The 57671-nt window shown below is 45.9% G+C and carries 55 protein-coding genes and 1 pseudogene (1 of these 56 running past the window's edge); 27 read left to right on the top strand and 29 right to left on the bottom strand.

The window, feature by feature from the left end; translation table 11 throughout:
• Positions 1-835, top strand: partial view of a phycobilisome rod-core linker polypeptide gene (locus tag QUA71_RS16880; RefSeq protein ID WP_333286667.1) — the 3' end only. The gene continues 1940 nt to the left of window position 1, outside the view; only the last 835 of its 2775 coding nucleotides appear in the window; the start codon falls outside the window, past its left edge; it ends in the stop codon at positions 833-835.
• A gap of 581 nt (positions 836-1416) precedes the next feature.
• On the opposite strand, the gene QUA71_RS16875 is transcribed toward QUA71_RS16880, so the two are convergent.
• Both QUA71_RS16875 and QUA71_RS16870 read right to left on the bottom strand, forming a co-directional pair.
• Positions 1417-1869, bottom strand: a complete 453-nt coding sequence (locus QUA71_RS16875; protein ID WP_333286665.1) for a hypothetical protein — start codon at positions 1867-1869, stop codon at positions 1417-1419.
• A gap of 159 nt (positions 1870-2028) precedes the next feature.
• A complete protein-coding gene (locus QUA71_RS16870; RefSeq protein WP_333286663.1) occupies positions 2029-3369 on the bottom strand; it encodes an alkaline phosphatase PhoX in 1341 nt (446 codons plus the stop codon).
• A gap of 577 nt (positions 3370-3946) precedes the next feature.
• Between QUA71_RS16870 and QUA71_RS16865 the strand changes: the two genes are divergently transcribed.
• The 4 genes from QUA71_RS16865 to QUA71_RS16850 all read left to right on the top strand — a co-directional run bounded on the left by QUA71_RS16865 (position 3947) and on the right by QUA71_RS16850 (position 7982).
• On the top strand, positions 3947-4333 hold the full coding sequence (locus QUA71_RS16865) for a hypothetical protein (RefSeq protein ID WP_333286661.1): 387 nt from the start codon (positions 3947-3949) through the stop codon (positions 4331-4333).
• A gap of 554 nt (positions 4334-4887) precedes the next feature.
• A complete protein-coding gene (locus tag QUA71_RS16860; RefSeq protein ID WP_333286660.1) occupies positions 4888-6252 on the top strand; it encodes a P-loop NTPase fold protein in 1365 nt (454 codons plus the stop codon).
• Positions 6253-6429: 177 nt separating this feature from the next.
• Positions 6430-7443 carry a shikimate dehydrogenase gene (locus QUA71_RS16855; RefSeq protein ID WP_333286657.1) on the top strand — a complete coding sequence of 338 codons (1014 nt, stop codon included), beginning with the start codon at positions 6430-6432 and terminating at the stop codon, positions 7441-7443.
• A 107-nt stretch (positions 7444-7550) separates the two neighbouring features.
• Positions 7551-7982 (top strand): hypothetical protein, encoded by a 432-nt coding sequence (locus tag QUA71_RS16850; protein ID WP_190657424.1) that lies wholly within the window; start codon positions 7551-7553, stop codon positions 7980-7982.
• Between the two features lie 260 nt (positions 7983-8242).
• Here the strand turns inward: QUA71_RS16850 and QUA71_RS16845 are convergent, their stop codons facing one another.
• The 3 genes from QUA71_RS16845 to QUA71_RS16835 form a co-directional block, all read right to left on the bottom strand.
• Positions 8243-8530 (bottom strand): YggT family protein, encoded by a 288-nt coding sequence (locus QUA71_RS16845; protein ID WP_190657426.1) that lies wholly within the window; start codon positions 8528-8530, stop codon positions 8243-8245.
• Positions 8531-8784: 254 nt separating this feature from the next.
• Positions 8785-9108, bottom strand: coding sequence for a hypothetical protein (locus tag QUA71_RS16840; RefSeq protein ID WP_190657428.1), 324 nt, complete (start codon positions 9106-9108; stop codon positions 8785-8787).
• 198 nt (positions 9109-9306) lie between these two features.
• A complete protein-coding gene (locus QUA71_RS16835) occupies positions 9307-9681 on the bottom strand; it encodes a YkgJ family cysteine cluster protein (protein ID WP_333286655.1) in 375 nt (124 codons plus the stop codon).
• A 349-nt stretch (positions 9682-10030) separates the two neighbouring features.
• Here QUA71_RS16835 and psb30 point away from each other — a divergent pair, with 349 nt between their 5' ends.
• On the top strand, positions 10031-10171 hold the full coding sequence (psb30, locus tag QUA71_RS16830) for a photosystem II reaction center protein Ycf12/Psb30 (protein WP_190657431.1): 141 nt from the start codon (positions 10031-10033) through the stop codon (positions 10169-10171).
• A 121-nt stretch (positions 10172-10292) separates the two neighbouring features.
• Here the strand turns inward: psb30 and recJ are convergent, their stop codons facing one another.
• Positions 10293-12389, bottom strand: a complete 2097-nt coding sequence (gene recJ, locus QUA71_RS16825; protein WP_333286652.1) for a single-stranded-DNA-specific exonuclease RecJ — start codon at positions 12387-12389, stop codon at positions 10293-10295.
• 378 nt (positions 12390-12767) lie between these two features.
• Between recJ and QUA71_RS16820 the strand changes: the two genes are divergently transcribed.
• Complete coding sequence (locus QUA71_RS16820; RefSeq protein WP_333286650.1) at positions 12768-13673, top strand: bestrophin family ion channel; 906 nt, start codon at positions 12768-12770, stop codon at positions 13671-13673.
• 73 nt (positions 13674-13746) lie between these two features.
• Here QUA71_RS16820 and lnt read toward each other — a convergent pair whose 3' ends face one another.
• The 3 genes from lnt to QUA71_RS16805 form a co-directional block, all read right to left on the bottom strand.
• Positions 13747-15498, bottom strand: a complete 1752-nt coding sequence (gene lnt, locus QUA71_RS16815; protein ID WP_445243791.1) for an apolipoprotein N-acyltransferase — start codon at positions 15496-15498, stop codon at positions 13747-13749.
• Positions 15499-15694: 196 nt separating this feature from the next.
• Positions 15695-16777, bottom strand: coding sequence for a photosystem II q(b) protein (psbA, locus tag QUA71_RS16810; RefSeq protein ID WP_333286648.1), 1083 nt, complete (start codon positions 16775-16777; stop codon positions 15695-15697).
• A gap of 548 nt (positions 16778-17325) precedes the next feature.
• Positions 17326-17673 (bottom strand): histidine triad nucleotide-binding protein, encoded by a 348-nt coding sequence (locus QUA71_RS16805; RefSeq protein ID WP_333286646.1) that lies wholly within the window; start codon positions 17671-17673, stop codon positions 17326-17328.
• Between the two features lie 227 nt (positions 17674-17900).
• On the opposite strand from QUA71_RS16805, the gene QUA71_RS16800 reads away from it, so the two are divergent.
• Both QUA71_RS16800 and QUA71_RS16795 read left to right on the top strand, forming a co-directional pair.
• Positions 17901-19430, top strand: a complete 1530-nt coding sequence (locus tag QUA71_RS16800) for a YifB family Mg chelatase-like AAA ATPase (RefSeq protein ID WP_333286644.1) — start codon at positions 17901-17903, stop codon at positions 19428-19430.
• Positions 19431-20256: 826 nt separating this feature from the next.
• Positions 20257-21642 (top strand): hypothetical protein, encoded by a 1386-nt coding sequence (locus QUA71_RS16795; RefSeq protein WP_333286642.1) that lies wholly within the window; start codon positions 20257-20259, stop codon positions 21640-21642.
• 292 nt (positions 21643-21934) lie between these two features.
• Here QUA71_RS16795 and QUA71_RS16790 read toward each other — a convergent pair whose 3' ends face one another.
• A complete protein-coding gene (locus QUA71_RS16790; RefSeq protein ID WP_333286640.1) occupies positions 21935-22777 on the bottom strand; it encodes a hypothetical protein in 843 nt (280 codons plus the stop codon).
• Between the two features lie 443 nt (positions 22778-23220).
• Between QUA71_RS16790 and QUA71_RS29280 the strand changes: the two genes are divergently transcribed.
• On the top strand, positions 23221-23637 hold the full coding sequence (locus QUA71_RS29280; protein WP_445243789.1) for a transposase: 417 nt from the start codon (positions 23221-23223) through the stop codon (positions 23635-23637).
• Between the two features lie 188 nt (positions 23638-23825).
• Here QUA71_RS29280 and QUA71_RS16785 read toward each other — a convergent pair whose 3' ends face one another.
• The gene (locus QUA71_RS16785) at positions 23826-24224 is read right to left on the bottom strand and encodes a DUF4342 domain-containing protein (protein WP_333286638.1); all 399 of its coding nucleotides are present in this window, start codon (positions 24222-24224) and stop codon (positions 23826-23828) included.
• A 398-nt stretch (positions 24225-24622) separates the two neighbouring features.
• On the opposite strand from QUA71_RS16785, the gene QUA71_RS16780 reads away from it, so the two are divergent.
• The 4 genes from QUA71_RS16780 to QUA71_RS16765 all read left to right on the top strand — a co-directional run bounded on the left by QUA71_RS16780 (position 24623) and on the right by QUA71_RS16765 (position 27445).
• Positions 24623-24748 carry a hypothetical protein gene (locus QUA71_RS16780; protein WP_333214135.1) on the top strand — a complete coding sequence of 42 codons (126 nt, stop codon included), beginning with the start codon at positions 24623-24625 and terminating at the stop codon, positions 24746-24748.
• Positions 24749-25052: 304 nt separating this feature from the next.
• Positions 25053-25220 (top strand): hypothetical protein, encoded by a 168-nt coding sequence (locus QUA71_RS16775; protein ID WP_333286635.1) that lies wholly within the window; start codon positions 25053-25055, stop codon positions 25218-25220.
• A gap of 534 nt (positions 25221-25754) precedes the next feature.
• Positions 25755-27239, top strand: a complete 1485-nt coding sequence (locus QUA71_RS16770; protein ID WP_333286632.1) for an ATP-binding protein — start codon at positions 25755-25757, stop codon at positions 27237-27239.
• Positions 27236-27445: a hypothetical protein gene (locus QUA71_RS16765; RefSeq protein ID WP_333286630.1), complete on the top strand. Its 210-nt coding sequence runs from the start codon at positions 27236-27238 to the stop codon at positions 27443-27445. The genes QUA71_RS16770 and QUA71_RS16765 overlap by 4 nt, the downstream gene beginning before the upstream one ends.
• A gap of 51 nt (positions 27446-27496) precedes the next feature.
• Here the strand turns inward: QUA71_RS16765 and QUA71_RS16760 are convergent, their stop codons facing one another.
• From QUA71_RS16760 to QUA71_RS16745, 4 genes are all read right to left on the bottom strand, one after another.
• Positions 27497-27883, bottom strand: coding sequence for a hypothetical protein (locus QUA71_RS16760; protein WP_333286628.1), 387 nt, complete (start codon positions 27881-27883; stop codon positions 27497-27499).
• A gap of 153 nt (positions 27884-28036) precedes the next feature.
• Positions 28037-29005, bottom strand: a complete 969-nt coding sequence (gene secF, locus QUA71_RS16755) for a protein translocase subunit SecF (RefSeq protein WP_333286626.1) — start codon at positions 29003-29005, stop codon at positions 28037-28039.
• 149 nt (positions 29006-29154) lie between these two features.
• The gene (gene secD, locus QUA71_RS16750) at positions 29155-30552 is read right to left on the bottom strand and encodes a protein translocase subunit SecD (RefSeq protein ID WP_333286624.1); all 1398 of its coding nucleotides are present in this window, start codon (positions 30550-30552) and stop codon (positions 29155-29157) included.
• A 123-nt stretch (positions 30553-30675) separates the two neighbouring features.
• Positions 30676-31659 (bottom strand): alpha-ketoacid dehydrogenase subunit beta, encoded by a 984-nt coding sequence (locus QUA71_RS16745; RefSeq protein WP_006631063.1) that lies wholly within the window; start codon positions 31657-31659, stop codon positions 30676-30678.
• Positions 31660-31852: 193 nt separating this feature from the next.
• On the opposite strand from QUA71_RS16745, the gene QUA71_RS16740 reads away from it, so the two are divergent.
• Positions 31853-32428: a Uma2 family endonuclease gene (locus tag QUA71_RS16740; protein ID WP_333286622.1), complete on the top strand. Its 576-nt coding sequence runs from the start codon at positions 31853-31855 to the stop codon at positions 32426-32428.
• Between the two features lie 24 nt (positions 32429-32452).
• On the opposite strand, the gene QUA71_RS16735 is transcribed toward QUA71_RS16740, so the two are convergent.
• Together QUA71_RS16735 and QUA71_RS16730 are read right to left on the bottom strand one after the other, a co-directional pair.
• Complete coding sequence (locus QUA71_RS16735; RefSeq protein ID WP_333286620.1) at positions 32453-32779, bottom strand: hypothetical protein; 327 nt, start codon at positions 32777-32779, stop codon at positions 32453-32455.
• Positions 32780-34147, bottom strand: a complete 1368-nt coding sequence (locus QUA71_RS16730) for an NACHT domain-containing protein (protein ID WP_333286618.1) — start codon at positions 34145-34147, stop codon at positions 32780-32782.
• Between the two features lie 245 nt (positions 34148-34392).
• Here QUA71_RS16730 and QUA71_RS16725 point away from each other — a divergent pair, with 245 nt between their 5' ends.
• On the top strand, positions 34393-35235 hold the full coding sequence (locus tag QUA71_RS16725) for an SH3 domain-containing protein (protein ID WP_333286616.1): 843 nt from the start codon (positions 34393-34395) through the stop codon (positions 35233-35235).
• 74 nt (positions 35236-35309) lie between these two features.
• On the opposite strand, the gene QUA71_RS16720 is transcribed toward QUA71_RS16725, so the two are convergent.
• From QUA71_RS16720 to QUA71_RS16705, 4 genes are all read right to left on the bottom strand, one after another.
• The gene (locus QUA71_RS16720) at positions 35310-36035 is read right to left on the bottom strand and encodes a M15 family metallopeptidase (RefSeq protein WP_333286614.1); all 726 of its coding nucleotides are present in this window, start codon (positions 36033-36035) and stop codon (positions 35310-35312) included.
• A 300-nt stretch (positions 36036-36335) separates the two neighbouring features.
• Positions 36336-37631 (bottom strand): adenylosuccinate lyase, encoded by a 1296-nt coding sequence (gene purB, locus QUA71_RS16715; protein WP_039886630.1) that lies wholly within the window; start codon positions 37629-37631, stop codon positions 36336-36338.
• 188 nt (positions 37632-37819) lie between these two features.
• Entirely contained in the window at positions 37820-38758 is a 939-nt protein-coding gene (locus QUA71_RS16710) for a hypothetical protein (protein ID WP_333286612.1), read from the bottom strand.
• On the bottom strand, positions 38758-38970 hold the full coding sequence (locus tag QUA71_RS16705) for a hypothetical protein (RefSeq protein ID WP_333286610.1): 213 nt from the start codon (positions 38968-38970) through the stop codon (positions 38758-38760). The genes QUA71_RS16710 and QUA71_RS16705 overlap by 1 nt, the downstream gene beginning before the upstream one ends.
• A 116-nt stretch (positions 38971-39086) precedes the next feature.
• Here QUA71_RS16705 and QUA71_RS16700 point away from each other — a divergent pair, with 116 nt between their 5' ends.
• The 4 genes from QUA71_RS16700 to QUA71_RS16680 all read left to right on the top strand — a co-directional run bounded on the left by QUA71_RS16700 (position 39087) and on the right by QUA71_RS16680 (position 41372).
• The gene (locus QUA71_RS16700) at positions 39087-39827 is read left to right on the top strand and encodes a hypothetical protein (protein WP_333286608.1); all 741 of its coding nucleotides are present in this window, start codon (positions 39087-39089) and stop codon (positions 39825-39827) included.
• 237 nt (positions 39828-40064) lie between these two features.
• Positions 40065-40271 carry a type II toxin-antitoxin system HicB family antitoxin gene (locus QUA71_RS16690; protein ID WP_333286606.1) on the top strand — a complete coding sequence of 69 codons (207 nt, stop codon included), beginning with the start codon at positions 40065-40067 and terminating at the stop codon, positions 40269-40271.
• Between the two features lie 56 nt (positions 40272-40327).
• A complete protein-coding gene (locus QUA71_RS16685) occupies positions 40328-40774 on the top strand; it encodes an excisionase family DNA-binding protein (protein WP_333286604.1) in 447 nt (148 codons plus the stop codon).
• Positions 40775-40793: 19 nt separating this feature from the next.
• A complete protein-coding gene (locus tag QUA71_RS16680; protein WP_333286602.1) occupies positions 40794-41372 on the top strand; it encodes a PIN domain-containing protein in 579 nt (192 codons plus the stop codon).
• Between the two features lie 18 nt (positions 41373-41390).
• On the opposite strand, the pseudogene QUA71_RS16675 reads toward QUA71_RS16680, so the two are convergent.
• Positions 41391-41906 (bottom strand): annotated as a pseudogene (locus QUA71_RS16675) (DNA cytosine methyltransferase); the annotation flags it as partial.
• 307 nt (positions 41907-42213) lie between these two features.
• Here QUA71_RS16675 and QUA71_RS16670 point away from each other — a divergent pair.
• Entirely contained in the window at positions 42214-43269 is a 1056-nt protein-coding gene (locus QUA71_RS16670; protein WP_333286599.1) for an alpha/beta fold hydrolase, read from the top strand.
• Between the two features lie 437 nt (positions 43270-43706).
• On the opposite strand, the gene QUA71_RS16665 is transcribed toward QUA71_RS16670, so the two are convergent.
• Complete coding sequence (locus QUA71_RS16665) at positions 43707-44018, bottom strand: N-6 DNA methylase (protein ID WP_333286597.1); 312 nt, start codon at positions 44016-44018, stop codon at positions 43707-43709.
• A 510-nt stretch (positions 44019-44528) separates the two neighbouring features.
• On the opposite strand from QUA71_RS16665, the gene QUA71_RS16660 reads away from it, so the two are divergent.
• The 3 genes from QUA71_RS16660 to QUA71_RS16650 all read left to right on the top strand — a co-directional run bounded on the left by QUA71_RS16660 (position 44529) and on the right by QUA71_RS16650 (position 48232).
• Positions 44529-46130: a metallophosphoesterase gene (locus QUA71_RS16660; protein ID WP_333286595.1), complete on the top strand. Its 1602-nt coding sequence runs from the start codon at positions 44529-44531 to the stop codon at positions 46128-46130.
• Between the two features lie 146 nt (positions 46131-46276).
• Complete coding sequence (locus tag QUA71_RS16655) at positions 46277-47005, top strand: DUF3891 family protein (RefSeq protein WP_333286593.1); 729 nt, start codon at positions 46277-46279, stop codon at positions 47003-47005.
• A gap of 156 nt (positions 47006-47161) precedes the next feature.
• The gene (locus QUA71_RS16650; protein WP_445243788.1) at positions 47162-48232 is read left to right on the top strand and encodes a YegS/Rv2252/BmrU family lipid kinase; all 1071 of its coding nucleotides are present in this window, start codon (positions 47162-47164) and stop codon (positions 48230-48232) included.
• 52 nt (positions 48233-48284) lie between these two features.
• On the opposite strand, the gene QUA71_RS16645 is transcribed toward QUA71_RS16650, so the two are convergent.
• The 3 genes from QUA71_RS16645 to QUA71_RS16635 all read right to left on the bottom strand — a co-directional run bounded on the left by QUA71_RS16645 (position 48285) and on the right by QUA71_RS16635 (position 51460).
• Positions 48285-48641: a hypothetical protein gene (locus QUA71_RS16645; protein ID WP_006631047.1), complete on the bottom strand. Its 357-nt coding sequence runs from the start codon at positions 48639-48641 to the stop codon at positions 48285-48287.
• Between the two features lie 284 nt (positions 48642-48925).
• Positions 48926-50713, bottom strand: coding sequence for an ABC transporter ATP-binding protein (locus QUA71_RS16640; RefSeq protein WP_333286591.1), 1788 nt, complete (start codon positions 50711-50713; stop codon positions 48926-48928).
• A 306-nt stretch (positions 50714-51019) separates the two neighbouring features.
• Positions 51020-51460, bottom strand: coding sequence for an FxLYD domain-containing protein (locus tag QUA71_RS16635; protein ID WP_333286589.1), 441 nt, complete (start codon positions 51458-51460; stop codon positions 51020-51022).
• A gap of 185 nt (positions 51461-51645) precedes the next feature.
• Here QUA71_RS16635 and QUA71_RS16630 point away from each other — a divergent pair, with 185 nt between their 5' ends.
• Complete coding sequence (locus tag QUA71_RS16630) at positions 51646-52401, top strand: Uma2 family endonuclease (protein ID WP_333286587.1); 756 nt, start codon at positions 51646-51648, stop codon at positions 52399-52401.
• Between the two features lie 151 nt (positions 52402-52552).
• Here the strand turns inward: QUA71_RS16630 and QUA71_RS16625 are convergent, their stop codons facing one another.
• Positions 52553-54256: an NAD(P)/FAD-dependent oxidoreductase gene (locus QUA71_RS16625; protein WP_333286585.1), complete on the bottom strand. Its 1704-nt coding sequence runs from the start codon at positions 54254-54256 to the stop codon at positions 52553-52555.
• A gap of 93 nt (positions 54257-54349) precedes the next feature.
• Here QUA71_RS16625 and QUA71_RS16620 point away from each other — a divergent pair, with 93 nt between their 5' ends.
• Positions 54350-55261, top strand: coding sequence for a PPC domain-containing protein (locus tag QUA71_RS16620; RefSeq protein ID WP_333286583.1), 912 nt, complete (start codon positions 54350-54352; stop codon positions 55259-55261).
• Between the two features lie 288 nt (positions 55262-55549).
• Here QUA71_RS16620 and QUA71_RS16615 read toward each other — a convergent pair whose 3' ends face one another.
• Positions 55550-56146 (bottom strand): hypothetical protein, encoded by a 597-nt coding sequence (locus tag QUA71_RS16615; RefSeq protein ID WP_333286581.1) that lies wholly within the window; start codon positions 56144-56146, stop codon positions 55550-55552.
• A 45-nt stretch (positions 56147-56191) separates the two neighbouring features.
• Positions 56192-57367, bottom strand: coding sequence for a bifunctional diaminohydroxyphosphoribosylaminopyrimidine deaminase/5-amino-6-(5-phosphoribosylamino)uracil reductase RibD (gene ribD / locus QUA71_RS16610; protein ID WP_333286579.1), 1176 nt, complete (start codon positions 57365-57367; stop codon positions 56192-56194).
• Positions 57368-57378: 11 nt separating this feature from the next.
• Here ribD and QUA71_RS16605 point away from each other — a divergent pair, with 11 nt between their 5' ends.
• Complete coding sequence (locus QUA71_RS16605; protein ID WP_333286577.1) at positions 57379-57537, top strand: hypothetical protein; 159 nt, start codon at positions 57379-57381, stop codon at positions 57535-57537.
• The last annotated feature ends 134 nt before the right edge of the window (positions 57538-57671 follow it).

Genomic DNA, 57671 nt, shown 5'->3' with positions numbered 1-57671 from the left:
GGAAATGAACGCTTACTTTGACATTTGTTCCAAGAAGGGTTTTTACGCGCTGGTCGATGCCATCCTCGACAGCACGGAGTACAACGAAGCTTTTGGGGAAGATACAGTTCCCTACGAGCGCTATGTGACTCCCGGTGGTTTGTCGATGCGGACGATGCGATCGGGTTCCGTCGCTGAGCAAAATGTCCAAGCTCAGACGCCAGAAACTCCTCGGTTTATCGAACTCGGCACTGCGCTCGATCGGGGCGAATTCGAGTTACAAAATAGCCTCGCTCAAGGTGTCAGCAAGCGGCGCGAACAAACTAAGGTGTTCAAGCTGACGAATACTTCGGACAAAGTAGCTTTGAAAACTTTAATTCAAGCTGCTTACCGTCAAATTTTTGAGCGCGACATCCACCCCTATGTTGTGAAGAATGAATTCACGGCGCTGGAAAGCAAACTGGGCAACAATGAAATCAATCTCAAGGAGTTCATTGAGGCTTTGGGCTGCTCGTCGCTGTACATCAAACAGTTCTACGCACCTTATCCCAATACTAAGGTGATTGAGTTGGGAACGAAGCACTTCTTAGGCCGCGCTCCCCGCAATCAAGCGGAGATTCGGACCTACAACCAAATCTTGGCAAGTAAAGGGATTAAGGGCTTTATCAACGCAATGTTGAACAGCGTTGAATATGCCGAGGCGTTTGGCGAGGATACTGTTCCTTACCGTCGCTTTCCGACTCTCCCTGCTGCGAATTTCCCGAATACCGAAAGGCTGTACAATCAACTCACCAAGCAGAATGATGAGTTGGTGGTTCCAAGCTTTGAGCCAGTAGCTGCTACTGACAGAAGCTAGATTGATTTGAGGTTTTAGATGTTAAATTAGCAATAATTTAATATCTAAAATTAGTTGAAGGGCTGGCGTAATTGCCAGCCCTTTTTTATGACAGGTTTGTAGTTGCGCTGTCTTGATGAATTTTGAATTTTTAACCGCTGATGAATGCTGATGAAGAGGATATTATATCAGTTGTCATTAGGATGAGGTACAGGCTCAGAATGCCCAAAAGAAGAAGTTCCTCGTTTGGGGTGTACTTCATCCAATTGCCAACCGCTATAAGTTGAGATGAGAACTCAACCAATGCGTATCAACCAGCAGCCCCTAGAAATCTCTAGAAGCACTTGTACTATGAGGGTTCAGCTTGGTTTTCACGTGACCGCATTTAGCCAATTCGATTATTTGCTTTGATAATGTAGAGGCAACTTATTTATATAGAGGTTCCTTACTACGAAGGTTTGTCACCGTTAATCGGCTCGGCTAAATTCATTCTACATGGCATAAAGACATCTTGTAAATGTAAGTGATTGTTAGCAAATGTTAGAAAAAGTCTTACAGTTAATCAACCCTTTCTTCCCTTCAAAATCTAGTTACTTCCTTGCTCAGTCGTCAAACTCAGAGCAGTAATATTTAGGAGCCAGAGCGTTAAGCGCATCAACTTCAGCATTGCCTTGAGGTTGCAGCAAGTCGATCGACATTCCCGCACTCAGCGAATTACATATCCCGCGCGCACGTTCGATAGCCGCTTGGGGATTTCGCTGAACGCGAGACACGGCATCGGATGAGGCTGAATTGAGCCGTTTGCTCAACGATCGTTGATAACTATTAAGAAAGGCCTGGTCATTGGGATCTAAAGCGATCGGGCGGCCTCTGCCACTACTTCCACAAAGCTTACCTAAGTCGATCGTTCGACCATCACTCGTCTGTATATAGCAAACATAATCAACGGGTATTTGAGCGACTGAATCCCTAGATTGAGATAAATCAACGCCAAAGGCGATCGACACCATTACCAGAGAATAAAACACTCGTTTCGACTGGCGGACGTATTGCACTACTCTTCAAACTCCCACAAACCGTTAAACTTTCATAGGCTTATAGAGAACCCACACCGGATGTTGCCACAATCCGGCGTGATTCACCATCTTCTGCATAGTGCGAACATAAGAGCGTTTTACAGGCAAATAAAATGCTCGCACTATAAGACAGTAATGTTATGCTCCTCGTTGAGACCTCCAAGGACCCCAAATGGCAAACGTGATGCCTGGGGTTTGGATATTAACGAACATAGTTCGACCATCCGGCGAGAAGCAGGCTCCGGCAAACTCCCGATCGTTGAGCGCATTTTTTGCGAAACGATACAGTTCCCCGTTAGGAGTTACACCCACCACGAACTGCTCATCATTGCCATCTTCGCAAATGATCAGATCACCATGAGGTGCCACAACAATGTTGTCAGGGCCATCGAGTTCGTCACGCGATTTAGCCTCAACAAAAAGTTCGATCATATCTTGATCGGGAAGATACCGCCAAACCTGACCAAATCCGTTCGGTCTGCCAGTGGCAGCATCAACAGAGCCACCATTCGAGCAACAGAAGTAAACTTCACGATTGCCGTACCAGATGCCTTCCCCACGAGTAAACTGGGCAGCACCTTTACCGAAACCTTCGACCCGTACTGTATCCGTAGCCGGGTCAGGATTGTCAATTGTCACCCATTCCACGGACATCGGTTGGCCCTTGGGAAAGCCTGCAAAAGTCTTTGCCTTAGGCATATTCTTAATCTTCAGCGCTTGCAGAGTACCCCCGGCGCTTAAATTGTTCCGTTGATTGGGGATAAAGCGATAGAAGAGGCTATCTCCTCGGTCTTCAGTCTCGTAGACAATTCCGGTTTTGGGGTCGATCGCCACCGCTTCATGGTTAAACCGTCCCATTGCAACTAAAGGTACGGGATTCACAGGAACCGTTGCGAGAGCCGGAACTTCAAAGTTGTAGCCGTGAGATTTGGAGACATTTCTCGCATCGCCCGGTGCTCTATTAGTCGCCACAGTCGAGACATCCTCCTCGCAAGTAATCCAAGAACCCCAAGGAGTCGGGCCGCCCGCACAATTTCGATAGGTGCCGGTAAGCGAAGCGTAGTGCTTGATGAGCTGACGATTGGGTCCAACCTGTAGTGTGGTTGTCCCTCCTTTGCAAAGAGGATCGTAAGGATTTGGACCCACAACTTGTGTTGAAGAATTCGGACTCAGTTCGTGATTGCGAACCAGAATCACCGTGTTTTGGGGACCTGGGAAAGCCGCCATGCCATCGTGACCACCGGGCACAGGGGAACCGTCGCTCATCATTTCGCCCGTTCGTGAAAAAGCCCGATACTGAAAGTCATCGGGTAAATCTAACAATCCATTCGGATCGGGTACGAGGGGTCCATACCCTCCTCCAAATACTGATTCACCATTGGCCTTTCTGGCATAAAGCGCTTCTAGAGGAGACATCATCAAAGTGCCAGCAGCGCTCGCTCCTGCCAATGTAAAAAACTTTCGTCGTGATAGTTGCATGAGCTTTTCCGGTGAATTAAACAAAGCATACTAAACTTGCATCAAGGCTAAGATAAGGTTGGTTTAACTTCTCATTAAGGTTGTTTCATAGTTGTTAAATGTCAATCCCAGTGGCTCGTAATTGCGCTGCTAACCGGGCTGTTCGCTGCTCTATTTTTTCAGCCTGTTGATGTTTTTATTCAGTAGGAATTTGCAGGATGGACATTACCTTAATCGGCTTTCTTCAAGAGATTCTTATAAAAAACTCTCTCTGCCTTAATATTTTAAAAATTAAAATAAGTCACTAGAAGTTATGAATTTTGTGTTGATCGGGTAATTTTTGCGTTGAGATTCTAGATCTTTTTTAACAGCTTGTATTTGTAAAAATCTACCCATTAAATTGGTTTAAACTTCTACAAAACTCGACTGAGTTCAAGGATTTATAGGAAAATGACCCATTGAAATAGCCGTTTGCAAGTGGATAAAGTACACCCCAAACGAGGAGCTTATTATTTTCTGTTTTTTTTACCCAAGCAAACTGCACACAAGTAGTCGGAAAGAACCCTAAAGCCAAATCCCGATGCAACGGCTTGTCTAATTGCTCTTAAATTGGGTACGAGCCGTTTGGGATGAACGTCAATTATTCTGCGAAATACAACTCGCCAAAAGTGGTGGGCGGCAGGTGGCGCGAGTGGAACATACTCTCAATCCTGCACAAATTGATCCCGCAGAACATGGCGCTATTTTCTACACTGGGGGACACGGTACAATGTGGGATTTTGCTGATAACCAGGAACTTGCTGGGATTGGTGCTATTTATGAAGCAGGTGGCATTGTTGGTGCTGTCTGTCACGGGCTGGCGGCGTTAGTTAATCTTAATTTTCAAGTTGGCGTTGTGGCGAGTGATAGGCTCGTCACAGGCCAAAATCCCGCTTCGGCAGCAGGTGTCGGTCACAAAATGGTAGAATCGATCAAAAATAAGTAGATCCCAAAAAATATCGCACCGAGAAACCCGGTTTCTTACACAACACCTTCGCGCCTAAGTCAAAATGCTCTAAGAAAGTAGGTTGGGTTGAGGCACTCGTACCCAAAATTTTAGATTTTACATTTTTGCTCCCATCTAAAATAGCCAATCTAAAATCTTTTGTTGGTTTCGCTCCACTAGGGTTCAACGTACAAGGTATTATTAAAAAAACCTGGTTTAGGGATACCTAATTTCTACCTATTTTTTCTTCGGTTAACCGTACTTCAATACTCACTTTATGGGCGAACATTACTGTCATTTTTTCGTCTCTTGTGAGGTCAATGAAGTCGCGTTCGCTAGGCGAGGATAAATTACTGACTTATGGGAGGCTTTAGTGAGTTTTATTTATTCCCACTACCCAAAAAAAGTATAATTTTGGAGTGCTGATTTAGGCAGGTATCAAGATATTCATTGCCCCGTAAAACAGCGAAATCAACTGAGAAGTTGTGCTGATTATTACCATAGCGAAACGAATAAGCTATTAGGGCATAATGTTGTGAAAGATGGAACAGGGTATGGAACTAAATTTACAGAAATTTTATAGCGCCTGCAATCCCAGCTACACCCTGGCAGTAGCAAATCAAAAAGACCGACAATACTATATCGATTTCTCTTCAGTGCGGGGCGGCACAATCGTCGAACAATTGGAGCGCACCATCAGCCGTCTGTCCCCCGATGCACCTACCTGTCAATTATTCACCGGTCACATCGGCTCTGGTAAATCAACTGAATTGCTGCGGCTGCAAGCTCAATTGCAGCAACAAGGATTTCATGTTGTTTACTTTGAGTCGAGTAAAGACTTAGACATGGCAGATGTAGATATCACTGATATTTTGTTGAGCGTTGCTCGTCAGGTGAGCGAAAGCATTGAGAAAATGAAAATCAAGCTGCAACCGAGGGGTTTTAAAGCTTTGCTCAAAGGGGTTGCTGATGTTTTTCAAACTCAAATAGACTTGAGCGCTGAAGCTAATGTCCCTGGTGTTGGGGAAATAAATGCCAGCACGGAGGGAGAATTTTCTCTGGCGTTGGGAATTGGCAAAATTACTGCTAAAGCGAAAGATGCTCCGAATCTGCGATCGGAGTTGAGGCAATATTTGGAGCCGCGAACTAACGTAATTTTAGATGCGCTGAATAAGGAGTTGCTGGAGCCGGCTAATCAAGAACTCAAACGCCAGGGGAAACAAGGACTTGTAGTAATTATCGACAATCTCGATCGCATACACCTGTGCGCGAAACCGACGGGGCGGCTGCAGCCGGAATACCTGTTTGTCGATCGCGGCGAACAGTTGGCAAGACTAAATTGTCACGTCGTGTATACAATTCCTTTGGTGCTGATTTTCTCTAACGATTTGGGCCAGTTGACCAATCGATTTGGGGTAGATCCGAAGGTTTTGCCGATGGTGCCGGTGCAGTTTAGCGACGGTTCTGAGTGCTCTGAGGGTCTGGAATTGCTGCGTCAGATGGTTCTGGCGCGTGCTTTTCCCACAGTGCAGCCTTCGCAGCGCTATGCTTTGGTGGGCAAAGTTTTCGACTCTGCGGAAACTCTCGATCGCCTGTGTCGAGTCAGCGGCGGTCATGTCCGCAATTTGCTGCAACTGCTGTATAGCTGTCTGCAGAAACAAGACCCTCCTCTGTCGCGGGAAACTTTGGAAAATGTGATCGTCCAGCGCCGCCACCAGCTTACTTTGGCGATCGAACCTGATGAGTGGCAATTGCTGCGCCAAGTATCAGCTACCAAAACTGTGACTGGGGAAACTAAATACCAAATCTTGCTGCGTAGTCTCTGGGTGTTTGAATACCGTTACGGCGAGGATTACTGGTTTGATGTCAATCCGATTTTGGCTGACGCCAAAGAGTTTCGGGAAACAGTTAACAGTTGACAGTTAACAGTTGACGGTTTACAGTCACTCGGCGAGGAAAATCGCTTCTGAATCAACGAAGTTCACTCGTAGCCGACTAAAGAATAAGGGCCCAACTGTAGCAGGATCTGGTATGAAAACTAACAAAACTCAACCGTTAACAGTCAACAGTCAACAGTCAACAGTCAACTAACAAAAATGATTAAAGGCACTACTAAACTATTGGGAGTAATTGGTCATCCCGTCGAACATTCTCTGTCGCCGGCGATGCACAATGCTGCTATTTCCCACTTGGGAGTCGATTTTGTTTACTTGCCCTTTCCGGTAAAACCAGGGGATTTAAAAGCTGCTCTTGCAGGATTTGCGGCAATCGGCGTTCGGGGATTTAGCATCACGATTCCGCACAAACAAGCCATCTTACCGCTGCTGTCGGAAGTTTCCCCGATCGCCCGAGCGATCGGCGCAGTCAATACCGTATACCTGACTGACAAAGGTTGGTGCGGCACAAATACTGACGTTGAAGGCTTTCTCGCGCCGCTGCAAACCCCCCCAACCCCCCCTTACCAAGGGGGGGCTAAAGACGCGACCTCTCCCTTAGAAAGGGGCAATACGGCTGTTGAATCCTGTCCCCCCCCTTACCAAGGGGGGGCTGTTGAATCCTGTCCCCCCCCTTACCAAGGGGGGGCTAGGGGGGGTTCCGATTGGAGTCAGAAAGTAGCGGTAATTTTGGGGAATGGCGGGGCGGCGAGAGCTGTTGTGGCTGGATGCGCTCAATTGGGATGTGCAGAGATTCACGTTGTCGGCCGCAACGAACAAAATTTAGCGGAATTTCAGCAGAGTTGGGTCAATTCTCCGATGCCCGTGCAGAATTTGCAGGTGCATACTTGGGATAAATTGTCAATGTTAATCTCGCAGGCAGATTTGCTGGTGAACACGACGCCTGTGGGGATGTATCCGCAGGGGGAAAAGTCGCCAATTGCGGATGGTGCGCTCGATCGAATTTCAGCAGGTGCGATCGTCTATGATTTAATTTACACCCCTAATCCTACGCAGTTTCTCAAAGATGCACAGCTTCGGGGAGCGCGAGCTATTGACGGACTCGAAATGCTAGTTCAACAAGGAGCAGCCGCCTTAAAAATTTGGCTGGATAAAGAATCCGTCCCAGTTGATGTGATGCGCCAAGCCTTGCGACAGCATTTAGGTCTAGACTAATGCCATTTCTTCAAAAAGTAGCTGTAGTTTTCAGAATTCCTATAAGTAGGAATTAGAGGCTGAATTCGCGCTAAGCTGAGAATTAAAATATACTTGCCCCGCCATTTATGAAATTTCGAGCTATCAGCCTTTTTTTTGCTACTTGCCTAATCGGAATTTTTAGTTTGGTATTCACTCCACCTGCTTGGGCTCTGACGCAGATTAAACTTTCCGACCTTTCTTATCGCGAATGTCCTGCCGAAATGGGAGAAGGAACAGTCACCAGTGGCAGTTCTATGGAAGCTACCTGCTTTTTGATTACTGGGAAAGCTGAAAATAGCACCGGCAAACCAGTTGTCAATGCCGATATTTTCGGCCGCATTTATGATGCCGACGACAATCCGGTGATGCAAAATCGCACTCGCTTGGGTTCTATAGAAGAAGTTCCTCCCGGAGTTAGCGATTTTCAGCTCAGAATTTCGGTTGCGGCCAATCAACGAACACCTTTGAAGCTCAAGCAATTTAAAGCTACAGGTTTTACTGGCGTGGTTCGCCGTTAAGGAAACTCTTTGAGATTTTAGATTGCTGAGAAAGAGATTTTGGGTTGGCTGCCCGTTAAACCGGGGTGCAGTTTTAGATTTGAGATTTGTGATTTGAGATTGTTGAGTGGCTGGCAATTTCTCATTTCTAATGTACGATGAACTCCCCAGCTTTTCAACCAGGGAGTTCATCTAAAAATGTCAAATCTAAAATTTAGTTGCAGGCAGCTAGGTCTGCCAAACAATTTACGCTCGATGCTTAAAAACTTAAGCTTTTCAAACTACAAGGATGTTTGCAAGCTGGTCAAAAGACCGATCAAGAATTCCGAGCCGAACTGAAGTACAAAAAACGCAATCAGTGCCGAAAAGTCAATCCCTCCCAAGGGGGGGATAATCGATCGGAATAGATTTAGGTAAGGATCTGTTAACTGACTCAAAATCGAAAACGGGGGGTCGTACCAATTGATATTGGGGAACCAGCTTAACAGCACCCGAAAAATCATCAGGACTAGATAGATTTGCAGAAATGTCGCTAGCGTGGTTGCCAAAAGGCCTATTGAAGAACTCATAAATTTTGCTTGTAGTTTGAGTAAAGTTTACAGACACTTTAACTGTGAGTTTAGCATAGCTGGGGGAGTGACAGAGGAGGGAGAGGGGGGAGAGGGGGAGCATCAAGCTTTTTACGGGCGGGCAGGATATGATACCCACCCCACAATAAAATTCACTCTTTGTGGAACAGGCCCAAAAGCCAGTTCTGAAGAATGGCGCAAGATGTTAGTAGCCCCCATGGAGCTGCCAGACTAATCTAAAATTTTAAATGGATTCAGGAGTCTGGGGCGATCGAGCCCTCGTTGCCCGGCGCCGGCGCGTTGCCGTTTACGTCGCCGAGTTGCAGCCGCACGTCATCTATTGCCTGATTTAGCTGGGCAATTTTATCTTCTAAACTCAGCCTTGCTACTTCCATCCCGTCGGCTTCGAGTTGGCTGGCTTTCCTCTGGCGGATTTTTCTGGTTTTTGCGTCTGAAGGTTCACTCAGCAAAGCTTCAGCAGCGCGCCGCGACAGCACTGTGCCCAAAACTGCACCCACCAAGCCGCCAAGGGCAGCTCCGGCAATAAATCCCCCTGTAAAACCCTCTCGATTACTCATAGCTCAACTCAACTGCGCGATATTTCCTTAATTTGTTTATTTTGACACTCTCCCGGTGAGAAACCGGGAGATTGTTAGTTGTCAGGTAGGCGTTGCACAATTTGAAAAGGATGCTTGTGGGGTGTCCCGCCTGCTGTGAAAATACACGCCTTCGGGTTCATGGGCCCATCCCACAAAACAATCAAAATCATCCGGCAATTATGCAACACCGTCAGGTAAGGCGAGAATTCCGACTTCAGAGTTAAAGCGGATCATTTCCAAAGATCGATCGCCATAAAGATCTTCAATGTGTTCTAAGCAGCACTCGATCGCGAAATCGTTTAATTGGGCCGGTTCAACGCCGTACATCTCCTGAAACACCTCTGAGTCTACCCGACAAAAGCGCGGTCGATCGCCATAAATTCCGCATTCTCGGGTCGCTTTGTCAAAATTGATACACCAGCCGTCATCTCCGACTAAGCTCAAATAGAGCGATAATTCGTCTTCAGATAAATACTCGTCTAAGTCGGGGCGCTCTGTTGGGTCGAGGTAACAACAAGCACCGCACTGCTTTACGCAACGCCAAGTAGCCATAGTTTGATTTTAGATTTTAGATTTTAGATTTTAGATTTTAGATTCGGAGCATAATCGGGAAAATGCCAAACTTTAGGAGATTGGGGCTCTTCAAGTATATCAATTGCCAGCGCCGGAGGCGGATCTCCTCTAGGGGCATTCGATTTTAGATTTGAGGTTTTAGATTCCGCTCACTTTCGGGGAAGGGGCATCAAGTACCTGGTTTGGTGTCACTGAGAGGTCGATCCTAGTTTACATTTTGTTGAATTTTGTAAAGTTCCTTAAAAAATAGGGACGATCGCCCGGTAAAATCAGAAGCGGATTTTCTAATTCAACAATCTAGACTTAATCACTACAGTCAGGAGGACACATGGACTTTATAACCAATCTTTTCAGTGGTATGGCAGGTGTAGACTACCAACTCATTGTTCAGGTAGCTTTACTCGCAGCCGTCGTGCTTTCGGGCCCGATCGTGATTTTTCTGTTGGCAGCTAAAGGCGGCGACCTGTAATAATAGCACGCTCCGGGGCGATCGAGAGTTTGGAGTTTTGAGTTTTAAATTATCCAAATTTCACAACGCTCGATCGCCAATTTTCCATGATGCACGAAATTTTTTATCAAATACCGAGTTATCAAATACCCAGGGCGTGTTTAGCAGTTTGAATCAAATTCTCAAAAAAAGGTAGAGATACATCGACTTCTCTAGCATCTTTGCGGGAGTTACCTAACAAACCGATGTTTTGTCCGGGTGAAACAGCCAGAACTTGCCCTTGAGAGTTGCGAATTCTCAATTCCTCGATCGAGCCTGCAGGAGACAGACTGCAAGAATAAGTGCGATCGCAGTAATCAAACTCAACTTTTCCCAACCTCGGTGGCCTGGAAGTAGCAGCATTTGCCGGTAGCCGAACACCCAACAATTCTAACTCCACCGATGTCTTGCCATTAAAACTATTTTCCCGCAATCGGTAAGCAATATCAACCCGCCGAGGCAAAGGAAAATATTCGCCCCAACGCCAAGCAATCGCCTTCACACTAGCCGCTACTTTTCCATCTTGAGTTGCAGTTAGTTTAACGTGACCTCCTTTACCAACAATTTTCTGTTCAGTTATGCAAACATTAGGCGTCCAAAATACAGGAGCCTTATTTTCAATCCCGCAAGGTTCCAGAGCATCAATTTGTCGGTAAAGGTCAAGATTAATCTCAGCCAAATCTGCTCGCACGTCAACTGAAACCAGCGGTTTTAGGTGTTCCGGCTGCAAGCATTGATTGGCAAAAATTGACAGTTGATTGCGGAATTGTTCGAGATTCTGGGCCGGCATCGAAAAACCGCCAGCCGCTTTGTGTCCGCCAAATTTAGTTAATAAATCCGCGCAAAAATTTAGCCCGTCAAATACATTAAACTCAGGAATTCCCCGCGCCGAGCCCCGGACAATTTTATGGGCGACCGTCCCTACAGCCTCGTTTTCGCCAGCCTCATCCTCAAAAGTACCGATAAACACAGGTACGCCGTAGCGTTCCACCAACCGAGAAGCTACAATCCCGATCACCCCGTGGTGCCAACCCGGTTGCACGACAACTAAAACTCGTTCTTGCTGCAAGTCTATAGCCCTTTCCTCGCACCAAGCAATTGCTTCCTGCTCAATTTCCTGGCACAACTCCTGCCTGCGCTGATTGATTTGTTCGCACTGCATCGCGTTTTTCAGAGCCAATTCGCGATCGTCCGTAGTCAGCAACTCTATCACAATTTGAGGGTCAGCCAGCCGCCCCACAGCATTAATCCGGGGGCCGAGCCTAAAACCAATATCTTCAGGCTTTAACGTATTGCTAGCTTGGCTTTTTGAATTCAGAAGAGGTAAACTTTCCGTACTTCCCGGCTGCACTCCCGCCACCTGAATCAAAGCCTGAATACCCGCCAATTGCGAGTGAGGCAACAGCCGCAAACCCCGCTTCACCCAGCGCCGATTAACTCCTGTCAAAGGCGCTAAATCCGCAATAGTTCCCAACGTAAATAACTCCAGCAGCGGATTCACCAACCCGCCAACTTTCTGCATATCAATCGCCAAAGTAATAGCCAAAACATAAGCAACGCCTACGCCAGCCAAACCGCGATAAGGTGAAGATTCCGCGATTAATTTCGGGTTGAGAATAGCATCAGCCGGCGGCAGTTTTGGTGGCAAGTCGTGGTGGTCTGTAATAATAACTTTGACACCGAGTTCTCGTGCTCTGGCAACCGGGCCGTAGGCGGAAATTCCGTTGTCAACCGTGAGAATGAGAGCGACACCTTCCGAGTGAAATTCTTCTACAATGCGATCGTTAATCCCATAACCTTCTCGCATCCGGCTGGGAATAGCATAATCCACATTCGCCCCCAGCAGCCTCAGAGCTCGCAGCAACAAAGCGGTGCTCGTCATCCCGTCAGCATCGTAGTCGCCGCAAATCGCAATTTTTTGCCCTCCCGAAATCGCTTCCCGCAACAGTTTGATACTCGCAGCCAAATCTGGAAACTCATCGGTTGGCGCGGGCAAAACCAGAGATTCCGGTTCGATAAACCCTTGCACTTCTTTCAGAGAATCGATGCCCCGGTTAATCAGTACCTGTGCCAGCAAGGGCGACAAACCGATTTCGGCGGCAAATTGTTCGGCTTGCTGTGTTTGAGGCGAATAAATTTGCCACCGTTGGTTTGGCAATCGGTGAAAATGCGGGGGTAGAGATGTCGGTAGCTCTTGCACGGAAGCTGAGGTTTAAATATACATAGTTAATCTTACCTAATTAAGTGCATCAGTCAATCAATTTTAGATTTGAGATTTTAGGTTTTAGATTTTAGATTGATCCTAAAGATTAGTTTTTTGGGTAAAATCGAAAGGTTGTTTGTAGGAAAGCTTTTTTCGGAAGCTCTCACCGCACCCAAATAGGGATACAAGCCCCCGACAGCAGTCGTGGAGACCAAAAAATTTTAGAGCAAAGTTCAAACCCCCCAGATTTATCTGTGGAGTCAATCTAAAATCTCGAATCTCAAATCGACAGGCGGGAGCCGAAGAACTAAGTGTCGCCGGCATTGGCGCTGCCAGCCCTAGGGCGCAGACTACTAATTTAATGAGGAGACTTGCATGAGTCGCGATCGACCGCCTTGGTTTAAAATTGCATTACAGGTTCGGGGGTCTGTCATTCCCTCCATTTTGCCCCGCGTTTTGCTGTGCGGCGGCTTTGGAGTTATTATTTCCCTGCTGCACTTTTTTAATTGGCCAGTGTCCATGCCGATTTTGTCGAGTATTGTACCGAGTATTGTCCTGGGTTTACTGTTAGTTTTCCGGACAAATACAGCCTACGAACGATTTTGGGAAGGTCGCAGATTTTGGGGTACTTTAAACAATAACATCCGCAATTTGGCTCGTCAAATCTGGGTAGCAATTGAGGAAAAAGACCCGCAGGATATCATAGAAAAAAAGTCAGCACTGCGCCTATTAGTTGCCTTGGCAGTGGCAATGAAACTGCACTTGCGGCAAGAATCAGTCAATCCAGAGTTGGAGCCGTTAATGTCCCCAGCGCAGTACCAAAAGCTCAAATCGATGAACAATCCGCCCCTAGAAATTGCCTTTTGGATTGAGGATTATATGCACGAGCAGTACGAGCGCAATTGCCTGGATGTTTATCAGTTAACTGGTATGAATGAGTTGCTCAACTCTATGATTGATGTCTTAGGGGGCTGCGAGCGCATTTTGAAGACGCCTATCCCTTTGGCTTACGCGATTCACCTGAAACAACTATTGTTGCTTTACTGTTTGGCACTGCCCTTTCAAATGGTGAAGGATTTGGGTTGGGGAACCGGCCCAGTTGTGGCTTTAATTAGTTTTACTTTGTTCGGCATAGAAGAAATCGGCATTGAAATAGAAAATCCCTTCGGTCACGATGCCAATGATTTGCCTTTGGACAATATGTGTGCTGCTATGCAGCGCAATATGGACGATTTAATTTCTTTATCTCCTAGCGTTCACGAACACGTGAAAGATAAGTAAAGTCCTTCGATTTTAGATTTTAGATTTTAGATTTTAGATTTGTAGACACCATCTAAAATCTAAAATCTTGGGGTTAATTTTTAACAATAAACCGCATTAACCCAGCCAATACTAACAATACAGGTGTCAGCCAATCTCCCCACCGCACGTACAAAGTCTGAGTTTGGCGCCGATAAATAGTAGCATCCCGAACTTCATAGGTATTAATTCTCGACTTCCAAACCGTCTCGCCGCGAGGATTTACAAAAGCAGAGTAACCTGTATTAGTTGCGATAGCTGCCCATCTATCAGTTTCAATTGCCCGCATCACATCTAGAGCATGATGTTGATCCAACATTGGCGGTTTGTAATGGGCATTGTTGGAAGCGGTGATCATAAATTCACCTCCCTTCGCCGCCTGATATCGGAAAATTTCCGCAAACGCCGAATCGTAACAAATTCCGACAATGGCGCGGCCAAACGGCGTATCAAACAATTGTTGAGAATTACCGGGTACTAAATGAGCATCTAAGGGAGAAAGCCGATTAATAATCCCGCCTAAGATTTCGTAAAAAGGGATATATTCGCCTAAAGGTACGAGCTTGAGTTTATCGTAGCGGCCGACAATTTCTCCTGTGCGATCGATCGCCAATAAGCTGTTAGTGATACTATTCTCTTGCTGTCCGAAGCCTCCAACCCAAGCCACAACGCCGCGTTCGAGAATAGCTTGGTAAAAAGAAAGAGTAGAACGCTGATACTCGTTTGTCCAGATAAAAGGCAAAGCCGTCTCTGGAATTAACACAGCATCGACTTTCCTGTCTGCTAACTGTTTGTATCCAGTGGTGTAACCTTCCAAAGCGCGCCCCCAACCCGCTGAATCAAACTTAATCTCGTTAGGAATGTTGCCTTGAATAATGCCAATTTTTAAAGCGGTTGCAGCTTCTTGATTCAAAGGGCGGTTGTATAAGCTCCATCCTGCAATATGCAAAACTAAACACAAACTCCCAGGCAAAATATAAGGAATCCAATTCTTCCTTCTTCCTTCTTCCTTCTTCCTTCTTCCTTCAATAAAAGCTTCGGCGATTAAGCCATTTACTGCTACAATAGCGGCTGTTACTGCGCTGGGTCCGGAGAGTTGACCGAGGTGCAATATTGCTAAATTGTGCGGGCTTTGCGTGTAAGATAGTGATGTCCACCACAGCGAACCTGTACTCCAAATACTTTCTAAGGCACACCACAAAGCTGTGCCAATAAAAAGGCGAGTTAATGCTGAAAATTTAGAGCTACTCCCGCCAGCCACCCCTTGTAAAGGCGGGGAGTTAAGAAGAATAAGATCAGAGGTACCCCCCCCAGCCCCCCCTTGTAAAGGGGGGGAGTTAAGAAGAATAATAGGATTTTTGCCGGGTAAAGTGAGGGAGTTGAGAATTACAAATAACCACGCCCAAACGGCAACTAAGGCGGCTCCCCACAGGGTGATGAAGGCCCAGCAAAAAAGTGCGATCGCCAAACTCGGCCACCAAGGAACTCCCAACCAAGTCATCGGGTGAATTCCCCTAATCCAAGATAAAGCTAATCCGTGATAGCCAATTCCCCAGAGTGAAGGAAGAAGGAAGAATGAAGCAGGAAGAAGGAAGAATTTTTGTTGTTTTACTTCTTGAAGAGGCCTTTCATAACTAACAACCAAAATCCAGAGGGGAACTAGGGCTACCCAAGCCAATAGCCAAGCATTTACTGGGGCGGTTGTCAATGCCATCAAAATGCCGCTAAAAAATGCGATCGCCCAGGCTAATGTTTTGGATTTATGAACCGCGAGTTTTGCAAATTTGTGCCTGTTAAATATCGCCACTTTGATGATTGCCAAAAATAATAATTCCTAATTAATATATCAGATCGCTCGGGAAGAAGGAAGCTCGGCAACGCGCGGTGTATGGGATTTAAAGGATTTAACGAATTTAACAGAAGGAAATCTATCAAATTCTACTTGCCAAAACAAAAAGCGCCCCTATTTCTAGGAGCGCTTTTTGTTAAATCAAAAGCTAAATTTAGCCGTTGATGGAAGGAGCAACCATTGCTACTGGGGTGACTTCACCGGCGGCCAAGTCGAGGGGGAAGTTGTGAGCGTTGCGCTCGTGCATTACTTCCATACCCAAGTTAGCGCGGTTGATGACATCAGCCCAAGTGTTGATGACGCGACCTTGCGAGTCGATAATCGATTGGTTGAAGTTGAAACCGTTCAAGTTAAACGCCATCGTGGAAATACCCAAAGCGGTAAACCAGATACCGACAACTGGCCATGCACCTAACAAGAAGTGCAAGGAACGGCTGTTGTTAAAGGAAGCGTATTGGAAGATTAACCGACCGAAGTAGCCGTGGGCTGCGACGATGTTGTAGGTTTCTTCTTCTTGACCGAATTTGTAACCGTAGTTCAAAGATTCAGTTTCGGTTGTTTCGCGAACCAAAGAAGATGTTACTAAGGAACCGTGCATGGCGGAGAACAAGCTACCACCGAAGACACCAGCAACTCCCAACATATGGAAGGGGTGCATCAGGATGTTGTGTTCTGCTTGGAACACGATCATGAAGTTGAATGTGCCGGAGATACCCAAGGGCATACCGTCAGAAAAGCTGCCTTGTCCGATCGGGTAGATCAAGAATACTGCGGTTGCTGCTGCAACTGGTGCAGAGTAAGCGACGCAGATCCAAGGACGCATACCTAAGCGGTAGGACAATTCCCATTCGCGACCCATGTAGCAAAATACACCGATCAGGAAGTGGAAAATTACCAATTGGTAAGGGCCGCCGTTGTACAACCACTCATCGAGGGAAGCTGCTTCCCAGATGGGATAGAAGTGAAGCCCGATCGCATTGGATGAAGGAACAACAGCACCACTAATGATGTTGTTGCCGTACATCAAGGAACCTGCAACTGGTTCGCGGATGCCGTCGATGTCCACTGGAGGAGCAGCGATGAAGGCGATGATGTAGCAGATGGTGGCACTCAACAAGGTGGGAATCATCAAGACGCCGAACCAACCCACATAAATGCGGTTGTCAGTGCTAGTTACCCACTCGCAGAACCGTTCCCAAACGTTGCCGCTTTCGCGACGCTGTACGGTTGTTGTCATTTGGTTTATGATGGCTTAATTGAATTTTCAAGGTTCGTTGTGGGGATGCCCCACGCTTATATTAGTAACACCATTCACTAAAGTTTGCCAAGGGATTACTGCTGACAATTTAAAGATTTTACAAACATTTACAAAAATTTAATTCTTGATAAATATTTATAGTTGTTTACAAAGTAATATTACCCACCTAACACGTTAAATATAGCGACCTGAAGAACTGAATCTATTATCTGTAGGTTGATCCAGCACTTGGAGCCAATTCTTTTTGTTCAGGTCGATTCTCTTTCTACTTAAATATCTGTTAATTAAGTAGAAAGAGATAATTTTTAATATTTATTAACATAGAACTGGTGGCTTCTGCGAGGGGAATTTTTTATCGGGAGAATACTGAAAAGTTGGTTTTTAGTGCGATCGGGCGGCATTCTCAATAATCTCCAATCAACCCGGTTTATTGACGAAAAAAGAAACCCGGTTTCTGAGGCGCTGGGCAATAGAAATTAACCGGGTTTCTGAGGATGAGCCCGCAAGTTCTGCGTAAAAATTAGCCCTTAGCCTGGGGGCCACTTCATCTGCCGACCGCCGAGAATGTGAAGGTGCAGGTGGTCTACAGTTTGGCCGCCGTCGCTGCCGCTATTAATGACGACGCGATAGCCGTTGCTAAGTCCGAGTTGTTCTGCTACGCGCTTGACAGTCAGCAGCAAGTGTCCCATGAGAGCATGATCATCCGACTCGGCATCGGCTAATTTGGCAATAGGCTGTTTGGGAATGACGAGGATGTGGACGGGCGCTTGCGGATTGATATCTCGGAACGCGAGGGCCAAGTCGTCCTCATAAACGATGTCTGCGGGAATCTCTTTGCGGATGATTTTGCTGAAAAGCGTTTCTTGAGTTGTCATGGGTTGTTAACGAAGGAAGAAGGAAGTTCGGCAACGGATTCTGTAACGGATGTAACGGATGTAACGGATGTCGGGAAGAGGGAAGAGGGAAGACCCAGCAGGAGAGAAGGAAGAGGAGAAAAAGAAGAGGCAAGGAAAAGTTTTTCTTGCCTCTCCCGATATTCATTAGTCATTGTTAATCATAATAGATGATGAATCAGGGACAGGCAAATTAAGGATTAAGAAAAATGCTTGCTAGGGTTTGGAGTGCATCGATCGTTGGAATTGACGCGGTAAAGGTGGGTGTTGAGGCTGATGTGTCAGGGGGGCTACCAAAAATCGTCGTTGTGGGATTGCCCGATTCTGCGGTGCAAGAAGCTAAAGAAAGGGTTAGGGCTACGCTAAAAAATTCGGGATATGCTTTTCCCATGCGGAGTATTGTGATTAATTTGACTCCGGCGGATTTGCGGAAGGAAGGGCCGAGTTTTGATTTGCCGATCGCCATTGGCATTTTAGCAGCATCGGAACAAGTCAGCGGTCAACTTTTGGGAGATTATTTGTTTTTAGGGGAACTTTCTTTAGATGGGAGTTTGCGGCCTGTGGCTGGGGTTTTGCCGATCGCCGCTGCTGCTCAAAAAATGGGTATTTCGGGGTTGGTTGTACCGGCTGGTAACGCGCAGGAAGCGGCTTTGGTGCACGGAATATCTGTTTATGGTTTTGAGAATATTTTTGCTGTTACTGATTTTTTAAACAATCCTGAAGTTTATTCGCCTGTAGAAGTAAACGGTCGAGAAGAGTTAGCAAAAACGCGGTTTCCGGGTTTAGATTTAAAGGATGTAAAAGGGCAAATTCACGCGCGGCGGGCTTTGGAAATTGCGGCGGCGGGGGGACACAATTTAATTTTTGTGGGGCCGCCAGGGAGCGGTAAGACGATGTTGGCGAGGCGTTTGCCGGGTATTTTGCCGCCGCTGACTTTTGAGGAAGCTTTGGATGTAACTCAAATTCATTCGGTGGCTGGGTTATTGAAGGATAAGGGAAGCTTGGTGGGCGATCGGCCTTTTCGCAGTCCTCACCATTCGGCATCTGGCCCTTCTTTGGTAGGTGGCGGCAGTTTTCCGCGTCCGGGGGAAATTTCTTTAGCACATAGGGGCATCCTTTTTTTGGATGAATTAACTGAGTTTAAAAGAGATGTTTTGGAGTTTTTGCGACAACCGCTGGAAGATGGTTATGTGACGATTTCTCGAACTAGACAATCGGTGATGTTTCCGGCTCAATTCACTTTAGTTGCAAGTACGAATCCTTGTGCTTGCGGTTATTACGGCGATTCGATTCAACAGTGTACTTGTTCGCCGCAAAAGAGGGAGCAATATTGGGCTAAACTGTCGGGGCCTTTGATGGATCGGATTGATTTGCAAGTGGCGGTTAATCGTTTGAAACCCGAGGAAATTACGCGACAGCCGACAGGGGAAGAGTCTGAACCAGTGCGGGTGAGGGTGCAGCGGGCGCGAGAGCTCGCTACTCGCCGTTTTCAGTCGGAATCTAGTTTGCGCTGTAATGCGGAGATGCAAAGCAGTCACATTAACAAATGGTGTCAGTTGGATGAAGCTTCTCGGAATTTATTGGAAATGGCGATTCGGAAGTTGGGGCTTTCGGCGAGGGCGAGCGATCGCATTTTGAAGGTTGCTAGAACTATTGCTGATTTGTCGGGGGATGAAAGCTTGAAAACTAATCATGTGGGGGAGGCGGTGCAGTATCGGACGATCGATCGGATGCAGTAAACAGCGGCTCAAAAGACACAATCCCCCGATCCCCGACTTCTTAAAGAAGTTGGGGATATAACAGTTGATTCGGCGATTTAAATCGCTTCTAAACATACAAAGTCCCAGCCGAGGGGGACTGAGGGATTAAGGAGGTATTTAAGCTGGATTGATGTTGTCCAATTATTTGATTGAGCCAGTGAAACGCGCCCATGTTCCCATGTTTATTGTCTGATTTTGTGCTGCATGATGCCAGGAGAACTTGTGACAGTTGCGTAAGTTCTGTTAGTGTTAGATTGGGGGAGGCGACAGCAAACCAAAGCAGCAGTTAAAGTGGCGATCGAGGAAGCTTTAGATCGATTTCCCGAAAGCTACTCAACTGAAGTGTATCAGCCCAAATGTTAAGAGGTTTATCAGCAGGTCTACGAATCTTATTCTGAGGCTGGACGCTGTATTTATACCACCGCAGGTTGAAGCTGGTATCAATGCCACCCACCCACAGCTTTTGTCAAAAACCCCTCATAATTTAATCAAAAATTTATCAAGTTGTTACCCACTTTTTGTCATTTTTACTGTAATTTATGATACCGATCGCCCAAGTTGCCCTAATCTCCACAACGGCAGAATTTTTAATATTTAAGTTCCCCCTCCCCCTCTCCCTCGCTATTCCTCGCTATTCCTCGCTATTCCTCGCTATTCCTCGCTATTCCTCTTTCCCTCGCCCCCTCTCCCTGTTTCAACCTAAAATTTAAAATTTTTGAGTGACGAATCATGGCACGATCGCAGCGCGTTTTGATACCATGCAATCAAGCGGAAGACAATCAGGGAATGCACTGGAGGTGTGTAAATGGAGCTTTTAGCAGAACAAAAACGGTGCTTGGATTGCTTGGCAAGCTCGATCGAGCAATTAGGAGGTCGAGTAGATATTCCAAAGCTGGAGCAGATAGCTGAGCTAATCATTCAAGCGATGAGAGGGCCTTGGCGCTCCTTTCACACGTCGGAACACATTTTTGAGGTCGGGGGGTCAGTCGATCCGATCGAGGTGCTGGCTGCGCTGTTTCACGACCTCGTGTACGTGCAAGTCGATCAGGGGGTTAGTTTCAATATTAGCAGCGCCCTTTGTCCTTTTGTCAAAGAGGTGCGATCCCAGTTAGTTATTAGAGATGAAACCGAACTGCCCGACGATGCCATGTATCACCTAGTGGCCTCAGTCTTTGGGTTTATTCCCGGCAAGGCTCTCTCTCGGTTTGCGGGTGAAAACGAATTTTTGAGTGCCGTTATTGCTGCCAAATGTTTGGAGCCTTTTTTGCCAGCTAGTACGATCGCCGAAATCGCCGCTTGCATCGAAGCTACTATTCCTTTTCGTCCGCTTTCGCCCAGTGGTTTGAGCGCGATCGAACTTTTGCACCAGCGTTTGGTAAGTGCGAACCGCGATTTTAACTTGGGATGGAGCGATGCCCAAACCGTAGAAATTGTCAAGCGTGCTGTCAGGTTAGCAAATCGGGATGTCGAGAATTTTGCCTCTCCAAATTCCTCTAATTTCTTAGACAATACCTGGAACTTGATGCCAGAAACCAACCACGAATTGACCAATGTTAATTCCTATACTGTTGCCGGATATCGCAAGTCTCTGCAAAAAATGGAAGGATTTTTGAAGTTCCTCAAACCCGAACTGGTTTTCCAGCACTTTATGCAAGAGCCGGACGATGAAACCTACGCTAACCTGATTGCCCGAACTCGCAAAAATATCGAAGTTGCTAAACTTTATTTTGGTGTCAAGCTAATTACCATCGCCATTTTAGAAGCTCTTTCCTACCGTTTGGGGCGCGATATTCCGCTTTCAACGATGATGGGAGAATTGCGGACACCAGGATTTAAAACCTCGGTTTTGGAGGATTACTTGCCCAACAGACAGAGCGCCTACCCCTTAGAGACTCAGTTGCAAAGAGAAGTGTTATACCTGCTAGAAATAGGACGCAATCAAGAATCGCGCTATGATATTAAAAACTCCCCGGTTTCTACGTTTATTATCAAATCTATCGGCTTTGCTGAAACTGAAAACTTGTTGAAGAAAGCTCAAGAGTTTTTTGCAGATCCTACTTCCTCGGAAGAGTTTCTCTCTTACTGCGCTCCCGATGTCATCGAGACCATCTCCTCCGGCGTGATGAAACTCTTTGAGAGCAGGAAGACGGCTTTAGGGAAAGTTAAATTAGTTCACCAAACTGTTTCTTAAGATAGGTTGGCACAATCTTAAAACGTTTTCCATTGCAGAAACTAGGTTTCTTGAGTTCAGCCACAATGTCCGGTTAGTCTGAGATGTTGCACCATTCTCGCTTAACAGGCTTTCGGGCCTGTTCGACGAAGAATCAGTTTTCTTGTGGGGTGGGCAGGAGATCCCGCCCATAGCAGGCTTATTGACAATGGTGCAAGATCTCAGTTGAAACCATAAAAAAAGTCCTCTTTAAAGGACTTTAGCTATGAGCCTGGGGTTTGAACCCCAGGCGGGCTAATTCGACATCCAACTTCTATTGCGGTGAACCAGTCGCACCCTCTGCGCCGGAGTTGCTCTCAGGTACACCCGTACCCGTAGGATTAGAATCGCTCTGGCTTTCCGTATTGGTTTCGCCGCTGGTACCTGCTCCAGGAGCGCCCTCATCTTGAGTGGGAGATGGAGTAGCTGAACTCTCAGGTGCTGGAGTTGGCGCAGTGGAAGCTGGCTCATCCTGCGGAGTCGGAACCGTAGTATTGGTATTATTTGACGGCGAAGATGGAGACGGTGCTGCTTGCTGAGCAGGTGCATCTTGCTGCTGTGAATTTGGAATTGTAATATTGATATTGGGAGCCGGACTTGCTTGAGGAGCCGGAGTTGCGTTTTGAGCTGGACTTGGTTGAGGAGCAGGCGTAGCCTTTTGAACTGGAGATGGTTGAACCGGAACCGGAACAATTTTTTGAATGATCGTTTTTTCTCTCTCTATAGTCCGAGTCGGAGCAGGTGTTGCTGAAGGTTGATTCGCTTTCGGTACAACAATCACAGGAGCAGCAGTAGGAGTAGGAGCCTCCTCACCCCGATTGAAGTAATATACACTGCCCAGAACTAAGCCTGCCAAAGAAGCAAGAAGAATCCCTAACAGTAACCCGCGACCAGCATTCTCATTATCGCGGACTTCTTGGACTCCAAGTTGGCGGTGGTTTTCCGCCATTTCACCCTGTACAAAACCTTGATGATGAGCTGCTTCTTTAGAAGCCTTCCCCGTTGTACTCGGAACACTTTTAGTAGTTCGCGTTGTACTGACGTGACCGTTAGTTGCATCTGTGTGAACTTCTTGATGAATTTCACGGCTAGAGCTATTTTCTTCGTTAGGTTTCATAATTATCTTCGCCACAACTATTCAAAAAATATTTGTCTGTAGGAGATGCTCTGGTTTGAAAACTTGAGCTAAGCTGTTCAGCATTTAAATCACTTACTTCGATTCACTGTCAAGATTAACTCAAGATTCACTCAAGATTCACTCAAGATTCCGTCAAGATTCAGTCAAGATTCAGCCAAGATTCAGTCAATATTCATGTGTAAACCTTGGGGGTTTTAGTCATACCCGGTTTAAATGCTTAACACCTTAATGCTTAGGGAGTTTAGAGAACTTTTGGCTTTTCCTTAATCTGTATCAAATCTAACTAACGAACGCATTAACCAGGCTCTACCCTCCGAGTGATTGTCTGAGTCCTCCAAGGGAATAGGATTAGCCGGACTTAAACAAAAAATACAGGCTAAATGAGTTTATATACTTGCTCTGCAAGCATATAAACTTAAAAGATGAGCAATGAAGGAGATAATCCCCGTCGCAATGCCCCCTGCTTTTATAAATGGTGTCCAAGATTTGACGAGATCTTTCGTCATCAAGCCCAAAAACGGGAGTTTAGGAACTATTTAGGCGAATTATTGGGAGAAAGTGAGCCAAACCACCTGTCGCCGATGGTGGCACACGCCGTGCGAGTAACTTACCACAAATTACACCATTTTTTAAGCGCAGCGCCTTGGTCATTCAGTGAAATGAATCAACGTCACTTGAAGGTAATGAACCAGTGTCATCAAACCACGATCAGCCAGGGATTTTACCTCATCTTAGATGATTCATTGCACCGTTACAAGTGGCAACTTTACTGCCAGAGTGGGAGGGCAATAGAGCCTAGAAATCGCGAAAAAAGAGAAGGGAGTAGTAAGAGTTACTAGCCATCTATTTATCAAGCCAGTTTGTGCTAGAAGTTTGTTTAAGTCCGGTTAGATAACCACAATTAATTTAGTAGTAATAAAGGTCATTTTTCTCTCATCCATAAAGAGAGGAGGGTCTTACTCACTACCAACAAGGTTGATTGCGGGAAATTAACCGGACATCCGCTATTACTAACAACTGAGTTTTTTTACTCGGTTCTTTCAATGATGATAGTCATGTGAGCGACTAATGCACCTATCGCTCCTACTGCTGCAATGACTGGAAACAAGGCCGCACCGATGACTCCACCGACTACTCCCACCGTCAGAGGAACTTCTACCAAGATCCGTCCCTCTTCATTTTTGATAATGATGCGGCGGATATTTCCTTCGTGAATCAGTTCTTTAACTTTAGCAACCAAATCGTCACCGTTAATTTTCACCTCCTCGACGCTAACTTTTTGCTGAGTATAAGCTGGGGTGTCTAAAGGAGTCGTTTCAAAATTAACCTCACTAACTTTTTGGGAAGAAACTTTTTCAGATACAGGTATTGATTCGAGTTCTCTTGTCCCGACCGGTTCTTGTAGGCGCTCTGTAGGGGTGTCCATTTTTTGTTCTCCTTTTAGGTAAAAGTATTTTTGTATAGAATTATTTAGAATTATAACACGCAACTTTTTGTCGATCAATCATTCTTTTGGGTGATATTGCTGTTGGTGCTATCGTGCTTTTTTCTCTTGATATTTAACGGCGATCGCCTAAAATCCTTCCTCGGTAGGCCCTAGCTGCCGACTTCCCTAGTGCCGCTTGGTTAACAGTCTGCTTCTGGGCCTCGCACCGCCCCACTCTTCAAAAACCTCTGATCCAGACAGCCCAATGATTAAAGGGACTTTCACACTCTCCGAGACTCAGACTCAACAGGTGTACCGGTTGAAATAGTGACATTGTACTGAAAGTACGATCGTCCCGCCGTGTATATAGTTACCACCTCTACTTTGGGAAACCGCACATGGAAACCGTCGCTTACTTTCCTCAAATCTCATTTCAATTTAGCCCAGTGCGATCGCCCAACCAAACCCCACCCCGCGAGGTTCCTCAAATCAACATCTTAGAGTTTCTAATGAGAATTGCCTAAAATCAAGGGGGAGGAGAAATAATAATGATCGAAATATTATCGTAACCAAACCAACTTCCTCAAATTGAAGTTGAAGTTGGGGAAAAGTCGGGTAAAATAGAATTATTTATTTCTGCTTCCTCTTGATTCTCCGTGTCGGATTTGCCAGCGACCGAGTTTGAATCTCAAGTTCGTGGCCCGACCGTACTTTTGTGGAAACTTTTAAGGCACATTAAGCGGATGTGTGGAATGTGAGTTTTAGTTGCGATCGCACAAGTTTAGCATCGGCCGGGAAAAATTTCGTCGGTGAAGCTTTGGAGTGTCGATGCGGCTAAAGTATAAGCTGCCGAACTTGACAAATTGCTCGCTATCGGCTGTCGCTGGCTGGAAGACTACCTACATGACAATCCTCGGGTTGAGTGCGATCGGCATTTGTGCAAAAAAACTGACAATTGAGATTCATTGGCAATTTCCAGAAACCTGTTTTGCCTAAATTTTAAAATCGGGCGATCGGCTGCCGATTTGTCGCTATTGTTGTCTTATTGTAATATAATTTTACGCAAGGGGTAATACGAAATGTACTGCCACAGGTCGCAGATGTCTATCCATCTGAACCAAATTAATGTCATCAAACATTAAAAATAGTTATGACTTTTATATTCGGATTAGTAAAATCTTGGATATATAGCCATCCTAAATCATTTGTGAATTTCTTACTCCCTCCCCTTAGTAAGGGGAGGGTTGGGGTGGGGTAAAAAATTTACGACTCATGTAGGATTGCTATATAAAATTCAATACATAGTCAGGTTTCAAAGTGGTATTTGGTGTTAAATCAATCTAACCTGCAATATCGTTTCGGAGGACACCAGCACGATTTAAGGAAAAAAAAATCCTGCTGAATTAACTAAATTCCAGGGAGCAGAGGGAAGTTGATAACTAAGCTATAAAAAGAGTTAAAAACGCCGTCTAAATAGTAGGCAAGACTCCAGCAGCCAACCGCAACTGCCAATTACCAAAGGAGGGAGCAGTGTATGAAACTGACGGGTTGAGTCCCCTAAAATCGCCGCTTGGTTTGCGATCGACTCTACAGGAATTAACCCTGTACGACTTTCTCCTAGAATCTGAGTGTCCGGGGGCCGAAGTTGCTAAAATTTTTCAAGCAAACCCTTTAGTTCCGGGCATCATCATCACTCAGCGAGGAAAGTTTATAGGGATGATTTCGCGGCGGCGTTATTTTGAACACATGAGCCGCCCCTACAGCTTGGAGTTATTTTCTCAACAGCCTTTGTTCATACTCTACCGCTTTACTAAAACTGATATGTTGGTTCTCGATCGCGAAACCTCAATTATGACGGCAGTGCGGCAGTCTTTGGAGCGATCGCCCGAACTAATCCACGAACCCATTGTAGTACAAGTAGAACCCGAAACTTACAAACTTTTAGACGTACACCAACTGCTGCTTTCTCAGTTGCAAATTCACGAGTTATCAACCGTGGCGATGCGAGAATCGCAAGCGCAATTGAGACATCAAGCCCAACAGCTAGAACTTGCCCTGCTGGAACTTCAGCGCACTCAAACTCAACTAATTCAAACAGAGAAAATGTCTTCTTTGGGGCAGTTAGTAGCAGGAGTAGCTCACGAAATTAACAATCCGATCGGCTTTATTTATAGCAATTTGCACCACGCTAAAGAGTACACGCAAGGTTTAATGCGGATGCTCGACATTTACCGACAGCACTGTCCCGAACCCATCGCAGCAATTGAAGTGGAAGCAGAAAAAATCGAACTCGATTATTTGCTAGAAGACTTGCCGAAAGTCTTCAATTCTATGCAGCAAGGTGCAGAAAGAGTGCGCGACATCGTTTTGTCGCTGCGGAATTTTTGCAGGTTAGACGAAGCTCAAATGAAGCAGGTCAACATTCACGAAGGTATCAACAGCACGATTATGCTTTTGCAAAGCCAGCTTAAAGGGAAACCGGGGCAGGAGGCGATAGAAATTCACAAAGAATACAGCGACTTGCCGCTGGTGCAGTGCTATCCCGGACAGCTCAATCAGGTATTTATGAATATTTTACTTAATGCAATTTACGCTCTGGTTGAGTCTAATAAATACGAAAATGTCGATAAAAACCCCCCTAAAAAGTCGCACTTAAGCGACCAAAAGCAGTCTTGTACAACGACTCAATCATCACTTTCTAACTCTACCAGCCTGATTCCTGCGATTCGGATTCGCACCGAGTTAATTGAGAAAAAAAAGGTAATAATTAAAATTTCTGACAACGGCCCGGGGATGACAGAAGAGGTTCGGAAGCGGTTGTTTGACCCTTTCTTTACTACTAAGCCGGTCGGCCAAGGAACGGGTTTGGGACTGTCAATTAGCTATGAAATTGTTGTCAACCAACACGGCGGCGCATTGAAGTGCTTTTCGGAACTGGGAAAAGGAGCAGAATTTGCGATCGAAATTCCGCTTCAACAGTCTTCCGTAGCACATATTTTACCTCGTTTTGCGTGATACAACAGAAGGAAGAAGGAAGAAGGAAGAAGGAAGAAGGAAGAAGGAAGTTCGGCAACGGATTGTGTAACGGATGTAACGGATGTAACGGATGTCAGTCCGATGTCCGTCGGAAGAAGGAAGAAGGAAGAAGGAAGAAGGAAGAAGGAAGAAGGAAGAAGGAAGAAGCAATAAAAGTTAGGGACTCGGCCGTTGAAACCGCTTAAGAGTCAAACTTTCGTTCCTCTGGCTTGAGACTAAAGAATAAAGCCCGTCGGCTACCGCGAACCTTTGCAAACCCACTTCCACAAAGGATGACTCGGCCCCCGCTGGCGAATGCGGCGAACTTGTTGTTCCAAACCCTCTTTTTCCCGATGGGGCAATCCTCGCACCATATTGCGACTTTGCCAAGTTAGCACTCCTAAAGTCATTCCCAAGCACAAACCCAAACCGAGAGTTGGCCAGCGATTAAAAGATAAACCGTAGCGCACCGCCGCCCAAGTGAAGTGTTCTAACCACAAAGCGATTTCGCGGCGCAAACCCCAAATGCTCAAAGAACCGACGCTAATCCACAGTAATATCACAGTTAACCATCGGCCATAAACTGTTAGTTTGTGAAGCCTTTGGACTTCAATTTGAAAATTTGCGTCGCTTTCATTAGTCATTAGTCATTAGTTATTAGTCATTAGTATTTAGGGTACCCAGCGCGCAGCTTACCGCTATAAGTGGCGTGTCAAACCATTTTTTTGCCTTAGTCCTGAGTTAACCGTTACCAGCAGTCAGCAGCTTAATAACTAATGACTGATGAGTCCTGACAATTAAACTTCCTCTGACTGGTTGATTCCTTCTGCGGGGACGGGGATAGAGTGGGCCGTGCGACTGCGCCACCAAGCTAGCAGGGTACTGGCAATGAAAATACTCGAATACGCACCCGCAATAAAGCCGACAATCAATGCTAAAGCAAAGTATTTGAGGGTTTCGCCGCCAAACAAAAAGATGGAAAACAGTGTCAGGAGAGTAGCAAAAGTCGTGTTAATTGACCTTCCCATGGTCTGCATAACAGCATCATCGACAATTTGATTGATCGACTGTCCCGGATTTAGCTTGATTATTTCTCGCACGCGATCGTAAATTACCACTGTATCGTTAACAGAAAAACCGATAATTGTCAAGAGCGCGACCACAAATAAACTGTCAACTTCCACTCCTTGAACTAAACCCAAAAACGAGAAAACACCAAGAGTAACCAACACGTCATGAAAGAGAGCAACGAAAGCAAAAAAGGCGTAATCCAACTGAAACCGGAATGTTAGATAAACGGTAATTCCCGCAAACGAAAGGAATAAAGCCAACAATCCCGACGTAAATAATTGTTTACCGAGAGTAGGCCCAACTGTATCAATTTGAGTAGATTGAGGAGCAAAAGCGCCTATCTTTTCGCTCAAAGCTGTTTGCAACTCAGTCCGCTGTTCGACATCCAAAGTTTTCGTCCGCAGCGACAAACCTCGCTGTTCTTGGCCGATAACTTGAATGCTGCTGCCTGCCAAACCTTGGGCGTCCAGGACTTCGCGGACAGCAGCAATATCGATGGGTTTACAATTTTCCGGTTTCGTGCAGTCGAGTTCAAATTGCAGCCGAGTACCGCCGATAAAATCTAAACTGGGGCGCAGCGGTGCGCGGATGTCGGGACGAGTCCAAGAAATCGCCATCGACACTATACCTGCAAGGATTATAGCGGCGGAAATACTCCACCAGAGCGATCGCTGTTTGATAACACTGAATTTCATAATTTGAAGGAAGAGGGAAGTTCGGCAACGGATTGTGTAACGGATGTAACGGATTGAAGGAAGAAGTCAGTAGTTATTGGTTATTGGTTATTAGTAGCAGCTAACTAACACATAACTAATAACTAATAACTAATAACTAATAACAACAGTTAACTATTAGCAGTTTTCGACAAATTGGGACAGAACCACTGAGGTTTTCGCAGCGCCGGAAAGCTCAAGACTACCAAAAGTAGAGTGCGGCTGCAAGTAATAGCAGAAAACATACTCACTACTACGCCCAATCCCAGAGTTACAGCAAACCCTTTAACTAAACCAGCGCCCAACCAGAACAAAGCAACACAAGCAATAACCGTTGTGACGTTGCCATCTAAAATGCTGGAAAAAGCGCGGTAAAAACCCGATTCGACCGATCGATAAAGCGATTTTCCCGCCCGCAACTCTTCCCGCGTGCGCTCAAAAATCAGCACATTAGCATCCACGGCCATCCCGATGCTGAGCACAAAACCAGCAATTCCCGGCAGCGTTAATGTCACTCCCAAAAGCACAAAAGCTGCCCAAGTTAACAGAGCATAAATTAACAGCGCAATATTGGCAATTACGCCGGGGAGTCGATAGTAGGCAACCATGAAAATCAAGACTAAAACTAAGCCACCGATACCTGCGTTAATACTGCTTTGAATGCTGTCTTTACCCAAGCTAGCGCCGATCGTGCGGTTTTCTACAATTTCGACCGGCACAGGTAAAGCGCCACCCCGCAATTGCACTGCTAAATCGTTGGCTTCTTGCGTTGTAAAATTGCCTTGAATTACGGCACTCCCACCAGTAATTCCTGTTTGGGCAAATTCAACGCCGACGACTGGAGAACTGATCATTCTTTCGTCTAGGAAAATACCGATACTGCGTCCGGTGCCTGCTAAATTTTTCGTTAGTTGGGCGAATAGTTCGCCTCCTGGGGTATCGAAAACGAGAGCAACGTTCCAGTTGTTCCCAGAGGCCAAGGGTTGAGGTTGAGCGTCTTTGAGGTTTTCGCCACCGAGTCCGCTGCTTTTGAAGAGTTTGGCGATCGCGTCATTACTTCTTTTCAAAGCAGCCTGATTTTCTTTAATAGCAGCCTCATTCGGGCTAGTTTTCAATTCTTCTTGTTTGACCAGCAATTCCTGCTGCAACTGCCTCTCAATCGCTAATTGTGTTTCTGTTCCGGGCAGTTGTTCCAGAAATTCTAGCTTGGCCGTGCCGCCCAAAACTCGTTCTGCTTGCTGCGGGTCATTTACTCCGGGCAACTGCACGAGAATTTGGTCTTCTCCTACTGTTTGGACTAATGCTTCGGAAACACCCAAACCGTTAACCCGGTTTTCGACAATCCGCCGCACTGCTTCTAACATTCCCTGATCAATTTTGGGAATTGTGGGGGTAGTTTTTACTTGAATGGTGAGTTGCGACCCTCCTTGCAAGTCTAATCCCAGCCGCGTCGGAATTGTTACTATTACAGTAATGGCGGCGATGATTAAAACAAAAATTAGGGCTAATATTGAACGTTGTTTTTGCATATTTAATTATTAGTCATTGGTCAGTTGGCCGTTGGCAGTTGGCAGATTTTAGTCAACAGTCATCAGTCATCAGTCAACAGTCAACAGTCAACAGTCAACCAATGACTACTGACTAATCACTATTTATACTCGCAAAGCTACCATTTTTTGGACTGCCTCGACAATTTGAGTGGGCTGGACAATGGTCAGTCTTTCCAAATTGCCGTTGTAAGGTGTGGGAATATCTTGTGAAGACAGCCGCAAAACCGGTGCGTCGAGTTCGTCAAAAAATCGATCGCTAATCGAAGCAATTAGTTCGGCACCGATGCCTCCTGTTTTCATGCACTCCTCCACAATAATTACTTTGTGAGTTTTGCGAATGGATGCGCCGATCGTCTCCATGTCCAGGGGTTTGAGAGAAATGAGGTCGATTACTTCTGGATCGTAACCTTCTTTTACCAGGGCGGGCACGGCTTGCATGACGTGGTGCCGCATCCTGGAATAAGTCACGATTGTGACATCTTTGCCCGATCGCACAATTTCTGCTTTGTCCAGCGGCACTAAATATTCTGTTTCTGGCAAATTTTCTTTGAGGTTGTAAAGAAGAACGTGCTCGAAAAATAGAACGGGGTTATCGTCGCGAATGGCTGATTTTAAGAGTCCTTTGGCGTTGTAGGGAGTCGAACAGGCAACTATTTTCAAACCCGGTACAGCTTGGAAATATGCTTCTAAGCGCTGGGAGTGTTCCGCGCCGAGTTGCCGGCCCACGCCGCCTGGCCCGCGAATTACCATTGGCATTTTGAAGTTGCCGCCAGATGTGTAGCGCAGCATTCCGGCGTTGTTGGAAATTTGGTTGAAGGCCAGCAGCAAAAAGCCCATGTTCATGCCTTCGATGACCGGTCGCAGTCCCGTCATTGCTGCGCCTACTGCTAGGCCTGTAAAGCTATTTTCGGCGATCGGGGTGTCGAGCACTCTAAGTTCGCCGTATTTGTTGTAAAGGTCTTTGGTGACTTTATAGGAACCGCCGTATTGACCTACGTCTTCGCCGAGTACGAATACAGCGGAGTCGCGGGCCATTTCTTCGTCTAACGCCTCGCGGAGGGCGTTGAACAATAAGGTTTCTGCCATAGGAGGTGAAGCAATGATTGCAGGAGGGTCAGATTAGAATCTTAACCTTTTGGGGGTGTGGATGAGGATGCGATCGCAAATTTGACAGTTAAAACCTGAGTTTTGGCCAATCTTTATCATAACATTTGTATTATGTCAATGAATATGGAAGTTAAAATAATACTAACTTGCCTGCCCACAGCAGAGGAATATTATGCTCCAGACAAAAACTCAACTCACTCTGGAAGAGTTTCTCGCTCTTCCCGAAGGAGAAGGCGATATTACCTACGAACTTATTGACGAGCAAGCAGTACCGAAAATGTCACCTAAAAAATTTCATTCTCGCCTCACCAGAAGCCTAATAAAACTCCTCGAACAGTGGGGTGACGAACGGGGAGAAATTGGTGTAGAATGGGCGGTGAAATTAACCCGCCACGGGCGAGACTGGGTGCCAGTACCAGACCTTTTATATGTTTCTTACCAACGCTTATCTCCTGACTGGAATCAAGATGAAGCCTGTCCTGTAGTCCCGGAATTAGTCATAGAAATTATTTCACCAGAACAAACTTTCGGTCAGTTAGCTGCTAAAGCGAGAGATTATTTAGATGCTAAGGTATTGCGGGTTTGGATAGTAGATAGCAAGGCGAGAAGCATTACAGTTTTTTACCCCGATGCACCACCGCAAACTTATAGGGGAGATACCCTATTAAAAGATCCACTTTTTGAGGGATTAGAATTTACGGCGGAACAGCTATTTCAAATGGCCAAAATACCGCCAACTTTTTTGTAGGATGAGTGTGTGGTAGTTGACAAGCTATCCCATATTTAAATCAATATTGTCAATGACGGGCAAGCGATGTCGCAATTTCAACCCTAGCAAAATCCAGTCTTCCAAAGTTGATTGCAACTCATTTTCACACTCTTTTAAAGTGGAACCAAAGGCGATGACTCCCTTGCAAACGGGAATTTTACCTACAAAGCTATGATCTTCAAGTTGGTCATACATAGCCTGAGCCATTGCTTTGTCAACGTATTCGCTCAGAATGAATTTTACAGTCATTGAGTTTCCTTTTGCTTGTCGAATATTGGAATCTCCTTCACAGTTACATCCATTATATTTGTTTTTGTCAAGTTCCGGCATTTAGATTTCCGACAAATGTTTTTGCAGTAAATCGTGAATAAATCGGTAGCGCCGATCGCCCGTTTTTTGCAGCAACAAGCGATCGGTCGCAGCATCGAGAAAACGCTTGTAATCCCAAGGAATGTAGCCGTTCGACCACAGCACCAGGCGCAATATAAAACTTTCAATCCCGGGAAGTCCCGGCAACAAAGCACTAATTACCGCAGCAACAGCGCCCGCAATTAATCCCCAAATCGACCCGGAGACTAGGCTGGCAATTAATCCCAAAATTACCCAAATCAGCCCGCCAACCAGCTTAACTCCAAACTGATACTTGCGCCGTTCATGGGCTGTTTGCAGCCAGCTAGACGGTATGCGATCGAGGTAAAATTCTTGAATTCCTTGCTGTTCCATTCTTCTGGCCAACCAGCCCAGCCAGTGGCGAATTTGTTCCGGCCGCAGTTCTTTACCTCTGGGATACTGCTTGACTTGTCCGGTGATTTGGTGGCGAATATAGGCAGTTAACAGATATTTGCGCTGTTCTTCAGCAGAAGTTATCCGCTTCCAAGCTTCGATTAAAATATCGTCGTAAGCCAGAGCCATCATGCTCAAAAGCAAGGGAACTTTTGCTATTTTCAACAACTCCGGCTCGCGCTCTATGCTGTACCAAAGTTCGCGACTTCTAGCTTCTAGCAGATAATTTTGAATTTGAGTTTCTGTTAAAGGTTTCAATAAAACTGCGGCTTGCAGGCGAAATCTACTTTCGCAGTTTTTGTAAGCTTCAAAACTGCTGCAAGCTACTAAATGTTTGGGTTTAAATTCGCTTTCAACAAACTGATTGATTGCTTGAATGCAGATATTTTGGCGGTGGGTTTCCACTTCGTCCAAGCCGTCGAGGAGAGGCAGCAATTTTTGTTCGGCGACCCATTTTTTGCCGACACCAGGAGAGATGCCGTATTTGAACTGAAGTTGAGCAATTAACCAATCTGCGATCGCCCCGGATTCTGCTTTCCACGATCCGAGTTCAAACAGCACTGGTACTGGCAAACTAGCATCTTTTTGGGCGCGGGAAATTAACACGCGAGCTAATTCTAGCAGCGTCGTAGTTTTGCCTGCACCCGTCGCTCCCAAAATTACCAATTTGCCGCCGCTGCGATCGAATACTTTAGCCATGCTGGCTTTGGGAGGAAGCCGAAAACTCGGACGGTTGCCGGCTTTCACTTCCACATCCCAACAGCGGTTAACACCAAGAGGCGACGAGTCTTGACTGAGGTTAGCCAGTACAGCGGCGTGCAAAGACTGCGCCAGGCCTGCTTGGACTTCCTGCTTCACCTTCTCCAACAATCGATCGCGAGGCGGTTGTAATCTCAGAGGAATCAATTTTGACATTTTATGTACCTCGCGCTGAACGCTTACTTTCGCAAATTTGCGCGCAAATAACCCAGAGCAAGATTACCATCAGTATAGGCGTCCAGTATATATTGACTCAAATTATTGCGACAATTATCCATGTAAAATTTTATAGAAAAATTCTGACCCAGCGGCTCGCACTAAGTATTTCCACTATAAATTAACTGGCGATCGCCTCAACTCCCAAACAAAAATTATTAGTATAGATACAGAGAGGGTTTTTTATGTCATTTACCAAGCGTCAAATCATCACAGTAAGCTTAGCAGGACTGGCAACAGCGGTGGGAGTGGCTGTTGCAACTATACAGTCGGGTGCCATGAAACAATCCGATCTTCCCCTTGCAGAATCCCCGGCATCCACCAGAAACCAGATTGCAGGGCCGACGAACAACCCTGAATCTCGGCCACCAAAATCTCTGCAAGCACAAACCCAGGCGGCAGAATCTCCGAAATCCCAACCCCAACCTGCAAAAACCCCGCCTGTTCAATCCTCGCTAGTTGCAGGAGTCTCCCCGCGAAAAGTTGAGCCAGTAGTTGTCACACCGCCCAATTCGGGTTGCAAAATCAGTCAGGCTGTAGTCAGCGATCCGAATCCACCGCTAAATGTGCGATCGAGCCCCCAAGTAAGGGGCAGCCAAATTGTAGGAAAACTCAAAAATAATACCTTTGTTTCAGTCGCCGAAGAACAAAACGGTTGGCTGCGAATTACCGATCCAGTTCCCGGTTGGGTTGCGAAAAGACGCACCGAAAGCAGTTGTTCTAACGTCAACCAGCCGATTAATTTTTTGCCGGGAGGAGATGAGGCCATCGTCAAAGGTAGAATTATCGGTGGCGGCAGCCACTCTTACCGGATTCGCGTTAGAAAAGGTCAAACAATGACTGTTAGGAATCGGCAAGAAGTTTTCCCGCAAATTATCACTCCCGGTGGCAAGCTTTTAGCCGGAGATCCTTATCAAGGCAATGAAACAGAGTGGACTGGAAAAGTCCCAGTAACAGGCAGTTACACATTACAATTAGACTCTAATTTCCGAGGATACGAATACGAATTTTCGGTAAAACTGCAATAATTTTTCTGACATATTTAGGGACACGGCACTGCCGTGTCCCTACCCGGAGCGGCGACTTTTAATAAATAGTATAATTAAGGAATCGTTCCAAGCGATATATCAAGAATCGCAAATTTCTGCCAATCTTCAGAGTCAAAGTGCCACCATTCAGTTGTTATACCGATAAATCCGTGTTTTTTCATGGCATCCTTAAGCACTTGACGATTTTTCCGAGATTCGGCGCTGCCGCCTTGATAATCTCCGTGAGCTTTTTCGGTAAAATCATCGTAAGGTGTGGGCATTTCTAATTCTTTGCCAGTGCGATCGACTAAAGTCAAATCAATAGCAGCACCGCGATTGTGCCGCGAACCCCTCGCAGGATTAGCAACATAGCGCGGATCTGGCCAAGCTTGCCACATTTGCTTAGTGACAGAGAAAGGCCTGTAGCAATCGTAAACTTTCAAACCCAATCCGATTTTTTCCAAATCTGTTTGAACTAGCCCTAACTGTTGAGCCACAGAACTTCTCAAAGCGCATTTCGATATAGGGTAAAGTTTTCGTTTTAAGAAATTGTTAGTAGTGGCGTATCGGATATCCAGGCGAATGTTGGGATTTACGGTGCGGATGTCAACCAGTCGTGCGGAACGGGGAAGTTGACTCATGAAAATACTTTCAGGTAATACTGGGTTTGGTTCTGGTTGGGTAATTTGCACTTGTGGCGGCTCCTGGGCGCGAATCGACGTTGTATAATTCAGTGTGGTTGTAGATAGTAATATTAGAGCGAATACCATTAAATATTTTGTAAATCGGTTTAATTTCATAGCTCTGTTAAGTGGATATTTAATAGACTTTTTACATTTCATATCTTGGGGAATTTTCGCGCTTTTCGTCTTGTCTGCCAGCCCGCCAGACCGACAGGGGTTGAAACCCCTGTCTCATAGCTAAAGTCCTCTGAAGAGGACTGAAATATTTGTCTAAAACTTTTATTTTATGAGTCTTTCAGTCGGTTTTAACCGACTTTAGCTATGAGACGGGGGTTTTAACCCCCGGCGGACTGTGGGACAAGCGCGAGAACGCTCGCTCTCTTCTCTCTCTGAGTCATTTTTAATTGTTAATTGTCCTCAAATTCCCAAGCGCTGATACACTAAATCTAAGTGCCTCAATTGATACTGCGGATCGAAACAATCATCAATTTCTTTGGTAGTCATCTTAGCTGTTACCCGATCGTCCTTAGCAATTAAATTGTAGAAATTGCCGCCCGGTTTGTTCCAAGCTTCGTGAGCACAAGATTGCACAATTTTGTATGCGTCTTCGCGACTCGTGCCTTTTTCTACTAAGGCTAACATGACGCGCTGGCTGAAGATGACTCCGCCGTAAAGGTTCATGTTTCGCTTCATATTTTCGGGATAGACTAGCAGGTGTTTTACTAAGTCTGTGGTTTCTACTAACATGAAGTGAGTTACTGTAGAACTGTCGGGCAAAATCATCCGTTCTACGGAACTGTGAGAGATGTCTCGTTCGTGCCAAAGTGCAACGTTTTCTAAGGCTGCGACGGCGTTGGCGCGGACGATTCTTGCCATCCCTGTGAGTCTTTCCGATCGAATCGGGTTGCGTTTGTGGGGCATGGCGGATGAGCCTTTTTGCCCTTTGGAAAAGAATTCTTCGACTTCGAGAACGTCGGTGCGTTGCAGGTTGCGGATTTCTACTGCAAAACGCTCGATCGATGCTGCTAAGAGTGCTAAGGTTTGGACGTATTCGGCGTGTCGATCGCGCGAAATGACTTGAGTGGATGCGGTATCCGGTTCGAGTCCGAGGTTTTGACAGGCGATCGCTTCAATTCGCGGGTCAATATTAGCATAGGTTCCGACTGCGCCGGAGATTTTGCCGACTGCAATCGACGATTGCAAATTCACTAATCGGTCGCGGTTGCGAAAGACTTCTGCCAGCCATCCTGCTAGTTTAAAGCCAAAGGTGATGGGTTCGGCGTGAATTCCGTGCGATCGGCCAACCATGACGGTATTGCGATGCTGTTGAGCCTGATAGCGAATAGCTTGACTCAATTCTTCGACACGTTCTAACAAGATATTGACGCTAGCGACTAATTGCAGCGCCAAAGCAGTATCGAGCACGTCGGAACTGGTTAAGCCGAGGTGAATGTAGCGGCCGGCATCGCCTACATATTCGTTGACATTTGTCAAGAAAGCGATCATGTCGTGGCGGACTTCCGCCTCAATTTCGAGGACTCGTTTCGGGTCAAAATTAGCCTTAGCTTTGATTTCTTCGACTGCGGCGGCGGGGATGTAGCCGAGTTCGGCTTGAGCTTCGCAGACAGCGATTTCTACTTGCAGCCAGCTTTTCAGTTTGGCGGTTTCAGTCCAGATGTTGCCCATTTCGGGCAAAGTGTAGCGCTCTATCACGGTGGGAGTTGGGGAATGCGATCGTCCTATTGTACCTCTGCGAGGCATCCGTCTTGAGTCGGGAGGGGGAATTTCGGGCGATCGGGCGTCAAATTTGCTACTCCCCAACCACCGGACAAGACTGCCTTGACTCTTTATTCTAAATTAGAATATTTGTCAAGCTCGACAAGATTTGTATCTTTGTCCACTTAGAAACAGTATTTACTATCACTAAACTCGGGGTTCGCTGTATCTCTAGTCCTGAAAGGAATATAAAACCTTTGGGGGCAAGGTTCCAAAGAGATATCGAAGGTAGAGATAACGATATCAAACAAAGATTGCTTTTGGGGTATTCCAAATTGAGCGCAGAACATCACAACTACAGCACCAACAGAGTGAATCGCATGAAGTAATGTTGCTTCATGTAAAGATGCTTCTCGGTCATGTTTGGTGTTGTTGTAGGCATTATACCAATAAAGTGATTGGGTAGCTTGATCTGGATTCCAGGAACTAAAAGGTTGAAGATGAGGAAAATTTGGATACGATCTAAGAGCTAAGCTATAATTAGCTAAGCACATAGGTTCCAAGAGTTTTACATAATCCTTGGTATTCCAGGGTTGTTTACTGTTTTTAATGTATTCGTGTTCTTTTAATACTCCTTTCCAAGAGGCTTCGACTTCCATACAAGCAAGTAGTAATAATTCGCGTATTTTAAGTCCAAACACATGAACATTTTTCTGTGTGGGTTCTATGGTCAAAAATAATTCATTCATTTTTTTTATCAATAGTTCAATTACCACAAGAGATTGGGTATAGCTTTCTGGATTAGATATAAGTAATTCTGGCAATAGATAATCTGATGGATGCCACATACGTTTATAAAATTTCCCAGCTTGATTCACTGAAGGGCGAATATCAGTTGCTTTAAACTTATTTTTAATCCAGTCTTCTAGGGTTGTATATTTAGATTTTTGTTCTTCTATAGCTAGAAGGTTAAAGGGAATATCTTTAGATAAAGCATAATAAAAACAGGTATCTTCATATGCAAAAGCATAGGGAGCCTTAAAAAACGTAGCGAAATCGGGCCAGAAGTGGGGGTCCATGTCCCCAGGGGTAATATTAGGTTTAAAAACCAACAACTTACTCATTATTGCCTCCAAGGTTTTTCACCATTATATAATAAATAATTGGTAAATTCAAGATTGGAGAGTGCGATCGTCCTATTGTACCTCTGCGAGGCATCCGTCTTGAGTCGGGATGGGGAATTTCGGGCGATCGAACTTTCCAGATATGTGACACATCGTCTGTAGACCGATCGTCCGCAGAGACTGACAATTGCCAGATGAGTCGATCGAAACATAAGATTCTGCCCGCTTTAGGTCATCTCGTCTGAGATGTTGCGAGTTATCATAGATATATGTAGCAATGCAGAAGATTTTGAATTTCTGGCTTCCATTTGTTGTAATTTATATTTATATGATTCAAACGAACCTTCCTAATTCAGAAGATATATTAATTTCAGCTTTATTTGGGCTTACTTTACCTGGGCTTTTCCTGGCATACAGGCTGAATCTTTTTAATTGCTTTAAAAAAATAAATGATAAATATAAAATTCTTATACCTTCATTCTCAGTGCTTGTTTTTCCGTTCTTGTTTCCACTACTTTTGATTCACCCACTTCCTGGCTCTTTATCATCAGTTATTCCTGTTTCTACTTTTATAATTGGGCAATTATTAGCAGAAGCAAATAATAAAAAAATGAACTCCGATAGAGAAAAAGCTGCAATTCACGTACTTTATCGCAAATTACTCAGCAATTCTACGATAGCCAACGAAAACAAATCTCATATCAAAGATTTTAGAAAACACAAATCTTATGCCACACTACTAGACAAGCTAAAAAAAATGGAAGACATAAAAGCAGACTTAATTAAATTAGAAACTTTTCAGGGCCTAATCCCATTAGAAATGCAGTTGACTAATTCTCAGATATTTACCTCGGCTGACTCATGTGAGAAATTAATTGACAATTTTAATACAAAACTCAACAAGATAACACAACTCAACCATATAACAACGGATGAAAAACAAGAATATGAATTTTCTACTCGCAAGAGAGATATTGTTGAGAGGCTATCAGAACATACAGACGATTTTTTAGAAGATGAGGCTGAATTTTCAAAGGCTGTGTATCTGATAACAGACTTTTTTATGTAAATACATTAATGATTGCATAATGCCTAAAAAGATTAGAGAATTGAAAAACATATTGCTAAAAGCAGGATTCGTTTGCCAACCAGCAAAAGGCAGTCATAGTAAGTAGAAGCATCCTAAATTAGCCAAGGCTATTATCATAGCTGGTAAAGACGGAAATGATGCTAAACTATATTTAGAGAAGTTAGTCAACGAAACAATTGAGGTGCTTAGGCAGATCGAAGCAGAGGAGACAGAACTATGAAATATACAGTTGTTATCCAATGGTCAGAAGAAGATCGATGCTTTGTCGTATTTTTGCCTGAATTTGAGGATGTAATGCAGCCGGTAACTCACGGAGATTCTTATGAAGAAGCTATCTACAATGGGCGAGAGGTACTAGAGTTACTAATCGAAAGCTGTGAAGCTGAAGGTAAGCCATTGCCAGCAATTAAGAAGATAGAATGATTATTTCAGGCTGCATGAAACCGTAAATCCTAGAAAAACACATCACAAGAGAGACTATGTTGAAACAAAAACCCTCGCCAGAATCGGTTTTAATTACCGAACAAGAAACAGAAGCTATAAAAAAATTACAGCAGATTCTCAGCATCGAATCTGCACAAGTAAAATTAGTGGCAAGTAATGGAGAAGAAATTCTCATTCCCGAATCAGTTTACAATTTGTTGGGTCAAATTGTGCGCGCAATGGCATCGGGTCAAGCTGTATCGATAGTAACTCACAATCGCGAACTGACGGTGCATCAAGCTGCCGATTTCCTAAATGTATCGCGATCGTTCATTGTCAAATTGCTAGATGAAGGAGCAATTCCTTATATTGAAGTTGGTTCGCGCCGACGCATACTTTTTCAAGATTTAATGACCTACAAGCAACAGCGTAAAGTTCAGCGACGCCAATTATTAGACGAGTTAATCGAGATGACTGAAGAAGCTGGCTTGTACGAGGAATAGGACTAATTGAATCTTTAATATGACTAAGCTGCGTGTTGTACTTGATGCTTGCGTCCTTTTCCCGATGTATTTGCGCGATACTCTGCTTTCCACTGCTGATGAAGATTTGTATTTACCATATTGGTCTCAGAAAATCATTGGTGAAGTAATAGGCAATCTTGTTAAAGGAGGAACACTTTCGCAGGAGAAAGCAAAGAATCTTGAAAGGACAATCAAAATAGCCTTTCCTGAAGCAATGGTTGAAGTGCCTGTCGCACTAGAGCAAGCAATGACCAACGATCCTAAAGACCGTCACGTTCTTGCCGCAGCCGTAACTGCTGGAGCTGATATCATTGTCACCAATAATCTCAAGGATTTTAGAGAAAACGATCTAGCTCCTTGGAACATTATAGCACAGTCGCCCGATGAGTTTCTGAGCGATTTATTGGACGAATACCCGGACTCAATAGTTGATTTATTACAGCAACAGTCTCAAAAGTACAAAAATCCCCCAAAGACTTTTAGTGAATTAATTAATTTTTTAGGTGAAAAAGCAGGTACACCAAAGTTTGCCAGTAATATATTATTAAAAGTTCAGCGTCGCGAGGAAAATCAGTAATATCTTATTTGCTAATTCTTAGGCTTGGCCTGGAAGAGTAACTTTACTAGGTTTGTTCACAGCCATATCATTCAAATATGAAATAAGTGCCAAGCCGATACACTCTACTAAACGGGGCGGCACGGCATTTCCAATTTGCCACATTGCCTTTTTCATTGAACCTTCAAAAATAAATGAATCCGGGAAACTTTGCAATCTCGCCATTTCGCGAGCTGAAATAACGCGGTTGAGATAAGGATGAATATGAGTGCCGCCGTGATTTTCTTTAACAGTCATGCTCGGTTTTCCCGGATACTGTCGCTTGAAAGCATCGGCGTAGCTTTCATACAAAGAACCGCCTGGTGGAACTTTAGCAAGTCTTTCCCTGTACTCAACTGAATGACGAGTCCATTCGTGGTTAATTTTTGGTATGGGAGTATACTCGGGTAAATCATCAATTGCTGACTCAATCGCTTTGTATTGTTCGGGCAACAATTGCGGCTTCGGAATTTTATCATTCCTTGCCCTCGCTTCGGGTAATTTTTGCGGTACGCTCGTCCTTCTTGGAACTATTAATGCACTCGGGGTTGCGCTAAATATTTAACTTGAGCCTGCTTTAAATTCTCTTCTCATTCCATCCCGAACAACTTTTGGGCCACAGACCAATCGAGAGCGATCGCTTAAACACTGGCACGCTACATATAGCGTGCCTGCGTAAGTCCTGTTTATTATTTTGGCTTGACTTCGCCCTTGAGTGCATTTACTCAAAAAGTATTGCGATTTTCAGGGTTATTCGCTAGAATAGCCAACCTGTCAAGTAAAAAAATCCCACCAACGAGACAGACATTTCCGACATTCGCTTATGACCATTGCCTATACTCCACCTTGGCTGCTCAACAACGGCCTATTAATGACGTTGTACACCGCATTAAGGGCTAGTCGCGGTTGGGAAAAGACGATCCCTTACCCAGAGCCCCCTTACCGAGAACACATCTTTACTGGTGCCTGTGGAGTCCCGATTTTCGGCTGGGTTGCCATCCCCGAAAATCCCCGATATACCATTGTCGGCACTTACGGCATTACTGGCGATCTGGATAATCAATGGTATCTGAAGCTACTAGGCCGTAAAGCCTATGCCCAAGGCTGTGCAGTGGTATTATTTGACTGGCGAGCTCACGGCAAAACTGCCCAACTCTCTCCCACCCTGACTTCTGATGGCCTATACGAAGGCGAAGATTTCGTTCGGATTGCTGCCGCTGCTAAAGAAATGGGATGTCCCGCCCCTTTTTGGTTCACGGCTTATTCCCTGGGCGGACAATTAGCCTTGTGGGCCGTAAAATCAGCTCAGACGATCGCAGATTGGGGGCCTGACTTAGGGATCGAAGAGTCAGAACTAGCAGGCGCGGCGGTTATTTGCCCCAGCTTGGACTCGAACCGTTCTCTGTCTTATCTAGTTAAAGATGAGTGGGGGAAATTTTTAGAAAAGGCGATCGCGCGACAGTTAAAAAAACTAGCAAAAAACATCGCTAAAACGCATCCAGGGGCGATCGATCCTGCCGCTATTGAACGCGCCAACAGCATTTGGGGCTTTGACCACGAACTGGTAATTGGCCCGTTAGGTTTCTCCTCTGTGGAAGAATACTATGACGCTAGCAGCGCTCTACACATTTTGCCTCACCTCAAAAAACCCACTTTCATCCTTTATGCAGCCGACGATCCGATGTTTGACCCGGTACTTGTCCCTGAGTTGCAAGCCATTAGTGCGAACAATCCTGCCTTAGAATTAGTGGTGACAGCCTACGGCGGCCATGTTGGGCATATCAGTAGTAAACGTTGTCAGCATCAATTTGCTGATAGCGATCGGTGGTGGGCATGGAATCGGATTTTACAGTGGTTCGATGCCTTGAGTGTTGATTAAGATTATAAAATAAAACCTGAACACTCTTCGGCAATAGTTGCGGGGAGGAAAGGATTAGGGGGTTTAATCCCTCCAGTCCAGAACCTTAAAACTATTTCGCAAAAACACTAGACATCTGGGCACAAGCTGAATGGCTCACTGGGACACAATTGTGCATAATTTGCACAGCCAGTTGACTTAACCTATATTTGACGCCAACATAAGGATTAGAAGCAATTCTAGTTAAAAACTGGTGAATAAATATCGATTAATTTATTCGTTTTTTTGAGAATTGTGTCAGCTATTAACTAGGTAAAACTAAAGCTCATACTCTCAATTTAATTAAACACCAAACTGCGAGAATTACTCTCTCCTAATGCCTTTTTGTTAACCCAAATTTTTATTGAGGCACTCGAAACCAGCATTTCCCCATCACAAGCCGGGTCTAAAATTCGCCCCTAGTTCGGCTCTATTACATCGATAACCAGCTTTACCAGTGAAATTGGAGTAAAAAAATCTCCGCCTTTGTGCCATTCTTTCTGAGCAAAATTCCCTAGGAAATACAGATAAACTTCCCCAAAGCCATCCTCAGTAATATTCTTTCGGCGAATCCGATTTAAGATTTTCAACAACTCCCGCAAAATCGGTTTTTCCAAGCTGTTATAATTTCTAGGCAAAGCGCCGCCGAGTTCCTCATTTTCATCGGCGATCGCCTTCAGGGCAGCATTAATCGCCCCACCAATATCCTCTGCTTTCGGACGATCGATCAAATAATTTCGAGTTCGGTGTAGTTTGCTGGCATTGTTAGTGTTATCTTCCCAACTCCTTGAGAGATTCCCTCATCTTCGGCAACAACAAACAGCACCGCCTCGTACAAACCCTTATTTGAGTTTAGATACGGGGCGATCGCATCAAAACCAAAGAAACCGGGTTTTTTGCCGTTGCTATCGGTGGTAACTCACATCTTGCACCACTTCCAATAACCGCCAGGGGTTGAAACCCCTGTCTCATAGCGAAAGTCCTCTTGCATAGGACTAAAAGCCTTTTCCTATCAGCTTTTCAGTCGGTTAAAACCGACTTTCGCTGTCAGACGGGGGTTGAAACCCCCGGCGGGTTAAAGAGAATGCGACAAGATGTCAGTCGTAACCCTGTATTCTCCTAAAAAACCAGGTTTCTGACCACCCGCGCCTCGATTTTCAGCTTTTAGAGAGAGGTAAAAACTCGCCCGATCGCTGCAATATTAATAACTAGGAACTCAGCAATTTTGGAGAAGAGGTGAATTGAAATTCGTTTCCGACCCGCAAATAACAGTCAAAATCCGCAAAATGAAAGAGCGGGTGCGGTGGCAAGAACACTCGATCGTCGATCGGGGAATCGACCAAACTCGGATGGTTTTGGAATCTCAAACCACCGACTCTCCAGAGTTTTCGTTTTTAGTCGCAGGCGACAGCGGCACGGGCAATCACCGCGGCTACAATCCCCAGCGACAGATTGCCGAACTGATGCTCTCGGAGCGCGAAACTTGCCGTTTCGTCCTCCACACGGGCGATGTAGTTTATCTCGTCGGTTCCAGCGAATATTACTTGCAAAACTTTATTCGCCCCTACCGAGAATTTATAGTCGGCGGCGAGCATCCCTCTCGCATTGCCTACGATCGCATGGTGTTTAACTTTCCGTTTTTGCCCGTACCGGGAAACCACGACTATTACGACTTGCCGATAGTCTACGGCATTCTGTCGGCCACAGCTTTGCCGCTGCGTCGGCTGTTGGGTTCCAAGTTGGATCTCGATGTCGGCTGGCACGGTTCCGATCGCGGAAACACCTACGCCAAAGCCTTTCTCGACTACCTCAAAGCTCACAAAATGCCGGGAGAGCTCGATCGCCACCTAGACGCCCACTACACCGCCAGCACCAGCACAGGCCGCTGCCTCCGCTACCAACCCGGACGCTTTACCCGCTTACCCAACCGCTACTACACCTTCCGCAGCGGCGGCATCGACTTCTTCGCCCTCGACTCCAACACCTTCAACGAACCGTTACCGATCCCGAAAACCAAACAGGGCGACATTCGCCGCCAGAATTTGGAACTCGATCGCCAGAAATTGGAACAAGAAAAATTGGCAATGCTCGAAATGTGCGATCGGCTCAACCCCCAAATTCCCGAGGAAGCCGAACAGCTAGACGACTTGGCCGCCAAATTAGAGCAAGTTGACGAAATGTTGATGGATATTGACAAACAACTGTCGCCCGACAGAACAGCCGCCACCGACGTTGAACAGCTCGAATGGCTGAAAAAAAGGCTGATTGACTCTTGGCGCGATTCCGAGGTGCGGGGGCGGGTAATTTACCTGCACCACCCCCCCTACGTCACAGAGGCGACAAAGTGGAATCAAGCTCAAACTTTGGCGGTTCGGTTGCGATTGCGCGAGGTGCTCGACGGGGTGGCCGATGCAGTTGGGGAAGTGGCGCGGGGGCGTCCGCTAGTAGATTTGGTGCTGACTGGCCACGCTCACTGTTTGGAATATCTGCGGACTGGAAATACCGGACACGGCGACTCTGGGATTAATTGGATTGTCTGCGGGGGAAGCGGCCACAGTCTCCGCCGCCAGCGCCCGGAAGGGCCGATGTTGCAGGAAGCATTGAGTCCTGAAGCTTATCGGTTGGGGCGGCAGTCTGGTTCCGAAACAGCCAGCCGGCGGGTAGCGGAATCTTTGCTATTTGTCGGCCGCAGCGGTCAAGGTTCCCACAAGCGCCGTCCTTATTCGTGTTTGCGGATTGATGTTCTCGATGGGTGTCCCCCGAAGTTCCGCATCCGACCTTTGGTTGTCGAACGATTTGAGGGGAAATGGCAGGATATCTCGATCGAACCTTTTGTGATTTAAGTTTCGTTTTTCTGTAAGTCTCGATCGCCCTTAAAAAGGTGGACTTTGACCGATTCCGGTTCCCCCCTTTTTAAGGCGCCGGGGGGATCGAGAGCCGAATGCTCGCACAAAATACTCGTATTAACTTAATTGAGGAGAAAAATTCAATGATTGCTAACTTAACCGCCACCGGCTGGGAAATTATTTACCACCGCGCCCACGCTTTACTCGCGGCGCAACTTGGCGGACAGTGGAAGCGCTCGAAATCTCCGGTGCGCCTCTACGAAACCATAGCGGCTATTTCGCATCACGACGATTTGGAGAAAGAGTGGGAAGAAAATATTTTGACTGAAGCGGGCGCGCCCTTTGATTTTACCTTGCAGACGGAAACTTCTCTGCCGAAAATTAAAGCCATGGCGCAGAATGCCCTATATCGCGGTAGGTGGGTAGCAATGCTGATTTCTATGCACATGAGCTTTCTCAATGAAGGAAAGCGGGGAGAGTCGAAGGAACTCGACGAGTTTTTGGACGAACAACTGGAAAATCAAAAAAAATGGCGCAAAGAGTTGCAAATTTCCGAGGAAGATGCTAAGGCCGCTTATGCTTTTTTCCAGTGGTGCGATCGGCTATCATTAATTCTTTGCAGCCGCGAGTTACCCGCCGGAGAACGAGCTTTAGAAATTAGTGTCGGCCCGGACGGCAAGCGCTACGATATTGTACAGCACAGCAACGAACTCGTGACTGTAACTCCTTGGCCTTTTGAAGACGATAAGTTTACGGTGAACGTCGAAGCGTGCCTTTTGGATCAAGTCAAGTTCGACAGCAACAAGGAAATCAAGGAAGCGCTGCACAAAGCTCCCCGCGAAGTCTTAGAGTGGACTTTTGTCAAGTCTTAATTAAACCTGGGAAAAATAGGTGAGGGTTGTTGTCGAAGTTTAGCGGGCATGGCATTTGTGTTAACTTAATGTTAAAACCATGTCTAAATCAGGGTTATAGTTGAGTCTTGCTCCCCCTTAACTCCCCTTAATAAGGGGGGGATAAGAACAGTCAAAATGAATCTTATTAAGGGGGATGCGATGGCGCTCGAAACTGCGATACAAAGGAAAAAAACCCTGGGTTTCAGGTTCGCTATTACCCATTACCTATTACCAAATATGGAACGTTCAGCTTGCCTAATTTTCAATCCCGTCGCCGGTAACAGCGACCCCGACCAAGACTTAGCTAGAATTCAGGAACTTTTAGAGCCTTTTATTGACTTAGACATTCGCCTGACCACCCCCGAATTAGACGCAGATCAAATCGCCCGCGAAGCAGTTGCTAGGGGAGTTGAGGCAATTATTGCTTCCGGGGGCGACGGCACCTTGTCCGCAGTGGCTGGGGCGATTGTGGGCACAAATATTCCTTTAGGAATTATTTCGCGGGGAACTGCTAATGCTTTTGCTAATGCTTTAGACATTCCAAATACAATTGAAACCGCCTGTGAAAATATTTTGGGAGGGTTGACGCGGGTGGTGGATGCGGCGATTTGCAACGGTGAAATGCCGATGGTTTTGTTAGCTGGAGTGGGGTTTGAGGCAGAAACTGTCGAACTTGCCGATCGCGAAATGAAGAATCGTTGGGGAATGCTGGCTTACATTCTTTCAGGAATTAAACAGTTAAACAATTTAGAAAGATTTGAAGCAGAAATCGAAACCGAAGATAGAATTATCAGCCTTACTGCTGTGGCCGTCACCGTGGCGAATGCAGCGCCGCCTACTTCCATTTTAGCTCAAGGCCCGGCGGGGATTATTTTTGATGACGGCTTGCTGGACGTGACGCTGGTTGCGCCTCAGAATAAAGCTGGGGCGATCGCAGCTTCTTATCACCTATTGCAAACAGCTTTGAGCGGCAATCCTACGGATCGCGACGACATCGGTTATTTGCGGGCAAAAAAAGTAACAATTAGTGCCGATCCACCTCAAAAAGTAGTTATAGACGGCGAAATCATCGGCATGACTCCGGTTTCTATTGAGTGTGTTCCGGGAGGTTTAACTATTTTTGTACCGCGAGTTGAAGAAGAGCAAGCGGTGGAAAAACTCACCGGTTTAGCGGACATCGAAATTACATTGAAACCCTCAACTTAAAATTTTTAGCGACACCAACAATAAAAAAGACCGCCCGGGCGGTCTTTCTTTTTTAGGCGTCTAAAATTTGGCGAATGCGGCGCTCCAAACGTTCGAGATCGAGTCCACCTTCATCGCGGCTGATGCGGCGCACGGTGACGTTAACATTGCTCAAATCTGCCAGCAAATCTTGCAGGATTTCTTGTTGCTGGCGAGCTTGAGTTATTTCGCGCGGTTCCTGCACCAAATCGCGCACAATTGTATCTTCCGCGCGCGAAGCAACGATCGGGTCTGCTTCGCCGTCTACGTGCACAAAAGTGCGCCGACCGGGCCCACGTTCTTCTTCAATTGGTATTACTGCTGTTACTCGATCGGAGCGAACATATTTGCCAAATCCCAGGTGGACTAAGACGGAGGATTGTATTTTCATAGTTAGCACGATTTATTTGTTAGTTATCTATATTTTAACGCGCAATTTCCGGCTATGACAAGTAATGGTCAAGCGGGTTTTACACCTATTTTGAAGAGTTTTTAGTGGTACGAAAGGTGGCTATTTTTTAGTAAATATGGTAAGTTTTTAGTTGGATATAAACATCTGAATAAAGATTTTTTTTATGAAGAACGTCCGTCCTAATTCCCCAAACTTTGAGGACGGACGTTTTCACTGCCAACGTAGAAAGGCAGAGCCTTGAAACGAGGAAATAACGCAGCTTATCAGCTAAACTGTTGAGCGTAGTAGCCAGCATAGCGAGCTCCCTTTTCCAGCAACTCCTCGTGCGTCCCAGATTCGACAATTCTGCCTTTTTCCAAAACTAAAATGCGATCGGCTCTCCGCACAGTAGCCAAGCGGTGAGCGATAATAAACACCGTGCGATCGCGCATCAATCTTTCCAGCGCTTCTTGCACTAAACCTTCGGATTCTGAATCCAGCGCCGATGTCGCTTCATCCAAAATCAATATTCTGGGATCAAGCAAAACTGCACGGGCGATCGCAATTCTTTGTTTCTGTCCCCCAGATAAATTTACACCCCTTTCTCCTACCCAAGTTTGATAGCCGTCGGGAAACTCACTAATAAATTGATGAGCGTTAGCAATCTCCGCAGCTTGTTGTACATCTTTCAGTTCATAATAAGATCGGCCAAAAGCGATATTTTGAGCAATCGTACCCGAAAAAAGAATAGTTTCCTGCGGTACAATGCCGATTTGCCGCCGCAGAGTATCTAAGGTGACATCTTGAATATCAATACCGTCAATTAAAATCTGTCCCGCTTGCGGATCGTAAAATCTGGGTAGCAAATTTACTAAAGTAGTTTTACCCGCACCGGATGCACCCACGAGAGCAATCATTTCTCCCGGAAGTGCCAGTAAACTCATATTTTGTAAAATCGGAACCCCCCCTTGCCCCCCCTTATCAAGGGGGGGTTGAGGCTGTTTTCCCCCATTGTCAAGGGCGGGTTGAGAGGGGTAGGCAAAATTAATGTTGCGGTATTCGACTTTGCCTGTAACATGGGGAAGTTCAATTGCGCCCGGTTTTTCGACTACAGTTGGTTCAATGGCTAATAATTCAAAAATGCGATCGCTAGAAGCTTCTCCCTGCTTAAAATCCCCGTAATTAGCAGTTGTAATAGCGATGGGGTCAATTAAAAGTGCCACCCCTGCGATATAACTGATAAATTCAGTACCTGTAAGATTTCCTTGAGAAATTTGCCAACCTCCCAGGAAAAAGAGCAAAATCACACTCATCGCTTCCAGAAAGCCAACTACAACGAACTGAAGTGCTTTTATTCGTTCTGACAAATACTTAGCGCGGCGGTTTTGTTCTGCTTCTTCTGCAAAGCGGGCAATTTCGTAGTCTTCAGCCACAAATGCTTTGATTAAGCGAATGCCGCTGAATACTTCTGTCAGCAAAGCGGATAAATCAGAGATGCGATTTTGACTTTGGCGCGAGTAACTTAGCAGTTTCTCGCCAAACCAACCAATTAAGATAGCCATCAGCGGTGCAATAATTAATGCACCTAGAGTTAATTGCCAGTTGAGATAAATCATATACCCCAGCACGGCAATTAGCTGCAAAACACAAGGGATAAACTGATGAAAAAATTTATTTACGACTTCGCCAATGCGGTCAATATCTTCTGTGAGGCGGTAGGATAAATCTCCGGTTTTGGCGGTTTCAAAGTAGCCGATATTGAGTTTTTGCAGGTGGGAGTAGACTTTTTTGCGAATTTCTAAAGCAATAGTCAAAGCAGCTTTTGCCATCAGCGTATCTTGACCGTACTGGGCTGTACCGCGAATTAGAAATATAATGGCGCTGAGTGCAGCAATTTGAGCGAACCCTTGTAAATCTCCTTTGCCTATAAATTTGGCTGTTTCGCCAACTAGCCACGCTATAATCGGCCAAAATATGGTAAATACTACGGTACAAGCTAATGCTTTACCGATGGTTTGTTTTTGGGGACGGAGGTAGGGTAAGATTTGCCAGTATGTCGATCGAGTTTTCAAGATATTTTGCCCTCGCAAATTCTGTTTTTGGGGATCTCTGCAAGAATATTCAAACTTCGATCCCCCTAACCCCCCTTACTAAGGGTGGTACAAGATTATTATTCAAAGTCCCCCTTTTTAAGGGGGATTTAGGGGGATCTCTGCGTAAGTCATAGAGATATCTGAGCCTGAATATGATATCAGCGATCGGGCAAATCTCAACAATCATTCTTCACCGAAAGCATCCGGGATAGAAAGCCCACGGATTCATCTGTGGGGTTCATTGTCCAATTCTTCAATCTAAAATCTAAAATCTAAAATCTAAAATCATTCTTGACCGTCGGCATGAGTAGCCTGTACCTTAGCCCCCGCGACAACTTCGCCCCGAAAGGCGGCTGACTGTCCGGGTGCAAGAGTAACTGGTTCAGCGTAGATAAATCCGTTGTCAATTAAATTGCCTGACTCGTCCAAAACTTCATAATTGACTTTGACATTCTTGATTATTTTGCAGCCTTGATTAAGGACTTGACCGCTGAAAACGTTGCCGTCATAATTAGTCGCCGCAATTGACACTTGGGCAGCGATGGTGGCACCGGGAATGCAAGTTTGGGAAGTTCCTAAAGATGGCTGTTTCTCGCATAACTTGCCCAAGTCTACTGTTTTGCCGTCGGGGGTTTTCATGTAGCAAAACGGCTCGTCAATTTCGGAGTTTTGGGCAATTGTATTTGTAGAGTATGCACTCAAAGGGCGAGCTGAGATCGGGGGCATTAGGAAAATCGATAAAGCTACTGTTAAATGTAAATAAATCATGCTTTTTTAGGCAATTAATAAAATTAATTCTACAATATAAGGTCGCTAAAATTGAGGCTAGCATATCTATATGTATGGCGCGTCGCGCTCACGCTGCATTGTGCTATGATAAGACATCAAACTTTAGAAAGTAAAGTAAAGTCATGGTCGTTACTCAAGATAACCCAGGACAAAAAACGTTAGAACTGATCGTAACGTGGGAGAAGTTGCCAGACGACTTCCAATTAGAAGAAAAACCAGTGGAGAATACAGGTCAACCGCTAATTGCTGGAGCACTGCGAGAAATCTTAGAGCTGAGAGGATTGCTCGGGCCACGAATGCTGATAGCCAGCAACTTTGGCATTTGCGCTACTGTCAACGGCGAGTTAGTAATCAAAGCACCAGATTGGGTTTATGTACCGTCGGTACTGCCCGCCGAATCGAGAAGAGACCGCAAAAGTTATACCCCAAACTTGGAAGGAGAAATTCCCACCATTGTCATGGAATTCTTGTCGGAAACAGACGGCGGTGAATATTCTGTCAAACGTACTTTTCCTCCGGGAAAGTGGTTTTTTTACGAACAAATTCTGCAAGTACCAACTTACATCATTTTTGACCCAGAAACTGGCTTGCTGGAAGTATATCGCTTGCAAAATGGCAATTACGAATTAGAATTTCCCGACGCGGAAGGTCGCCACTGGATGGCAGATATTGGTTTGTATTTAGGAACGTGGCGAGGGGAGAAAGAACAGCGTTCAGGCTATTGGTTGCGCTGGTGGGATGAAGCAGGAAATCTGCTTTTATGGGGTGTAGAACAGTTAGCAGCAGAACGGCAGCGGGCCGATCGCGAACGTGAGCGGGCCGAACGGCTGGCTGAATATTTGCGCGATCGGGGAATTAACCCGGACGAGATTATTTGATAAGTTGTACGCCATAAGCTGTTGGGCATCTAAATCGCATTTTTGGGCGGGCGGGACGCCCACCCCACAAGAATTTCATCAAACTTGACTGTAAGATTTAGATATGTCTGGGCTGATCAGTAGGGTGCGCCGGGTCGCGCACCTTACGAGATTATCTAATACTCGGCTTTCTATTGCCAAGATTCCGCGCTCCGGGAACTTTCCGGCTGGGACGGCGATTGTTCAAATTACTCGCAGTTCGAGCATTCAAAGCATCAGCAGAAGGTATCAAACCTAAGTCTTGCAAAATTTCAACAGCCGCCCTTTGTCCAGTTTCGCAACCGCCTTCCATGTAACCTTGATTTTCCAGGGAAGTGTGTTCCCCGGCAAAATATAAATTGCCAACTCGTTCGCCTTCAACGCCGTACATTTGCGTCCACTGTCCGACTAAATAGCAGGCATAAGAACCTTTGAAAAAGCGTTCTCCGGGCCAATAAGCTCGCACAGCTTTGCCCGATCGCAAATTTCTCACTCCGGGAAAAACTCTTTCAAATTGGTTCAAAAATCTTTGTGCTTGGTCTTCTGGAGTTCCGGCACCGATCGACAAACCCTGCTTTCCTCCTGTAAAATTAGTAACTAAACCGTTAGGAGTAGGGGCAAAAGGCGTAGCTTCCCAGGTATTCTGGAATCCTAAATCGCTATAAACAGAAGCAGTCGAGCGATAAAGTTCTCGCCAAATTCGGCTGCGATAGCCAGTAATTAACTTAGAATTAGTACCGTAACCCAACTGCTCGATCGCCCTGCGCTTTGGTTGGGGCAAAGGTACGTTAATTCTAACGTCTCGCAGAGTGCTGAACGGCAAAGTTAACAAAACTCGCTCGTAAGTGCGCTCGAACGCGCTTTGTCCCGATCGCAAATTTACCCGATAGCGGCCATCCGGCAAAAGAGTAATCGCTTCCAAAACCGTCCCCGCCTCGATCGAACCCGACAATTGACCCGCCAAACGGTTGATAATTTGACTATTACCGCCGTCAATTTGATAACGCTCATCGCTGTTGCCGTACAATTCAAAACTGCCCGCCTCAGAACCGATTAAAAACAGCAGATTTAACGCCGACTGTTCTTCAGGATCTCGACCGTATTCAGTTGTGTAAGCAATGCGGAGTAACTGCCGGACAAGCGTGCTAGTCTCAGCTTGGTCTACATATTCAGCGATCGAAAGATTGTCCAATCTTTCCGCTGCTTCCGTAAAATCAAGATAGCTAATTTCATCGCCAACCGTCTCCAAATCAGCACTAATTTTACTCGCTAGCGGCGCAAATTCCGCGATTATTTGCTCAAGAGAAAAGCGGCGCCCTTGAAAGAAAAAAGTATCCTTCACCAGTCCACTCTGCACTTGGGCTAAGTCGATCGCGCGCAAACCCAATTCCGTCGCCAGCGAGATTAAATTAGTGTGGCCGGTGTCAATAAATTCTCCCCCCAACTCCGCCGGAATCAGCGTTCCAGCCACCTTGGGAATAGTGCGTATCCGCCCCCCCACGCGGTTAGTTGCCTCGATTATATCGGCGCGCACGCCCGCTTGGCGCAAGCGATAAGCCGCCGTCAAACCCGCAATCCCCGCACCCACAACCAAAATGGGCGATCGTCCGCCCTGTTGAGCAAAAGCTCCCCCTCCCTCCCTGGTAAAAGTCGCAGCAGCGACAGCCCCCGCAGCAGCTAAGCCCCCGTGCAGCAAGCGGCGCCGAGATAGGGCAGAATTGGGAATGCCAGCGCTCAGCATCCCCAGCAGTTCATCAGCCGGAATGCCCGTTTCCCTTGATTTCTGAGCAATACTCGCAGCGTGGCGCAGCATTGCCATCAGTCCAGATTTAGCCATAATTAAGACATCCTCACAAAACAAAACTTTGATGTAAACTGGATTCTCGATCGTGTACTTTCCCGACTAAAGTCCAGAGAGATTTTTTTAATAATGCTAACCCTCAGAACACTGTTCGACAGCAAATTTTATCTCGAAAACAACCCAGATGTCGCCGTAGCAGTTGCCAGAGGCACGGTATCGAGTCCCTTCGATCACTACCGAAAAATTGGCAAATTTGAAAATCGCGACCCCAATGCCCTGTTCGACGCCAGCTATTATTTAGACACCAATACAGATGTAGCGGCATCAGTCAAACTCAATGGCGTTTCAGTCGCCGACCACTTTATCAGATACGGTCAATTTGAACGACGCAACCCCAACCCATTCTTCGATGTTAATTTTTATCTAACAAGCAACCCCGACGTTCAGACAGCAGTCCAAGCAAATCAATTTACCCCATTTGAACACTACTTCAAAGCCGGCCAATTAGAAAACCGCAAACCCAGCGTTTTCTTCGATCCCAGCTTTTATTTAGAAAAATATCCGCTGGTAGCAGCAGCAGTCAATAGTGGCGCAGTTAAAAGTGCGATCGACCACTACATTCAATTCGGTCAACAAGAAGGACTTTTGATCACTTTACCCGATCCCGCAGACAATTTGAACGCAGCAAAAAGCCTGGGCATTCTGACAGAAATTCAAACGGCGAGCGATTTTGTGGGAGCTGCTGAACCAGCCGACATTTACAGTTTCATCCTCAATACTCCCAGCCTTTTCAGTGTAACTGTTGACGGTTTGAGTGCAGATGTTGATGTTGAATTAATTCAAGATCTCAACGGCAACGGCGCAGTTGGATCAGACGACCTTATTGCTTCGTCTAACAATTTAGGCACGGCTTCAGAAACAATTGTCAGCAATGGGGTTTTGCCGGAGGGGACTTATTTCGTCCGCGTTTCTCAATTTCAAGGCGATACAAATTATGACTTGAGATTGCTTGCCGCTCCTTCTCCCACGCCGCTTCTATGACATGAGGGTTTACACTCGAAGGCAGTCTAAATCAGAAGGTGGAAGACAGAATGCAGAATTAAATAAAAATTTATAATTAAATATAATTCTGCGGGTTTGTCAGTTAGATACTGTCCGGTTAATGACTTATAATATAATTGTTTGTTGTCACCCTCTTAAGAGAAGAGAAGACTTAAGTCCTCCCTACAAACCTAATTATAAATTTTTGACCGTACTTGATATTAAAACAAACAATTCTCTCTTCCATCTTCCATCTTCCATTGGGCCGATCTTTCACTTATTAGTTTCTTACCCCCTCGGAGAGGGCAAAGATTGAACAGGTGCCGGAGGCCAATTAGAGCGACTTCTGGTTAGAGTAGTAGACACCAAAGCATAGCCCAAAACAGCGGGAAGCACGATCGCGCTCAGAAACACGATCGCCGCAGCCCAACTCATCGCATTCGAGATCGGGCCGTAATGAGTGCGGTAAGGATCAAAGGTGGGTAAATTAGGCCTCGGGGCGTCCCGCAGCGCGATCGGACGTTTGAACCGCACTCGCCTGTCGTCGAGCTTTTCGAGCAAAATCCAGCCAACCTCCGCCTCTTCCCGGCACAGCTTGTGAAAAATCGCAGGATTGCGAAACAAATCGTTGCTAGCCCGCACAATCTTGTACTCCCAAACCGTCAAATCAACAGCATTAGGAGCGGGTTTGGGATTGCCATTGGAGGGCGCATTTTCAGGCGCATTAAAATTATCCTCTTGAGATTCGTACCGAGTCAAAACTTCCTCCTCCTCGTTGTATTTTTGCCACGCAGCCGCTTGCTCGCGGCTCACCAATACACCCGCGAGCGCCGCCTCTAAGCCGAGACTGCCAACCATCAAACTCCAAATCAGAATTTCAACCATAAAAGGAGTTAAAAATCAAAAACTAGAAAGACTCACTTTTAACTTTCAATCTTTAATTTTCAAATAGCCTTCCACCACACAATCTGCACCCACTGCGCGCCAAGAAACCCGATCTAAAGCCAAAGCATCAGTCATTGCCGAAAACCCCAAATCTCCTACAGGAGTTGGAGCTCCTTGGCCGCCGACAATTTTAGGAGCAATAAAAGCCATAATTTTTTGAACTGCACCCTCAGCAATTGCCTCGGCCGCCAAAGTGCCACCACACTCCCAGAGTACAGAAAGAAAAGATCGATCGTACAAATAAGCCATAACATTAGTCGGTGTCAGAGGCGAGAGCTCCACAACTTCCACCCCTTTGGCGATCAAAAATTCCTGAAATTCCGGGTTAACCCCAGGTTCAGTCAGCACCAAAGTAGCCGCCACAGAGGTTTCCCACAACCAAGCCGACTTCGGCAAATCCAGAGTGCGGCTCATCACCACCCGCAGGGGATTATTCCTATCAGGCTGGTGACTTGTCAGTAGAGGATTGTCCAGACGCACCGTATTTCCCCCAACAATCACAGCATCGCAGCCCACGCGCAACCGGTGTACCTCGCTCCGAGCCTCCTCGCCTGTTACCCAAGCGCTGTGGCCGCTACTGGTAGCAATTTTACCGTCCAAAGTCATTGCATATTTCAAAATTCCAAAAGGCCGGCGGTACAAAATCCGGTGTACAAAAGCCTCGTTGAGTTTTTGGCAAGCTTCCCCTTCCACTCCCGCCACCACTTCAATGCCAGCCTCTCGCAACCGGGCCAGCCCAGTTCCAGCTACCAAAGGATTCGGATCGACCATGCCAGCCACTACTTTTGCCACCTTGGCCTTAACTAAAGCTTCGGAACAGGGGGGAGTCCGGCCGTAGTGGTTGCAGGGTTCCAGGTTCACGTAGACGGTCGCTCCTTCGGCGAGTTCCCCCGCTTCCCGGAGCGCAAAAACTTCGGCGTGAGGTTGACCGGCACCGGGATGAAACCCTTCGCCGACAATCTTGCCGTCTCGGACAATTACAGAACCGACAAGGGGGTTGGGTGCGGTTTTGCCGAGAGCGCGGCGAGCCAATTCTATGCAGCGGCGCATCATGGCTCGATCGAACTCTTGAATTTCGCTGTTGTCCAGTTGTTTTGTACCTTGCTGCTGTCCGTTAGCTAAGCTGGCGATCGCTTGAGCGTCCGCCGGAAAAGTTTCCATAAGATTTTGGTATGATATCTATCCCTGAGTGTACTGACTTTGATGTTAATTTTGGCTGCGATCCGACGATCGATTGCGGCTGGGGCAAACTGTACGTTACCGCTGAGATATTGCACCATTCTCAATTAGCCTTTTATGAACAGGCAAGATGCCTGTTCCACAAAAGATAAATTTTCTTGTGGAACAGGCATCTTGCCTGTTGCTGACAATGGTGCAAGATGTGAGTTATACCAATTTAATATGAAGCTGCATAGAATAAAGCTTCCAGAATGAAAGTGTAAGAAGATAGTGAACTCATTTCTTC

The organism is Microcoleus sp. MON1_C5, from assembly GCF_036701875.1.
In the GTDB taxonomy this organism is placed as follows: domain Bacteria; phylum Cyanobacteriota; class Cyanobacteriia; order Cyanobacteriales; family Microcoleaceae; genus Microcoleus.
Note: the sequence above shows the minus strand (reverse complement) of the source record. Positions and strands in the feature narration are given on the sequence as shown.

Coding starts and splice junctions, on each gene's coding strand:
- QUA71_RS16790 (WP_333286640.1), bottom strand. CDS start 22,777: ATGAAACCTAACGAAGAAAATAGCTCTAGCCGTGAAATTCATCAAGAA.
- QUA71_RS16740 (WP_333286622.1), top strand. CDS start 31,853: ATGCTCCAGACAAAAACTCAACTCACTCTGGAAGAGTTTCTCGCTCTT.
- QUA71_RS16620 (WP_333286583.1), top strand. CDS start 54,350: ATGCTAACCCTCAGAACACTGTTCGACAGCAAATTTTATCTCGAAAAC.
- QUA71_RS16700 (WP_333286608.1), top strand. CDS start 39,087: ATGATTCAAACGAACCTTCCTAATTCAGAAGATATATTAATTTCAGCT.
- QUA71_RS16760 (WP_333286628.1), bottom strand. CDS start 27,883: ATGACTAATGAAAGCGACGCAAATTTTCAAATTGAAGTCCAAAGGCTT.
- QUA71_RS16845 (WP_190657426.1), bottom strand. CDS start 8,530: ATGAGTTCTTCAATAGGCCTTTTGGCAACCACGCTAGCGACATTTCTG.
- QUA71_RS16720 (WP_333286614.1), bottom strand. CDS start 36,035: ATGAAATTAAACCGATTTACAAAATATTTAATGGTATTCGCTCTAATA.
- QUA71_RS16655 (WP_333286593.1), top strand. CDS start 46,277: ATGATTGCTAACTTAACCGCCACCGGCTGGGAAATTATTTACCACCGC.
- secD (WP_333286624.1), bottom strand. CDS start 30,552: ATGCAAAAACAACGTTCAATATTAGCCCTAATTTTTGTTTTAATCATC.
- QUA71_RS16835 (WP_333286655.1), bottom strand. CDS start 9,681: ATGGCTACTTGGCGTTGCGTAAAGCAGTGCGGTGCTTGTTGTTACCTC.
- QUA71_RS16625 (WP_333286585.1), bottom strand. CDS start 54,256: ATGGCTAAATCTGGACTGATGGCAATGCTGCGCCACGCTGCGAGTATT.
- QUA71_RS16670 (WP_333286599.1), top strand. CDS start 42,214: ATGACCATTGCCTATACTCCACCTTGGCTGCTCAACAACGGCCTATTA.
- QUA71_RS16730 (WP_333286618.1), bottom strand. CDS start 34,147: ATGTCAAAATTGATTCCTCTGAGATTACAACCGCCTCGCGATCGATTG.
- QUA71_RS16630 (WP_333286587.1), top strand. CDS start 51,646: ATGGTCGTTACTCAAGATAACCCAGGACAAAAAACGTTAGAACTGATC.
- QUA71_RS16650 (WP_445243788.1), top strand. CDS start 47,162: ATGAATCTTATTAAGGGGGATGCGATGGCGCTCGAAACTGCGATACAA.
- QUA71_RS16710 (WP_333286612.1), bottom strand. CDS start 38,758: ATGAGTAAGTTGTTGGTTTTTAAACCTAATATTACCCCTGGGGACATG.
- psb30 (WP_190657431.1), top strand. CDS start 10,031: ATGGACTTTATAACCAATCTTTTCAGTGGTATGGCAGGTGTAGACTAC.
- QUA71_RS16840 (WP_190657428.1), bottom strand. CDS start 9,108: ATGAGTAATCGAGAGGGTTTTACAGGGGGATTTATTGCCGGAGCTGCC.
- QUA71_RS16685 (WP_333286604.1), top strand. CDS start 40,328: ATGTTGAAACAAAAACCCTCGCCAGAATCGGTTTTAATTACCGAACAA.
- QUA71_RS16635 (WP_333286589.1), bottom strand. CDS start 51,460: ATGCCCCCGATCTCAGCTCGCCCTTTGAGTGCATACTCTACAAATACA.
- QUA71_RS16605 (WP_333286577.1), top strand. CDS start 57,379: ATGATATCTATCCCTGAGTGTACTGACTTTGATGTTAATTTTGGCTGC.
- QUA71_RS16680 (WP_333286602.1), top strand. CDS start 40,794: ATGACTAAGCTGCGTGTTGTACTTGATGCTTGCGTCCTTTTCCCGATG.
- QUA71_RS16775 (WP_333286635.1), top strand. CDS start 25,053: ATGCGGCTAAAGTATAAGCTGCCGAACTTGACAAATTGCTCGCTATCG.
- QUA71_RS16705 (WP_333286610.1), bottom strand. CDS start 38,970: ATGTTTCGATCGACTCATCTGGCAATTGTCAGTCTCTGCGGACGATCG.
- QUA71_RS16870 (WP_333286663.1), bottom strand. CDS start 3,369: ATGCAACTATCACGACGAAAGTTTTTTACATTGGCAGGAGCGAGCGCT.
- QUA71_RS16780 (WP_333214135.1), top strand. CDS start 24,623: ATGGAAACCGTCGCTTACTTTCCTCAAATCTCATTTCAATTTAGCCCA.
- QUA71_RS16850 (WP_190657424.1), top strand. CDS start 7,551: ATGAAATTTCGAGCTATCAGCCTTTTTTTTGCTACTTGCCTAATCGGA.
- secF (WP_333286626.1), bottom strand. CDS start 29,005: ATGAAATTCAGTGTTATCAAACAGCGATCGCTCTGGTGGAGTATTTCC.
- QUA71_RS16645 (WP_006631047.1), bottom strand. CDS start 48,641: ATGAAAATACAATCCTCCGTCTTAGTCCACCTGGGATTTGGCAAATAT.
- QUA71_RS16820 (WP_333286650.1), top strand. CDS start 12,768: ATGAGTCGCGATCGACCGCCTTGGTTTAAAATTGCATTACAGGTTCGG.
- QUA71_RS16855 (WP_333286657.1), top strand. CDS start 6,430: ATGATTAAAGGCACTACTAAACTATTGGGAGTAATTGGTCATCCCGTC.
- QUA71_RS16745 (WP_006631063.1), bottom strand. CDS start 31,659: ATGGCAGAAACCTTATTGTTCAACGCCCTCCGCGAGGCGTTAGACGAA.
- QUA71_RS16690 (WP_333286606.1), top strand. CDS start 40,065: ATGAAATATACAGTTGTTATCCAATGGTCAGAAGAAGATCGATGCTTT.
- QUA71_RS16795 (WP_333286642.1), top strand. CDS start 20,257: ATGGAGCTTTTAGCAGAACAAAAACGGTGCTTGGATTGCTTGGCAAGC.
- QUA71_RS16725 (WP_333286616.1), top strand. CDS start 34,393: ATGTCATTTACCAAGCGTCAAATCATCACAGTAAGCTTAGCAGGACTG.
- QUA71_RS16615 (WP_333286581.1), bottom strand. CDS start 56,146: ATGGTTGAAATTCTGATTTGGAGTTTGATGGTTGGCAGTCTCGGCTTA.
- QUA71_RS16785 (WP_333286638.1), bottom strand. CDS start 24,224: ATGGACACCCCTACAGAGCGCCTACAAGAACCGGTCGGGACAAGAGAA.
- psbA (WP_333286648.1), bottom strand. CDS start 16,777: ATGACAACAACCGTACAGCGTCGCGAAAGCGGCAACGTTTGGGAACGG.
- QUA71_RS29280 (WP_445243789.1), top strand. CDS start 23,221: ATGAGCAATGAAGGAGATAATCCCCGTCGCAATGCCCCCTGCTTTTAT.
- QUA71_RS16800 (WP_333286644.1), top strand. CDS start 17,901: ATGCTTGCTAGGGTTTGGAGTGCATCGATCGTTGGAATTGACGCGGTA.
- QUA71_RS16805 (WP_333286646.1), bottom strand. CDS start 17,673: ATGACAACTCAAGAAACGCTTTTCAGCAAAATCATCCGCAAAGAGATT.
- QUA71_RS16860 (WP_333286660.1), top strand. CDS start 4,888: ATGGAACTAAATTTACAGAAATTTTATAGCGCCTGCAATCCCAGCTAC.
- QUA71_RS16735 (WP_333286620.1), bottom strand. CDS start 32,779: ATGCCGGAACTTGACAAAAACAAATATAATGGATGTAACTGTGAAGGA.
- ribD (WP_333286579.1), bottom strand. CDS start 57,367: ATGGAAACTTTTCCGGCGGACGCTCAAGCGATCGCCAGCTTAGCTAAC.